Raw genomic sequence first — 56,393 nt, 5'->3', positions numbered from 1 at the left:
CGATGTCGGTCGCGAAGGGCGTCGAGCTCAATCTCTACTCGAGGGCCGCGGGCGATTACCTCGCGTCCAAGAACGTCGCATCGATCACCCACAAGGGCTCGAACGAAGGTACGAACGGTTACCTCGTCCTGGTGATCCCGGCGAACGACGCGAAGGACGCCGCCGCGATCGTCAAGTACTTCCGGGAGAACTCGATCAACGCCGGACTGCGCGAGCAGCGCGTCGGCGACCGGCTCGCCCTCGTCGGCGCGAACAAGAACGGCCAGCTCAGCGGCATCGGTTACGTCTCCGGGACGATGGCCGTGACGACCTGGGTCTCGCAGCCGCTCGGCGGTGACCCGAAGGCGCTCGACACCCGGCTGGAGCAGACTCTGACCTCCTTGGACACCGTTCTCCCGGCGAGCTGAGAAGCGCGGGTCGCGGGGAGATCACGATTCGACCCGCGAGGGCGGACCCAGGCCGGGCAGTGCAGAATGTGCGAGGTCACCGCAGTGGTGGTATCGCGAAGGCCGGGAGCGGGGCTCCCGCCGGAATCGGATAAGGGGGCCGGTGGTGTCCTGGCAGGAAGAGCTGCGCAATCTGGACGAGGAGCTCGCATCGGGACGGCTCTCCGCGGACGATTACCGGCTCCGCCGTGACCAGGTGCTGTCCTCGGCGGTCGCATACGGCGACCCGGCCCAGCAGCAGGTCCAGCAGCCCGGCCAACAGCCGCAGCAGCCCTTCCAGCAGCAGCCGCCTCCCGCCGCTCCTCAGCAGCAGGCGCCGCAGCAGTCCGGCCAGCAGGCCAGCGCCGACTCGACCCAGATCATCGCGCCGGTGAACCAGCCCCCGCAGAGCGGTGAGGGCGAGCGCACCCAGGTCGTCTCGAACTGGCAGCAACAGCAGGCCGATCCGAACCGCACCCAGGTCGTGCCGCCGATGGCGTCCCCGGCGGGCGGTTTCCCGCAGCAGGGTCATGCGTCCCCGGCGGGCGGCTTCCCCCAGCAGGGCCAGGCCTCGCCCGCGGGCGGCTTCCCCCAGCAGCAGCACCAGCACCAGCAGCAGCACGGTTACCAGCAGCAACAGCCGCAGCAGCAGGGCTGGACCGACACCGACGCCAGCCCGCCGTGGGGTGGTTCGGACTTCCCGCCGATCTCGCCGGTCGGCAGCACGGAGTGGGTCAAGCAGGGCCCCGAGCTGTTCGAAGACAAGCCCAAGGGCAAGGGCGGCAAGATCGCGATCATCGCGATCGTCGCCGTCCTGGTGCTCGCCGGTCTGGGCGTCGGCGGTTACTTCGCCCTCAAGGGCGGCGGTGACGAGCCGGCGGATCCGACGGCCCAGCCGCAGCCGACCCAGTCGCAGAACGCGCCTCCGACGTCGTCGGCCAAGCCGAAGACGCCCGAAGAGCTGCTGTTCGAGAAGATCCCGGAGCAGTCCGGTGAGGAAGACTCGAAGAGCGGCGCGATCCCCGCGACCCAGCTCACCGAGCTCGCCGGCCTGGAGAAGGGCGAGGCCGACCTCGTCATCGCCGCGGGCGTGAAGCAGGTCGCGTACCGGGGCTCGCAGAAGCAGCCGGACGAGACCGGGCCGCAGCCGGCGAAGATCTCGGTCACGGTCATCCCGCTGACCAGCCCCGGCGCCGCCAGTGACCTGGTCAAGCAGCTGCGCCAGTACCAGACGAGCAACGGCTTCGTGCAGATCACCGAACCGCTGCCGGGCATGCCGCCGAAGCTGAACTTCCAGAAGAAGATCGACGGCGACAAGGGCACCTACCGCGGCACCTGGATCAGCGGTAACAACATCATCCGGGTGGACATCCTGCAGAACCCGCTCGGTGGGGAAGACGGCGAGAAGGCGTTGAGCGGCACGTACCAGCGTGCGGTGAAGAAGACGCTGGAAAACTACGCCGTCACCAGCTAATCGATGACCGCCGAGAAGGCACGGCTGCTCACGACTCTGCTCTCCCTGGCCGGGGACACCGGTTCGCTGTCCGACGAACTGCACTTCGCCGGCTGGGATGCCACCGAGAGCGTCGCGCTCGACCACGGCGCCGCGAACGTCCTCCGGGCGCTCGTGCTGCCGAAAGCGGCGCGGGTCCTCGAAGTCGGGGCCGGTTTCGGCGGTCTGACGCGGTATCTGGGCGAGGTCTCGGAGAGCGTGCACGCCGTCGAGGCCGACCCGGTCCGCGCCGCCGCGGTGCGGTTCCGCACCCGCGACCTCGGCACCGTGACGGTGCACGACCGGCTGGTCACCGAGACCTACGACTTCGCCGTCGTCCAGCAGCCCTACGCGACGCGGAACCTGCTGGACTGGGTTCGCGAGCGACTGTCGCCGACCGGTGCCGTCGTGGTGTTGACGTCTTCGCGTGGTGTCACCGGGACACTCGCGGCGGCGGGTCTCGAAGTGCAGCGGGAGCTGCTTTGTTCTCCCGGCCACGAGGTCGCCCGCGCGGTTCGCGGCGCGCAGATCGACGCCGAACTGCCCCGTCTGTCGGCCGCGATCAGCGGCGGTCCCGCGAACGGCCTCGCCCTGCTGTGCGGCCCCGGCGCCGCTTCGCTCTGGCCCGCGTACCGGCTCGCGACCTACTTCAACACCGCCGAGCGCGCCGCGTTCGCCTGCACGCGCGCCGACGTCGTGCGCACCGGGGAGGGCGCCGAAGTCCGCCGCACGCCGCTCGTCCCGTCGCCGCCGGTCGCCGGGATCTCGGTCGGGGAGTGCACGGACAAGGTGTACGACGCCCCGACGATGGTCGAGGTCCTGCTCGACGAGCCGGAGCGCGTCGCGGAACTGCTCACCGGCTGGCGGGATCTCGTCCGCGCGGAGGCCGCGCGCGGGGTCGAGGCGCTGTGGGATCTGGTGCCGCACAACGTGCTCGTCGACGGCGCGACGCTGCGCCCGATCGACCTCGAGTGGCGGAACGCGGGCGCAGGGGTGGCCGAAGTGGTCGAGCGCGGAGTGCTCGTGCTGGCCGACAAACTCGCCGACGCGGGCTGGTCCGCGGCGGCCGACGACGGCTCGATGCGCGACCTGGCCTGCTGGCTCGGCGTGCTGATCGGTCTCCATCCCTCCTTTGTGGACGGTGCGACGGCGCGTGAGGTCGACTTCTCGGTGATCGGCTCGAGTGGCACCGTCCACGGCACGCACGAGGTGCGTGAGGCCATCGCCGAGATTTGGCGAACGCGCCTCCAGCGGAGTGTCCACAGGTACCGTTCAACCGACGTCGGCGCCGGTGTGGCGGCGAACGAAGACGAGGTAGCGAAGCGATGACGAGCCTGCATACCGCCGGCATCCTGACCCCGGACCGGCCGGTCGGGCACCTGTTCGAGCTCCGGGGCTGGACGACCGGGATCAGCCGGATCGACGAGATGTCCGTGACCATCGCGGACGTCGAGGCGAACCTGTTCCCCGAGCCGTGCCCGGGCGCGCCCGAAGGCACTTTCGGCTGGCGTGCCGTCCCGGCCACCTGGGTTCCCGCGGGCACTCAGGACATCGTCGTCGCCGGCCCGGACGAACGCGTGCTGAACCAGGCGACCGTCCACGTCGGAACGTTGCCGGGTGAAGAACCGCTGTGGCTGGGCGAACTCGAAGCGCCGAAGCAGGGCAAGGTCGCCGAAGGACACGTCGTCTACGTGACCGGGTGGGCCATGTTGCAGGGCCGCGCGCCGAGCCTGATCGAGGTCATGGTCGAAGGCGGCGGCACGGTCAGCGCGCGCACCCGCCTGCCGCGCAAGGACGTGCCCAAGGAATTCCCCGGCTTCGACGACGCCGCCGTCAGCGGGTTCGAGGCTTGGGTGCCCGTCGACCTCCCGTACGGCGAAGAGCGGACGCTGTCGCTTCGCGTCCGGTACCGCACCGAAGGCGTCGGCGAGGTCGTGTCGGCGAAGCGCACCTTCACGCTTCGCAACCCCGTCGCGGACCCGGACGACGCCGAGCTCTCCGACGAACTCGCCGGTGACACCGCCCGCGCGATGGCACGCGTGAACATCCCGACGGATCCGAAGCACGTGCTGGTGTTCACGCACAGCCTCGGCGTCGGCGGCGGGCAGCTGTGGCTGCAGGAACTGCTGAGCCGGATGGTGACCGACCACGGCTGGCAGGTCAGCCTGGTCAGCGAAACCGACGGCCCGCTGCGCGCGGACTGCCACGAACTCGGCATCCCCGTCCATGTCACGACGCACTACCGGAACCAGACCGTCCCGGCCTACGAAGGCCACGTCGCCGAGCTGGCGCGCTTCGCGAAGTGCTCCGGAGCGGGCGTCGCGCTCGTCAACACGCTCGGCGGCTTCGTCGGTGCGGACGCGGCGAAGCGCGCCGGGATGCCGACGGCGTGGGTCATCCACGAGAGCTTCTCGCTGCCCGCGTTCGCGTACCAGAACTGGGGCCCGGTGAAGCCGCCCGCCGCGGTTTGGCAGCGCTGGGAAAGCACGCTCGCCGAGGTCGACAGGCTGCTGTTCGTCGCGGACGCGACGCGCGAGATGTTCCTTCCGTACAGCAAGCCGGAACGCTGCCGGACCGTCCGCTACGGCACACCGATGCACAAGTTCGGCGGCCGGACGCGGTCGGAGACGCGGCGGCAGGCGCGGAACATGCTCGGCTACTCGCCGGACGACATCGTGCTGGTCAACATCGGCATCGCGGAATCCCGCAAGGGACAGGCGCCGCTGATCTCGGCGATGGAACGGATCCACAAGGTCCACCCCGAGGCGAAGCTGTCCGTCGTCGGCCTGCACCCGTCGCCGTACGGGCTGGCGATGGAGGAATCGGTCGAGCGCGCCGGGCTGGAGAAGTCGGTCAGCCTGGTGCCGATCCAGCCGGATCCGCTGCGCTGGCTGCAGGCCGCGGACATCTTCGTGAACAGCTCCGACATCGAGTCGCTGCCGCGGTCGATCCTCGAAGCCGTGTGCTGTGGCGTCCCGGTCGCGGCGACCGACGTGTTCGGCGCGCGGGAGATGATCGTCGACGGCGAGACGGGCTGGCTGTTCGAGACAAACGACGTCGACGCGCTGACAGCGGCGTTGCTGCGCGCGCTGGGCACGTCGGCCACGCGCCGCCGTGAGATGGCGAAGGCCGCGCACGAGAAGCTGCTGCCGTGGCTCGACCCGGCGGGCTACGCGCGTGAGTACTCCGAAATCCTGACCGAACTGAGTGGGGGCGTTCATGTCTGACACCGACATTCCCGGCCGTGTCCAGGCCGAGCTGACCCGCCTCCGGGCCGAGCGGCAGGTTTTCACCGCCGAACAGGACCGGCTGAAGGCGAAGCTGGCCGACACCGAGCACGAGCTGCGCGAGGCCACCGCCGCTGCCGCCGCGCCGAACGAGTCCGCCGAGGTGAACCAAGCTGTGTTGAATCAAGAGTTGGCTTCGCAGCAAGAAGAACTCGACGTCTCCAAGGCGCGTCTGCGGGCGCTCGAAGCCGAGGTCCTGCTCGCCCACCAGCAGCGTGACTCGCTCCGCGCGGAGTTGAAGACCTGCCGTGAGGAGCGCGACAAGCTGCGGCTCGCGCTGCTCGACGCCGAACTCGTGGTGTCGGCGGGTGTCGTCGACGCGGACATCCTGCCCGGTGGCGAGCCGTCGGCCGACCGGCAGCGCCTGCTCAACGCCGAACGTCTCGCCGCCGAGATGGCCCGTGAACTCGACGCCACGCGCCGCACCGTCAGCTGGCGGGTCACCGCGCCGCTGCGGGTCGTGCGGAAGAAGATGGACCGGCCGTGACCGAACTCTGCTTCGTCTCCGCCGAGGGCGGTTCCGCCTTCATGGAGGAGCTCCTGGAGGTGGTCGCCGACGCCGTCCGCACGGCGGGCGGCAAGGCGCGGACGGCGGTCGGGAAGTACCCCGAGGCCGGGGGCGACACCGTGTACGTCGTCGTCCCGCACGAGTACTTCGTGACCGCCCCGGACGCCGACTTCCCGACCGCCGACCAGTGCCGTCGCACCATCGGGTTCTGCGTGGAGCATCCCGGCACCGCGACCTTCGAGCGCAACGCCGAACTGCTCTCCATCCTGGGCGGCGCCGTCGACATCAACCAGGATTCGACCGCCGAACTGCGGCGGCGCGGGATCACCGTCGAGCATTTCCAGCTCGGCTACAGCCCGCTGTGGGACCTGTGGGGCGGCGATCTCGACCGTCCGCGCGACCTCGACGTCACCTACCTCGGCACCGCCGAGCGGCGGCGTTCGGTGCTGCTCGGCTCGTACGCGCGGGACCTCGCCGGGCTGCGGACGCGGCTGCTGACCCCGCCGCACGAGCCGATGACCGCCGCCCGCGTCGACTTCCTGCCGGGCAAGGCGAAGTTCGAGCATCTCGCGCGGTCGCGATTCCTGCTGAACCTGCACCGTGAGCAGAAGCAGACCCTGGAGTGGGTGCGGACGCTCGAAGCGATGACCAACGGCTGCGTGGTGGTCAGCGAGACCTCCTCCGAGGTCGAGCCGCTGGTCCCCGGCGAGCACCTGGTGCTGGCCAGGCCGGAGGCACTGGGCTCGGTCGTCGCCGCGCTGGCCGACGAGCCCGAACGGGAACGGCACCTGCGTTCGGCGGCCTACGGTTTCGTGAAGTCGCTGGACATGACCGCGTCCGCACGACGGCTGATCGACCTGGCGTCTTCGCTGGGTTCGACGCCTGCCGCGGACCTCGCCCCGGCGCGGGCCCTCGCGACGAGCCTGCGGAACCCGGAGAACGCGCTCGCCGTCGACACCCCGTCGTTCGACGCGCGGTTCGCGGGCGACCGGTCCGCCGGCGGCCCGGCCTCGGCACGCGGGACGGCGTTGTCGGCCCGGATCGCACAGCGCGCGGCGGGTGCCCGGCGGGTCGCCACCCGGCGCTGGGAGTCCGCGGCGGCTTCGCCGTCGGGCTCCGCCGACGTCGACGTGCTGATCGTGCGCCGGACCGGCGAAGTCGACCCGGACGATCTGGCGAACGACCTCCTCACGGGCAGCGTTCGGCCCCGGAAGGTGCTCGTCGGCGAAGACGGCGTGCACCCGTGGCCGCGGCCGCGCCCGTACGACACGCTGCTGCACGACACCCCGCTCGGCCGCGGGCTCACCCGGAACTCCCTGCTGGAGCGCTCGACAGCGTCGTGGCTGCTGGTGCTCGACGGCGGGATGCGGGCCTCGGAGTTCCTGCTGGAGCGTTTGCTGGCCGCTTCGGCGGACGCCGACGTCGTGCACTGCCCGGTCGCGGATCCGGTGGACGGCCTGGTCGGCGCGCTGCCGCCGGAGGAGCGGCGCCTGCGGACGCTGCCGTACCTCGGCAGCGGATATCTGGTGCGGCGGTCGCTGGTCGACGAGCTCGGCGGGTGGAACTCCGAGGTGCTGTTCGAGGGCCTGGAGGATCACCTGTTCTGGCGGCGCGTGGCCGCCGCGTCGCGGCCGACGACGCTGGTGCAGCAGGTCCTGCTGCGGCGACTGCGGCCGGATCCGGACTCGCGGCCGATGGACCTCGACCCGCATCGGGTTTGGGCGGCCGTCGACAGCGCGCTTTAGCCCACCTCGCGTGCAATGAAAGGCCCGTTACTTGCAAATTTTGCAAGTAACGGGCCTTTCATTGCACTGGGGTGGGCGCGGCGTTAGCCCGTAAGTGTGAGTTAGGCCGTGTCAGTGAACGTCCTCCCCCGGTGATGCGCCTTATAGGCAGAGCATCGGAAGCCTTCGGATGCCGGACGAGGAGGAGCCGCCATGGCCTGGGAAATCGCCCTGGTCGCCGCGCTGGCCGTCGTGTTCGTCATCAGGCTCGCGCTGCAACTGAAGCGCGGCTGACCTCGTCCGATTACTGTCTTGCGCACCCCGCGGCGCAATGAATGAGGTGAACGGGACTTTCATCGAGGATCACCCGGTGAAAGTCCCGTTTCACCCCATCGCCACCCGCCTTCCGAGGCGCATCTGCGGAATCCGCCGCGGCCGGGCGGCGCGGGCCGGAGAAAGCGGAGGGCCGTCCTCGCGCAAGCGCTTCTTCACGTGGATCGTCTTGTACCCCGTGCTCAGGTAGCCCTCGTTCTTCAGTTTCGCCATCTCGGCGTTGACCGACGCCGGCGAAGCACCGATCGCGGAGGCGATGTCCGTGTGATTCAGGCCGACGTCGACGACGACGCCGTTTTCCCCGGGGACCCCGTAGAGCGCCTGCAACCGGGTCAGGAACGCGGTCAACCGGCACCGGACCTTGGCCGTCGCGAAACCCAGGGCGACGTTCCGCAGCCGCAGCCGGACGGCCAGGTCCAAGGCGATCAAGGCCATCGCCTGCTTGTCGTCGTCGAGAAAGCCGTGGAACGCGTTCTGCGGGACCTCCAGCACGCGGACCGGTTTCGTGGCGACGAACGAGAGGTGACTCGACCGTCTGGCCAGGCAGTCTTCGACGCCAAGGACGTCGCCGGCGCCGAGCAGGTCCACGATCATCGGCGACGTGCCGCCCTGGGCCGCGCGGATCGCCTTCACGAAACCGGAGCGCAGGATCAGCACCGGGGGCGCCGGATCGCCTTGGTTGAGCAGCGTCGTACCCGTCGCGTAGTCCACGTGCTTGCCGAGTTCGAGCAGCCGCTGCCGCTGCCGTTCGGTGACCGCCGCCAGGAAATCCCCGCCCATCAGCCCACCACCGCCGCGAACGCGTAGAGGATCGCCGGGAGCCCGGCCACGAGCGCCGCGACCGCCCCGATGACCTTCGCCGGCTGAGCGACCTTTCCCGCGAGCAGGAGCCGGGTGAGGATCGCGGCGAAAACGATGTAGGCGAGAACGACGACGCCCGCGGTGACCACGAGAAGCGGATCAGGAGTATTTGTCGTCAATAGTGACTCCCAGTGAGAGAAGAAAAGTGAATCTGGTTCTTGCCCGGCTGGGTGAGAATCACATCAGGTAGGTGACACCGCCGCTCTGCCGTTCCGCCGAAGACTAGTGCTCAGCGGCATTACGAGAAAGCAACCGAACCTCCGCGGAACCCGTCCAGGGAGCCTTCGACAGGCCATTTCGCGACGGAAAGTGACCACCATTCCGTGCGGCGACTCGAGAAAAAATCACGCACCGTACACGAGAACAAAGGGAGTTCCGACGTGATACCACCGGATTCGTCAGGAAATCAGCACAAGCAGTACGTCCGTATGATTTCGAATCGCTCACCGGAACGCGGCGGCCGCCATATCGGTACCCTGGTGGAGACGAAGATACGGCGAGAATGACAGTCCGGCCGATCTTCCCTCTTACTCCGCCCGGGACGTGCATCTGCACGTGCAATTCATGGAATTAACTGAGCGTCAGCGTTACGGCATGCTTGACGACTCCCCGTGACCGGTAGGGTTTTTTCGGCAATCTCAGCTTTTTGGGGGAATCCGTCCGGCCCGGATAACGCGGTGGGGATTAACGATCAACCCCGGCGAGGGCTGACCAGCCCGGATTCGTAGGCCAGCACCACCAGCTGCGCCCGGTCCCGCGCCCCGATCTTGGTCATGATGCGGCTGACGTGCGTGCGCGCGGTGGCCGTCGAGATCACCAGATGCGCGGCGATCTCGTCGTTCGACATGCCGCCCGCGACCAGGCCGAGGACCTCGCGTTCGCGGTCGGTGATCTCGCGGACGGCGCTCACGTCGATCCGGCGGTTCTCCGGCCGGTCGACGAACTCCGCGATCAGCCGCCGGGTCACGGTCGGCGCCAGCAGCGCCTCGCCCGCGGCGATGACCTTCAGCGCCCGCAGCAGCTCCACCGGGTCGGTGTCCTTCAGCAGGAACCCGCTCGCGCCGGCGCGCAAGGCCTCGTAGACGTACTCGTCGACGTCGAACGTGGTCAGGACCAGGACTTTCACCCCGGTCAGCTCGGGGTTCGCGGTGATCCGTCTCGTCGCTTCGAGCCCGTCGACGCCGGGCATCCGGATGTCCATCACGACGATGTCCGGCCGGTGCTCGACGGCGGCCGCGACGGCCTGGTCACCGTCACCGGCCTCGGCGCAGACCTCGAAGCCGTCTTCGGTCTCCAGCAACACCCGGAAACCGGCGCGCACGAGCACCTGATCGTCCGCGAGGACCACTCGGATCGTCATCGTTCCCCCTCGATCGGTAGCTCCACGCGAACCTGGAACCCGCCGTCCACCACGGACGTCGTGAGCGCGCCGCCCAGCGCGGCCGCCCGTTCGGACATCCCGCGCAGCCCGTGGCCGGGCGCGGGTTCGACGGCGCCACGGCCATCGTCGCGGACGAGCAGCGTCAGCGCACCGGTTTTCCGCTCGAACCTGACGTCGACGCCCCGCGCCTGGTTCGCGTGGCGGACCACGTTCGTCAGCGATTCCTGCAGGATCCGGTACGCGGCGCCGTCGACCGGCGCGGGCAGCTCACCCGGCTCGCCGTCGACGCGCACCTCCAGCCCGGCGGCCCGCGCGTGCTCGAACAGCTCATCGGCCTGAGCGAGGCTCGGCGCGGGCGCCTTGTCCTCCCCGGAACGCAGCACGGCCAACGTCGCGCGAAGGTCCTTCAGCGCCGAAGCGCTCGCTTCCTTGATATTCAGCAGCGCCTCTTTCGCCTGCTCGGGACGCCTGTCGGCGACGTGCGCGGCGACCCCGGCCTGGACGTTGATCATCGCGAGGCTGTGCGCCACGACGTCGTGCACCTCGCGGGCGATGGTGAGCCGCTCCTGCTCGGCCATCCGGTGCCGGTGCTCGTCGGCCTGCTCGCGGCGGGCCCGCGCGGCGGCCAGCCCGTTGCGCACCGCCGTCCCGATCCCGACGACCGCGATCACCCAGACCAGCCCCAGCCCGGCCCGCATGTCGAAGGCGCCGAACCCGTGCCGGACGAACAACACGACACCGGCGACCGCGAGCAGCGATCCGCCGGTGATCCCGGCGACCAGCGGGCCGCGGATCTTGGTGAGCACGAACAACGCGATCGTCGGCAGCACGATCGTCGGCCCGCCCGGGTTGCCGGACGCGTAGTAGCCCAGCGTCAGCGCGGAGGTGAGCAGGAAGATCGTCATCGGGAAGCGGTGGACGACCAGCAGCGGCACCGCGGTGGCGACCAGCCAGAGCACCCCGAACGTGGTCAGCGACGGCGCGTCCGGCTGCCAGCGGGAGGCGCTGCTCGTGGCGCCGAGGACGAACCCCAGCGGCAGCACCACGCGCAGCACGCGGCCCACCCAGGGGCTCCACGGAAACCGTTCTTTCAGCAGCACAGGACGAAAGCTACCCGGGGTGGAGGGGTATCGCGTCCGTTGGAAAGCGGCTTCTCGGCTACGCCGCGTGCGGTAGCCGCCGCAGAACCGACGTCATCATCAGCACCCCGCCGATCACCTGGACGGCCAGCACCGGCGCGTGCCCGGCGGATCCCATCGTGAAAGCGCTGAACAGGCCCCACGCTCCTGTGCCCGCCATCGCCCCGGCGCCGGTCCACACCAGGACCAGCCGCGGCCAGAACCGTCCTCGCGACACGGTCGCCAGTGCGATCACGGCCAGCACCCCGAGCACGGCGATCACCACGTCCTGGCCACGGGCCGCCAGGCCGCCGGAGCCGAACGCCCAGCTTCCGTGGCCGACCGCGGAAACGAGCGCCGCGGCGATACCGAGTCCGCCCGCCACGCCGATCGTCCCCGGCCGCACGGTGCCGGTGACGACGAACCACCAGCGGTCGCGGGCGTAGAGCACGAACGCGGTCAGCAGCAGCACTCCCTGCCAGGCGAATCCGCCGTAGACGACGGCCCAAACCCAGTTCTCCAGCGGCATCTCGGTCAGCTGGGTCTTCGTCAGGTCGGTGACGATCACCGGAAGGTTCAGCACGATCGGCGCGAGCAGCCCGGTGCCGATCCAGATCGGGAAGAGCACGAGCGGCGCGGGGATCCGGCGGCCCCAGGAGTAGGTGAACGCCAGCGCGAGCACCACCGCGACGACGTCCATCCCTCCGGTGAGCAGGTTGGCGAAGAGCATCAGCTCCGAGTCCACAAAGGACGGATCACGAAGGCCGAGGCTGCCGCCCGTGACCCAGGATGCCTTGAGGGTCAGGTACGGAAGCGTGCCGAGGATCGCCGCGTAGCAGACGATCAGGCGGGCGCTGGAGATCTTGGCGGTGGCGACTGCTGCGGTCATGCTGTCAGCGTCGGCGTTCCCGCCGCGGAAAAACTCCCTCGCGAGCCTGGTCCGCCTCCCTCCTCAGAAGGAATTGGGCAGTTTCGCCGCGGTTTCCTCGTCCGCCGGGGTCAGCGTCGCCAGGGAGATCTCGGATCGCCGTCCGAGGTACAGGTACGAGAATTCGAACCGCAGCAGGCCCGCCTCCGGGTGCAGATACCGCTTGAGCACGATCCGCTCGGTGGAGACGTCGTGCTCCTTCCACATCCGCTCGAAGACGTCGGATTCCTGCCGCAGTCGCTTGACCAGGTTCTTCCACGCCGGTTCGGCGAGGTGCTCGGCCATCGCCGCCCGGAAACCGGCGACCACGCGGGGCAGGTTGGTCTCCCAATCCGGGAGCCTCCGCCGCCATTCGGGGTTGGTGAGACACTGGATCAGGGTGTTGCGGTCCTCGAACGGGATCGCGTCGACGTCACCCATCAGCCAGTCGTAGGACCGGTTGTAGGCGAGGATGTCGCAGCGCGCGTTGCGCACGCAGACCGGGAACGGCTCCAGTTTCTCCATCATCCGGTAGACGTTCTGGCTGAGGATCTTGCAGTCCTTCTCCAGCGGCGGTTCGGGCGCGCCGGCGAGGGTGAACAGGTGCGTGTGCTCGTGCGGGTCGAGCCGCAGCGTGCGGGAGATCGCCTCCAGCACCTGCTCGGACGCGTTGATGTCGCGCCCCTGCTCGAGCCACGTGTACCAGGTGACCCCGACCCCGGCCAGCTGCGCGACCTCCTCGCGGCGCAGCCCCGGCGTGCGGCGCCTGCCGCTGATCGGCAGGCCGACCTGATCCGGGGTGATGCGCTCGCGGCGGCTGCGCAGGAACGCGGCCAGTTCGTGTCGCCGTACGTCGGCCACCTGCGAATCGACGGTCATGGTCACCTCATCAGGTTCGCAAAGCTCGAAGCCGGTTACCAGGTAGTGGTAATACCAGGATAAACACACTCCTGGTACCAGGGTGGGAATCGGCTGATCGTAGTACCCATGACTTCGACGCAAGTTCCGGCGACGCTCACCCGCGTCGCCGTCGGACCGGCCCTGACCTCGGCGGGCCTGGTCACCGTGCTGCTGGGGGCGGCACTTCCACTCATCGACTTCTTCATCGTCAACATCGCCCTGCCCGCGATCGGTACCGATCTGCGCACCTCGTCGGCCACCTTGGAACTGGTGATCGCGGCCTACGGGATCGCGTACGCCGTACTGCTCGTCGTCGGCGGACGGCTCGGTGACGCCTTCGGCCGTCGCAAACTGTTCCTGATCGGGCTGGCCGCGTTCACCGTCACTTCCCTGCTCTGCGGGATCGCGCCGACGGCGTTGACGCTGGTGCTGGCGCGGGCCGCGCAGGGGGCGGCGGCCGCGCTGATGCTGCCGCAGGTGCTGTCGATCATCCAAGCGACCACGACCGGCGAACGCCGATCCAAGGCGCTGGGTCTCTACGGCGCCACCGCGGGGCTTTCGATGGTGCTCGGGCAGTTCCTCGGCGGGGCACTGGTCGCCGCCGATCTCTGGGGTACGGGCTGGCGGCCGATCTTCCTGGTCAACGTGCCCGTGGGGATCGCCGGTCTGCTGATCGCGCGGCGCCTGATCCCGGAAAGCCGTTCGAGCAACCCGATCGGCATCGACCGCTCCGGCACCGTTCTCCTGGCGATCGCCCTGGTGTCGCTGTTGCTCCCGCTGGCGGAAGGGCCGGTGTTGAACTGGCCACTGTGGACGATCGCGCTGCTCGTGGTCTTCCCGTTCGCCGCGGCGGGCTTCGTCCACGTCGAACGCCGGATGGAACGCCAGGGCGGTGTTCCGCTGCTGCCGCCGTCGGTGATGCGGATGCCGAGTGTGCGGCAGGGATTGCTGGTCGGGATGCCGTTCTTCGTCGGCTTCAGCGCGTTCATGTTTGTGTTCGCGGTGACGCTGCAGGACGGCCTGCACCTCGGCCCGTTCGGCTCGGGGCTGGTGACGGCGCCGCTTTCGCTGGCGTTCTTCGCGATGTGCCTGGTCAGCAGCCGCCTGGTGACGAGGTTCGGGCAGCGGGTCGTGACCGTCGGCCTGTCGGTGCAGTTGCTCGGGCTGCTGGTGCTGATCGGCACCGTGCTGCTGGAGTGGCCGGAGCTGGGCGTGCTCGATTTCGCGCCCGGGATGCTGCTGTGCGGTCTCGGTCAGGGGCTCGCGATGACGACGGTGTTCCGGATCGTGCTGTCGAAGGTGCCACCGGAGATCGCCGGAGTCGGCAGCGGGATGCTGACGACGTCGCAGCAGGCGGCGATGGCGCTGGGGGTGGCGACGCTGGGGACGTTGTTCGCGTCGGCCTCGGCGGGGTCGCTCGGGATGAAGGGCGCGTTCGCGCTGGTCATCGGGATTCAGGCGGTGCTGACGATCGGGGTGATCACGGTGGCGCGGCGGCTGCCGGACCCGCGGGTTTAGAAAGTTCGGTTTCACCCGTCGGAGAAGTGGCTCCCCGAGCGACGATGGGGATGTGACGGAACCACGGGTGCGGCGGGACCCGGCCTTCGCACTGCTGTCGCTGTACGAGACGGCGTTGCCGGAGGTCTACGGGTACCTGCTGTCCCGGTGCGGGGATCGCACCCTCGCCGAGGAGCTGACGTCCGAGACGTTCCTCGGCGCGGTGAGGTCCTGTCGCAAAGAAGACGCACCCGCGGTGAGCACCGGGTGGCTGATCGGCGTCGCCCGGCACAAGCTCGCCGATCACTGGCGGCGCCGGGAACGCGAGAAACGCGGGCTGCGGCTCGTCCACGAGGAAGAGGACCACACCGATCCGTGGGACGAGCGGCTGGACGCGCTCCTGGCGCGCGAAGTGCTCGCGTCGCTCGGGGCGCATCACCAGGCCGCTCTGACGCTTCGCTATGTCGACGGTCTCCCGGTACCGGAGGTCGCCGCCCATCTCGAGCGCACGGTGCACGCCACGGAGGCGTTGCTCGTGCGGGCCCGTGCCGCGTTCCGGCGTGCCTACCAGGAGAAGGAGGGTCGCGATGTCTGATCCGTTCGACGTGCTTCGCGCGCCCTCGCAACCTGTCGATCCTGACCCGCTCTTCGCCGCCGAACTGCGTGACAACCTGCGTCGCGCCGTCCTGAACGGAGCCTCCGCTATGCCATCCACCGCCGAAGTGCGTTCTTTGACCCCGTATCTGGTGGTGACCGACGCCCGCGGCGCGCTCGACTTCTACGTGGAGGTGTTCGGGGCGCGGCGCCGGGCCGATCCGATCGTGATGGAGGACGGCCGGGTCGGGCACGCGGAATTGGCCATCGGGGACAGCGTGCTGATGCTCGCGGAAGAGTTCCCCGAACTGGGCAATGTCGTAGCGCCGACGGGTGGCCCGCTGATCCGGGTCGAGGTCCCGGACGTACGCGCGTCGGCGCGGCGGGCCGTGGAACTGGGCGGGGAACTGGAACGTCCGGTCGCGGACGAGGGCCACGGGCTGCACGGAGCGATCAAGGATCCGTACGGCCAGCGGTGGCTTGTCGCGCAGGCGGCACCTTCTTCATCGAGCGCGAAGCCGGTCCGGCACGGCGAAGCGGGCTACTTCACCTTCCAGGTCCCGGACGACGGACGCGCGAAGGCGTTCTACGGCGCCGTTCTGGGCTGGCAGTTCTCGCCCGGACGGGTCGAAGGCGGTTGGGGCGTCGAGGGTTCCGGCCTGCAGGGCGGGCTCTGGGGCGGCCCGGGACGGCAGGTGGGCTGGAAGGTCATGTACGCCGTCGACGATCTCGCCGCCGCCCTCGACCGCGTCCGCGCCCAGGGCGGCCAAGCGGGCGAAACCGAACAGCAGCCCTACGGCCTGAGCGCCGACTGCGTCGACGACCAGGGCATCGAATTCTGGCTCTGGGAACAGCCGCGCTCTTGAAGTCACCACCCCAGCCCCCCACCCGTCCCAGGGGGGCGACCCCGAAGCCAGTCTATCGCCGATAGGAGGCCGGGAGGGGAGCTGACGTGAGTTGTCCACAGGCGGGGGTCGTTGTGGACAACTGGGGGCAGGAGACGCTCTGCCGCGAGTCCGTGAAGGCCTCCTTCGCTACCTTGAGGGTAGGGAAGGAGGCCTTCACGGAACGAGTTCAGCGGCCTGCCGCGTAGCCCTGCATTCCTCGCGCGTTCGCGGCGGCACGGAGCACACCACCGGAGCGTGAGACGGCGGAAAGCCGCCCGAGCGACCAGGGTCCGGCGTCGACGACGTCGTGTCCGCGCGCGGCAAGAGCGTCCATTGTGGACTGGCCGAGCCGGGACTCGACCACGAGATCCCGCGGCGTCCACGAGCGCGGGTAGAACGAACTCGGGAACGCGTTCGTGTGCCACGCGGGGGAATCGATCGACTCCTGCAGGTTCAGCCCGCCGAGCGTGTGCGCCAGCCAGAAACACAGCTGCCACTGGTCCTGCTGATCCCCGCCGGGGGTCCCGAACGCCAGGACCGGCTCGCCGTCACGCAGGCCCATCGACGGCGAAAGCGTGATCCGCGGCCGTTTCCGCGGCGCCAACGAGTTCGGCAGGCCCTGCTCCAGCCAGAACATCTGCCCACGAGAGTCGAGACAGAAACCGAGCTCCGGGATCGTCGGACTCGACTGCAGCCAGCCACCCGACGGCGTCACCGAGATCATGTTCCCGGCCGCGTCGACGACATCGATGTGCACGGTGTCGCCCCGCGTCTCGCCCAGCGGCCCGACGGTCGGCTCCCCCGTCGCGCCGGAACCGGCTTCGAGCCCGCGCAGCTTCTCGAGAATCGCGGGCAGCCGCGGCGAGGGGCCACCCGGCCGGAGTTCGGCGGACGCCTCTTCGGTGATCAACGCCCGCCGGGCGTCCGCGTATTCACGGGAGATCAGCAGATCGATCGGCACGTCAGGAGAATCCCCGTACCAAGCCTCGCGGTCCGCGAACGCCAGTTTGGCCGCCTCGACGGCCAAGTGCACCGTGCGTTCCGTCGGTATCCCGTCCACATAGGACAGTTCGTCGCGCAGACCGTCCAGCAACCGCGCCTGCTGCAGCAACGCCGGACCTTGCGTCCAAGCGCCCATCTTCACCAGGCCCCAGTCGCCGAAGTCGACCTGCAGCGCGTCTTCGTACGTCGCTTCCCAGCCCGCGATGTCCTCGCCGGTGAGGAGACCGGCGTGATCGCGGCCGGAGTCGTCGCGGAAAGCCTTGCGGCCGAATGCCTCGATGGCTTCGGCGACGAAGCCCTGCGACCACGCCCGCCGTCCGGCGTCGATCTGCGCCTCGCGGCCGCTGACCGACTCGGCCTCGGCGAGCAACCGCTCCCAGGTGTCCGCGAGCGCCGGATTGCGGTGCAGCCCTTCCGCGGGTTTGCCGTCGGGCAGCCAAAGCGCCGCTGACGTCGGCCAGTGCTCGGTAAAGAGGTCCTGAACCGCGCGAATCGTGTCACCGACCCGGCTGACCAGCGGAATCCCGTTACGGGCGTAGGAAATCGCGTAGCCGAGCACGTCACGCAACGACTTCGTGCCGTGGTCCCGCAGGAGCAGCAGCCAGCCGTCCCACGCCCCCGGGACGGTCGCGGGGAGCAAGCCGCTGCCGGGGATCAGGTCGAGTCCGAGGTCCGCGAAGTACTCAGGCGTCGCGGCCGCGGGTGAGACGCCTTGGCCCGCGAGGACTCGCGGTGTTCGATCCGCCGCGGTCACGAAGATGCCGGGGACCTGCCCCGCCGGACCGCACAGATGCGGCTCGGCGATCTGCAGGACGAATCCGGCGGCCACCGCCGCGTCGAAGGCGTTGCCGCCGTTTTCCAGCACCGCCATCCCGGTGGCCGAGGCCAGCCAGTGCGTCGATGCCACCATGCCATGGGTGCCGGCCAGTTCCGGCCTGGTCGTGAACACCCGGCTGATACTACGCTTTGCTAACTACTTTTTCAGTCCCAGCAGTTGAAGAGGACTTCTCCGAGGTTGTCGGGTCGCCAGTACCTTGCTTCTCGATCGTTCACCCAAGGCGGCGCCGTGAGGTCGATCGGTGTTTCGAGTTCGGTCCGCGTGTACAACCGGTGCCCGCGAAGCAGCTCCCCCAGAACGGCCAGCAGCCCTGGCTCGTCGACGAAGGTGATCGATCCGAAGCAGACCGGTGCTTCGGCGATTCCGAAGATCTCGCGCCGTCCGCTCTCGTCCCACTCCTGCGTCCACAACACCGCGGCGGTTCGGTGCGGATAGGCGATCTCTGCCTGCTCGAAGTTCCCCGGCTCCTGGTAGGGCAGGAACCGGATGATCCGGCCGCGCGTTCGCCGAGCCGCCTCGTAGCAGGCCCGGCGAAACTCCTTCTGGTCCATCACCCACCGAAATTAGCGCTGAGCGGCGGCCGGAGCGTCATAGTTTTCGAGCGTCGTCGCGTTGGCCGCGCGCGAGGTGATCCACGTGAACACCTTGGTCATCGGCTTCGAGCCCAGCACCCGGTACAGGAAGTTCCGGTAGCCGATCATGAACCGTGACTTCGGCACGAGGAACGTGCCGATCCCGGCCGCCTGCTTCTGCGACACCTTGACCGCGCCGCGGAGTCTCTCCTCGTAGCGAGCGAAGGCGGCTTCGTGGTCACCGTGCGCGGCGGCGAGTTCCCCGGCCAGGACGTAGGCGCCCATCATCGCGAGCCCGGTGCCCGACCCGCCGGGGCCGGCGCAGTACGCGGCGTCCCCGAGCAGCACGATCCGGCCCTGTGACCACTTGTCCAGGTGGATCTGGCTGAGCGAGTCGAAGTACAGGTCGTCGGCGTCCTCGAGTCCTTCGAGCAGCGCCGGGACTTCCCAGCCGAAGTCGGCGAACCGCTCCGCGACCAGGCGCTTCTGCCCCTCGACGTCACGCCGGTGCACTTCGACCGTGCCGGACGCGAAGATGCAGCCGACGTTGAGAACCGCACTGTCACGACCGCTGCTGAGCATCACCGTCCGGCCGGGGACGCTGCAGAACAGGCCGAGGTGATCGAGGCCGAGGTGGTTGGGCACGGTGAAACCCGCGATGTGGAAGCCGAGGTCGGTCCGGAACCGCTCCTCGTCGCCGAAGGCCAGCCGCCGGACGCCCGAGTGCAGCCCGTCCGCGCCGACGACCAGGTCGAAGCTGCGCGGCCCGTTGCCGGCGAAGGTGACGTCGACCCCGTCGGCGCGCTCGTCCAGCCCGGTGATCCAGTCGCCGAAGACGTACTCGACGTCGTCCTTCGTGCGCTCGTAGAGGATGCGCGTCAGGTCTCCGCGCTCGATCTCGACTTCGCCACTGAAGAACACCGACGGCATCTCGGCGACCTTCTTGCCTCTCGAATCGACGATGACCTGCGCGCCCATCGCGGTTTCCTTCGCGCGGATGTCTTCGAGGATGCCCATGCGCTTCAGCAGGGTCATCTGCTCGCCGCGGAAGTCGACGGCGCTCCCGCCTTCGCGCAGGGCCGGGGCGCGCTCCACGACGGTCGGCGTGAAACCGCGCTCCCGCAGCCAGAAGGCGAGGGCCGGACCCGCGATGCCGGCGCCGGAGATCAGAACGGTGGTCGTCATGGCTGCTCCCAGTGGGTTCGTGGTGATGGGAACGACCGTACGGCAGATTTGCACGCTTGGTCAATCCATTTGGTTAAACCAAGTGGATAAACCGTGTGGTCTACGATCTCGGGCATGGGCAATCGCGAAGACCTGATGAGCGGCGCCATCCAGTGCCTGAAGGAAAAGGGCTGGTCACGCACGACGGTGCGGGACATCGCGTCGGCGGCCGGAGTCAGCCACGCGGCGATCGGCTACCACTTCGGATCACGCGAAGCCCTGCTGCTGACGGCGTTCTCGCAGGCGATGGACGACTGGGGCAGAGAGGTCCAGCTGGAGATGATGAGCGCGGTCGACCCCAACTCCTCGGCGGACGAGCAGTATCGAGCCTCATGGCGCGCGATGATCGACTCCTACGGGCGCAACCGTCAGCTGTGGATCGCGTCGATCGAGGCGTTCGTGCAGTCCGAGCATCACCCTGAACTGCGGAAACAGCTCGCCGCCGCGCAACGCGAAGGCCGCCGTGGGATGGCGGCGGGCCTCCTCGGCATCGACGAGGACACCCTCACCGAGGCGGACGAGCTCCGGATCGGCGCGGTGGCCACGGCCCTGAACTCGGGCATCATGCTGCAGCACATGCTCGACCCGGAGAACGCTCCGACGGCCGAGGAGGTCGTGGACGGGCTGATGACGCTCGTCTCCCGGGTGTCATGAAAGGGGCTTTCAGGACAAAATTCGTCCTGAAAGCCCCTTTCATGACACCCGCGGGAGGCAGGTGGGTCAGGAGACGGCGACCTTCCGCCGCAGCGCCGCCCGAGGCCGTCCGACGCCCTGCCACGAAAGGCCGGCGTCGAGGATGCGTTGCGGCTCCAGGAGATTGCGCGTGTCGACGACCGAGTCGCCGTCCATCTGCTCGGCCATGTAGGTCCAGTCGAGCCGCTTGAACTCGTCCCATTCCGTCAGCACGACGACGGCGTCGGCCGCCTTCGCGACCTGATACGGGTCGTCGACGACGGTCATCCCGTCGATCTGACCGCCGACGGCCGGGTCGTAGGCGGTCAGTTCCGCGCCGAGCGCGCCCAGTACGGAAGCGACCGCGAGGGCGGGCGAGTCGCGCAGGTCGTTCGTCCCGGCTTTGAACGCCAGTCCGAGGACGCCGATCCGCGAACCGGCCAGCGTGCCGCCGACCGCGCCGGCGATCTTCGCGACGATCCGGTCCCGCTGCGCGATGTTCTCTTCGATCGCCGAGGTGAGCAGGGTGAAGTCGTACTGCACGGACTCGGCGACCCGGACCAGCGCGCTGGTGTCCTTCGGCAGGCACGAGCCGCCCCAGCCGGGGCCGGGCTTGAGGAACGAGCGGCCGATGCGCCGGTCGTAGCCCATGCCTTCGGTGACCAGGTCGATGTCCGCGCCGAGGCGTTCGCACAGTTCGGCGATCGAGTTCACATAGGACAGTTTCATCGCGAGGAAGCAGTTCGCCGCGTACTTCACCAGTTCCGCGCTGGCCGCGTCGGCGACGACGACCGGGGCGGCGAGATCGGCGTAGAGCTCGCCGACCCAGCGGGCGGCCGCGACGTCGTCCGAACCGACGACGATCCGGTCAGGGCCGAGGAAGTCCTCGACAGCGGTGCCCTCACGCAGGAACTCCGGATTCGACACGACCGGCACGTCCGTGCGGCCGAGCATCGCCTGGATGCGCTTCGACGTCCCCACCGGAACGGTCGATTTGGTGATCAGCGCGCACCCCGGAGGGATGACGTCGCCGATCTCGGTGGTCACGGCCTCGACGGCGCGCAGGTCCGCCGAACCGCCCGCGCCCATCGGCGTCGGCACACAAAGGAAAACGGCCTCCGCGTCGCGAACGGCTTCGCGCGCGCCGACGACGAAATTGAGTCTTCCGCTGGTCAGCCCCCTCGACACCAGCTCGGACAATCCCGGCTCCAGGATGTCCACTCGTCCGGCGGAGAGCCTTGCGACCTTCGCCTGGTCGACATCGACGCAAGTGACTCGATGCCCCAGGCCGGCCAGGCAGGCCCCCGTGGTCAATCCGACGTAACCGGTCCCCACCACCACGATCCGAGCAGTGCTCATGCTGCTGAAGGTGACAGCCGGAGTTGACCTCCGAGCGAACGGAATGCTTCAGGCCCGAATACTCCTCACGACATGCTTCGCTCCGACGTGAGCCAGCACACCCACCCCACCGATGCGAACGAGCGTTAACCTAGGAACGGTTGTCGACGAAAGGGAGAACATGCAGATCACCGATACCGCGGCGCTCGTCACGGGTGGCGCGTCCGGGCTCGGCGGGGCGACCGCGAAGGCGCTCGCGGCGAAGGGCGCGCGGGTCTTCGCGCTGGACCTCGCCGGTGCCATCGCCAACGCCGAGCAGGTCGAGGGCATCACCTACGTCGAGGCCGACGTGACCGACCCGGAGCAGGTGCGCACCGCCGTCGCGACCGCCGCCGAATCCGGGGTGCCGCTGCGGACCGTGGTGAACTGCGCCGGGATCGGGCCGTCCGCGCGGATCCTTTCGAAGAAGGGCCCGCACGACCTCGCCCTGTTCGCGAAGGTCGTCCAGATCAACCTGATCGGCTCCTTCAACGTGCTGACGCTGGCCTCCGAGGCCATCGCGAAGACCGAACCGCTGGCCGACAACGCGCGCGGCGTCATCATCAACACCGCGTCGATCGCCGCTTACGACGGCCAGATCGGGCAGGTGGCGTACTCGTCGTCCAAGGGCGGCATCGTCGGGATGACGCTGCCCGCCGCGCGCGACCTCGCGTCGCACGGGATCCGGGTGCTGACCATCGCGCCGGGCATCGTCGACACCCCGATGCTGGCGACGGTGAGCGACGAGTTCCGCGCTTCGCTGGCCGAGGGCGTTCCGTTCCCGAAGCGGCTCGCGCGGCCGGACGAGTACGCGCAGCTCGCGCTTTCGCTGATCGACCACGACTACCTGAACGGCGAGGTCGTCCGGATGGACGGCTCGCTGCGCATGGCCCCTCGCTGAGCCCTTCGCGCGTGAAATGAACGGGACTTTCATTGCAAATTTTGCAATGAAAGTCCAGTTCATTGCAGTTAGGGACGGGTGAGGCGGACGTCCAGGCTGATTCCCCCGGTGGTGACCTCGCACGTCCGGACCGGCGTGTACGCGCGCCGCCGGAGCTGGCCGAGTGCCTGCCGGACGCCGAGGGCGGCCAGTTTGCCGAGCTTCATGCTCTCGACGTCACGCACGATGTCGCCATCGGTCGCGTCCCGGTTCATGTCCTGCACCACGGCCGTGCCGCCGGGACGCAGCACGCGGTACATCTCGTCGAGCGATTTCACCGGCCACACGAAGTTCTTGAACGCGGCCTGGCAGGCGACGAAGTCGAAGGATTCGTCGTCGAACGGCATCCCCGCGACGTCGCCCTCGCGGAATTCGGCTTCGACGCCCTGAGCCCGCGCGTACTCGCTCGCGATCTCGACGAACGTCGGCGCGACGTCCAGGCCGGTGACGGAGAATCCGAGCCGCGCCATTTCGACCGCGAAGTAGCCGGGACCGAAGGCGACCTCGAGGATCTTCGCGCCTTCCGGCAGGTCCGCGGTGAGTTCGCGCGCCTGCTTCCGCCAGTGTTCGATCTGCGGTTCGGTGCCACGCTGCCGGGCGTAGTTGCGCGCCAGCGCGCCGCCCATCTCCGGCATGAGCTTGAACCGCTTCCTGTCCTTGATGTTCGACATGGTCACTCCAGGTTGTTCGCCCGGAGCCCGGCTATTCTCAAGAAGCCGTCTCGTGGCCGGGTTCCGGTTGCGGGATCGTCGCCCCGGCGGGGTGCTGCAACACCTCGCCGGGGCTCTTTCAGCTGCTCGTGCTCCCCCTTTCGGACGGTAGCTCTCCGGTCTCGTGGAAGGTCCGCCATTCGGCGAGACCCGGCATCGAGCCGGAAGTCAGTTCCCCCAGGATCGAGCGGACCCATTCGGCTTCCGCCGTCCGGATCGCCAGGTGGTACTCGACCTCGATCAGCATCAGCCGCGGAACCTCCTCCAGGAGTCGTGCCCGTTCCGCGCGCGTCGAGGCGTTCTCGTCGTCCAGCGCCGCCAGCCGGGTGCGGAACAGGGCGATCACCTCGTCCGGACCGAGCCACGCCATGACCGACAGACCGGCGACGAACTTCGACTCCTCCGGGGCGAGCCCGGCGAGCAGTTCGCGCAGCCAGTCGAGCATTTCGTCACAGCCGGCGTCGGTGATCCGGTACACCGTGCGCTCGGGGCGAGCGCCGTCGCGGCCGCTCTCGACGGCCTCGATGAAGCCGTGTTTCTGCAGGTTGCCGACGACCGTGTAGAACGAGCCCCATTTGATCCCCATGTCGCGGTCCTTGCCGCGCGACTTCAGGATCGAGGCCATTTCGTACGGGTGCGCCGGTCGCTCCCGCAGCGTGGACAGGATCGCAAGTACCGATCGACGGGAGGTCAGAGGTCGTTCATGTACGGCACGGACGTCTGCGCGTGGTCGGTCATCCACTTCCGCAGCGCGTGCGTCGCCAGGACGTCGTCCTCGTTGTAGCGCAGCAGGCGCTCGCGCTGGAGGTCGTCCGGGATGCCGCCGTCCATGCCGACGGCGTCGCGGTACCAGCCCATCGACGCCTCGCCGCCCGCTTCCGGATCGCGCCACGCGAAGCCCGCGACCGGGGCGATCACCTTGAGTCCCTTGCCGTGCGAGCAAAGGAACTGGTCGGTGACGCTGCGGAAGAGGTCGATCCATTCGTCCGAGTCCACAAAGGACGCTATCTCGGCCTTCGCGGGAACGCCGGGATAGTCGCCGAACCTGGACACGGAACCGAAGAGCCAGCGGTTCTCGGCGAGCGCGTTGTAGCAGTAGGCGCGGAAGGTCAGCCCGGCCGCGAGGGTGCGCTCGCGGACGTCGGTGAACCACGCCCAGAACTCCGCGAACGACCGGGCCTCGTCCGCGGTCGGCAGCGGCTCCCAAGTCGCGAACGCGCGATAGCCCTGCTCGACACCGATGTCGGCGCCGGTCAGCAGCGAACCCCACAGATACGCGCCCGAATCGCCGAAGCTCTCCATGTCGACGTCGACCTCGACGTCGCCGCGCGGGACCTCGATGCGGTCGACCTTGCGCACCATCGTGAGATCGGCGAGCCAGGCGCGCGCGAGGATGATCGCGTCGGCGAAGGTGCCGCCGGTCCAGTTCATCGGCGGTGGTTCGTCGGCCGGATCGAGCGCGGCCAGTTTGTCCACTGTGGACACTCCGGCGCGGCGGAGTTCCATCGCGTCCTCGCCGCGGACGACGAGGCTGACGTCACGGGTTTCGGTGAGGACGACCTCGCACGTCGGCCACCAGGGGCAGCGACGGCATTCGAGGACGCGGGACGGTTCGGCGAGCGGCTCTTCACCTTCGGCGGCGGCGCTCGCGATGGCGAGCCTGTCGGCGAAGCGGCTCTGGTACTCCGTCAGCGCGCTCCGGCCGCCCGGCCAGGTTCCGGCGGACAGGTCGTGCCAGACGACGACGTCCGCGTCGAGTCCGATGACACCGCCGACGGCGCGGTGTCCCTCATGCTGCCCGAGCGCTTCGAGCATCCGGTAGAGGTGCGCGAGCCGCATCTGGTCCCGCGGCTGCGAGCGGACCTTTCGCGCCGGGTCCGGCAGCCGGTTCGCCGGATCGAGGTCCGTCATCACCGTGGTCGGCGCGCCCGCGCCGCGATCGGTGATGCGATGCCGCACGACCAGCACCGGCACGTACCCGGCGCCGGTGCGGACCAGGAGTTCGGAACCGCCACGCCGGTGACCTGCGCGATCCACCGGGAGCAGCGCTCCCCAGATGTAGCGCGCTTCGGCGGCGAAGGCCTCTTCGGTGAGCTGCACGCGCTCGGCGGCGGGGAGGTCGCGAGCGATCTTGACCCAGCTCGCGTCCGGTCCTGTCGCTTCCATGAGCCGCTGCACAATGGCCTCGCGATGCGCTGACGCGTCGTCGATCCGCTGCTGCGAGGCGGGGTCCGGCGGGGCGAGCGGGACCTCGCGCATCGCCGGATCGTGTTCGAGGTGCACGCGACGCCGGCAGCGGCTCACCGCTCCCGCGTCCAGTAGCACCTCGTTACTCACAGACAACACTCTAGAAGGCCACCGGCAAGCCGACATGCCCGCCACTTCGGGGACCAGTAAGTTCGTCTGTGACACAGCGTGGGAGGTGCCATGGCGCGCAAGGCCAAAGCCGTCGAGGGCGAAGGCAGGATCACCCCGAAGAAGGCGAAGAACGCCGTCGCGGTGGCCAAAGTGCTCGGTCCGGCCGTACTGCCGGTGATCGCGCCGTACGCCGTTCGAGCGGCGGGTGCCGCACGAGAGCTATACGACCGTTATCAGGCGAAGAAGCTCGGCGTCGCCGTCGACCAGCTCGGGGAGTTCAGCGGACGTGGTGCCGCGCTGCACGCGCGGATCGCCGGGCTGACGCAGGGACTCGCGGAGCTGAAGAAGTCGGCGAAGGCGACCGATGCCGATGTGTCCTTCGCGAAGGACACGCAGGGAACGCTGGAGCAGCTTTCAGCGACCGTCCGCGCTTCGGAGCGGATGCCCGCGGCGCGGCGGAAGGCCGCGCATCGGGCGGTGGCCGGGGAGCTGGACCAGCTGGAGGGCAAGCTGCTGCACCGGTTGGGCATCTGAGCACCTACTTCAGGGGCCCGTCGGATGTCAGGAAAGGGGCTTTCAGGACGAAAAACGTCCTGAAAGCCCCTTTCATGACACGTTTGGGGGCTAAGAAATGAAGCCCTTCTTCTTCATCCACTCGTAGGCGACCTCGCCCTGGTCACGGCCGTCGACGTCGACCTGCTTGCACAGTTCGATCATCTGCTGGTTGTCGATGGCCGCGGCGACGGCTTCGAGCGGGCCGCGCAGTTCCGGGTGCTGCTTCAGGAAGTCCGAGCGCAGCGTCGGGACGGCGTTATACTGCGGGAACGCCTTCTTGTCGTCTTCGAGGACGCGCAGGTTCAGCCCGGCGATCCGGCCGTCGGTCGTGAAGATCTCGCCGATCGGGCAGGTCCCGCTCGCCACGGCCGAGTAGATCGTGCCGATGCCGAAGTTCTTGATCACCGGGTTCTGGAACCCGTACGCCCGCACGGCGGCGGGGAAACCGTCCTGGCGGCTGGTGAATTCGGTCTCCAGGCAGAACACGTTCTGGTCCGGCTTCTGCTTGAGGAACGCCGCCAGATCGGTCGTCGTCTTCAGGTTGTTCGCGGCCCCGTAGGCCTCGGTGACCGCGAAGCCGTACTGGTCGTTGAGCGGCGAGTAGTTCAGCCAGGTGACGCCGTACTTCGCCTCGTCAGCCGTCTTCGTGGCCTCGTACTGGGCTTGTTCCCCGCCCGGGACGGGGAGTTCGTTGCCCTGGTAGTTGATCCAGCCGGTGCCGGTGTATTCCCAGGTGACATCGGTCTGGCCGGCGAGCAGGGCCTGCCGCGACGAGTTCGAGCCCTTGATGTCGGTCAGGTCGATGACGTCCGCGCCCGCCGCGGAAAGCGCCATCTCGGCCATGTAGCCCAGGATGATGTTCTCGGTGAAGTCCTTGGACCCCACCGTCACCTCGACGCCTTTGAGCGCCTCGATGGGCTGGATCGAACCGGGTTCGATCTTGTACGGCAGCGCGGTGTTGACCTCGAGCCCGCAAGCGGAAAGCGTGCCGCACAACAGGACCGTGCCGAGGATTGCCTTCAATCGCATGTCAGCGCAGTCCCTTCGGTCCGAAGAACTGTTCCGCCACCGCGCCGAGCCAGTCCACCAGCAGCGCCAGTGCGACGGCGAGCACCGAGCCGGTGATCAGCACCTTCGTCAGGTTGAGCTTGTAGCCGGTGTCGATGAGCAGGCCGAAACCGCCGGCGTTCACGAACATGCCGAAGGTCGCCGTGCCGACGGCCAGCACCAGCGAGGTCCGCAGGCCAGCCAGGATCAGCGGGACCGCCAGCGGGAGCTCGACCCGCCACAGCACGCCGGAGGCCGACATGCCGATGCCGCGGCCTGCGTCGATCAGCGACGGGTCGACCTGCTGCAGGCCGACCATCGTGTTCCGCAGCACCGGGAGCAGTGAGTAGAACGCGAGCGGCAGCGCCGCGACCCACAGTCCGCCGGTCGCGCCGGTGACGATGAACCACAGCACCAGCACACCGAGCGCGGGGGCGGCCTGGCCGATGTTCGCGATCGCCAGGAACACCGGAGCCGCCCACTTCGCGTACGGCCGCGTCACGATCACGCCGAGCGGCACCGCCACGGCGACCACGATCGCGGTGACCACGACGGTCATCGCCAGGTGGTCGCGCAGCGCTTCGAGCAGCCCGGTGACATTGAGCGTCGCCTTCTCCGTGGCGGTCAGATCGCTGGCGAACACCCAGATCAGCACGCCGACGACGATCAGCAGCACCACCGCGGGCTGGGCGAACAGCCGGACCCGTTCGGCGCTTCTCGACGAAGACTCGGTGGTGAACCCGGTATCGACGGCCGTCATGCGGTCACACCTTCCGCCGGGTTGTCGTCCGAGTGTTCCTCGCGAAGCTGCTGGATCGTCGAGATGACGGTGTCGAGCTCGATCGTCCCGGCGTACTCTCCGCGAGCGCCGGTCACCGGGACGCTGCCGCCCTCAGCGAGCATGGCTTCGAGCGCGTCCTGCAGCGTCGATTGGAGGCTGACCGAGTCACGCAGCGGCTTGCCCGCGGTGGCCAGCGACGTCGCCGCGGTCAGTTCGCGGACGTGCACCCACCGCATCGGACGACGGCGCTGGTCGAGCACCAGCACGAAATGCTTGCGCTGCTGGGTCAGCTTCTCGCGCACGTCCGACGGCGATTCGCTGACCGCCGCCGTCAGGGCGTCCTGCTTCAGCTCGACGTCGCGGACCCGCAGCAGCGTCAGCTGCTTCAGCGAGGCACCGGCGCCGACGAAACCGGCGACCGTGTCGTCGGCCGGGTTCGCGAGGATCGCGTCCGGGGTGTCGTACTGGAGGATCTTCGACTGGTTGCCGAGCACCGCGATCTTGTCGCCGAGCTTCACGGCCTCGTCGAAGTCGTGGGTGACGAAGACGATGGTCTTCTTCAGTTCGGTCTGCAGCCGCAGCAGTTCGTCCTGCAGGTTGCCGCGGGTGATCGGGTCGACCGCGCCGAACGGTTCGTCCATCAGCAGGACCGGCGGGTCCGCCGCGAGCGCCCGCGCGACGCCGACGCGCTGCTGCTGTCCACCGGAGAGCTGACGCGGGAAGCGGTCGCGGAAGTCGGCCGGGTCCAGCCCGACCAGGTCCATCATCTCCTCGACCCGGTCGTTGACCTTCTTCTTGTCCCAGCCGAGCAGGCCGGGCACCACCGCGATGTTCTGCGCGACGGTGAAGTGCGGGAAGAGACCGGCCTGCTGGATCGCGTAGCCGATGCGACGGCGCAGGGTGTCGACGTCGAGCTTCAGCGCGTCGTCGCCGCCGATGGTGATCCGGCCGGACGTCGGCTCGATGAGCCGGTTGATCATCCGCATGGTGGTGGTCTTGCCGCAGCCGGACGGGCCGACGAAGACCACGATCTTGCCCGCGGGCACCACCATCGAGAATTCGTCGACCGCGGGCTCGCGGGTGCCGGCGTAGCGCTTGCTGACGTTCTCCAGCTCGATTTCGACGCCGGATACGGTTTCAGGAGACTCAGCCACGGACACCCCTAGAGACGGTCAAACGGTTGATCAGGACGTAAACGGCGTCGAGGACCAGCGCGAGCACGACCACGCCGAGCGTCCCGGTCAATGCCTGGTTGAGCGAGTTCGTGCTCCCCGCGTTGGTGAGGCCGGAGAAGACCTCCGAGCCGAGGCCCGGGCCCTTCGCGTAGGCCGCGATGACCGCGATGCCCATGAGCATCTGCGTCGCGACCCGCATGCCGGCGAGGATCGCGGGCCAGGCGAGCCGCAGCTCCACCCTGGTGAGCACGCCGAACCGGCTCATGCCGATGCCGCGCGCCGCGTCACTGACCGCCGGATCGACGCCGCCCAGCCCGACGATCGTGTTCCGCACGATCGGCAGCAGCGCGTAGAGCACGAGGGCGATGACGGTGGTGTTCGCGCCGAGGCCGAACACCGGGATGAGGAGGCCCAGGAGGGCGAAGGAGGGGACGGTGAGGATCGTGCTCGCCAGCGCCGTGGCCACGGCCGACCCGACCGGGCTGCGGTAGACGGCGACGCCGATCACCACGCCGAGCACGGCGGCGATGATCGTGCACTGCACGACCGCGCTGACATGGAGAAGTCCTTGGAGGGCGAGTCTGTCCCACCGATCCGAGATGTACTCGAAGAGGTTCATCGCGTGCTGGTTCTCCCGCCGCCTCTGGGTGAGACTCCTCACCCATTCGGAGTAGCTGTATCGGGAGCCTGACTACCCAAAGCGCGCGCGGTCAAACCCCGGTTTACCGCTATTTATCCCGTTAACCTTCCCCATTCGGCCCAATTGGGCAAACGCACGCGCCGACCCGGCGGTGTCTTTCTCACTGCTCAACAGCCGGGAGGACATCGACCGCTCGGCCGCACGTCGAATACCCTTCACCCCGTGAACAAGCGAAGCCATCACCGAAGCGCGTTACGCGCCGTACGTGGCGGCTTACTCGGCGTGAGTTCGGCGGCGCTGGCCGTGACCGCTCACGTGATCGGGGACGGCGAAGTACCCGATACGGCGATGACGTTGTTGCTCACCGTGCTGATCGGCTGGAACGCCGCCGCGCTCGCCGCGAAGGCGCGCGGACCGATGGCCACGATCGTCGATCTCGGCGCGGGCCAGGTCGTGATGCACCTCGTGCTCAGCTCCCTGAGCAGTCACGAGCTGCGGCACGACGAAGCGGCGCCCGGCTCGGGCGGGCTCGCGATGACCGTGGCCCACGTCGTCGCGACGCTGGTCACCGCGCTGCTGCTGGCCAAGGCCGACGGACTGCTGCTCGGCGTCCTCGCCTGCCTGCGCACGCTGGTCCCGTTCATCCTCAACGCGCTCCCGGTGCCCGCCGCGGCGATGTCACCGGTGCTCGCCCGTCCGGCGGGCCCCGGCCACCTCGTGCGGGTGGACCTCCGCCGCGTCCACGGCAGGCGCGGCCCACCGCTGTTCTCCTGAACCCCAGATCGTCCCCCGTAATCCGGCGAGGTCCCCGAACCCGCCGTCTTCATTCACGTTCAGGAGTTTTCGTGTCGAACAACGTCTGCAAGCGCGCCGGTTTCCTGGCCGCCACCATCGGCATCGCCGGTCTGCTCTCGGCCGGGGTCGCCTCGGCCCACGTCACCGCCAACGTCTACGGCCCCCAGCCCGCCAAGGGCGGCTACGGGTCGATCTTCTTCCGTGTCCCCAACGAGGAGAAGGACGCCGGCACCGTCAAGGTCGAGGTCGCCCTCAAGCCCGAGTACGCCCTCAGCTCCGTGCGCACCAAGCCGATCCCCGGCTGGAAGGCCGAGGTCGTCAAGTCGAAGCTGCCCGCCCCGGTGACCACCGCGTCCGGCACGCAGATCACCGAAGCCGTCACGAAGGTCTCGTGGACCGCGGAGCCCGGCACCAAGATCGCCGCGGGCTCTGCCGAGTTCCAGGAGTTCCAGATCAGCGCGGGCCAGTTCCCGACCAACGTCGACGCGCTGGAGTTCCCGGCCACCCAGACCTACGAGAACGGCAAGGTCGTCGAGTGGAACCAGCCGACCCCGGCCTCCGGTGAGGAGCCGGAGCACCCCGCGCCGAGCGTGAAGCTCGCCGAGAAGAGCGCGGACGGTCACGGCGGCGGTGGCCACAGCACCGACACGAAGGCCTCCGAGGAGTCCCACGCCTCTGCCTCTTCCGACACCACCGCCCGCTGGCTCGGCGGCGCGGGCCTGGTCGTCGGCGCGCTCGGCCTCGGCGTCGGCGCCGGTGCCACCCTGCGCGCCCGCCGCGCCACCGCGGGCGCTTCCACCAAGAGCAGCAACACCGAGGGAAACGAGTAAATGCGTAAAGCGATCGTCGCGCTGGCGATCACCGGGGTGGCGTGGCTCGCCACCGCCACCCCGGCGCTGGCGCACAACGTCCTGATCTCCTCGGACCCGGCGAAGGGCGCTTCGATCGCCACCGGGCCCGCGAAGATCACGCTCACGTTCGACCAGTACGTCCAGAACGCGAACGTCAACCAGATCGCGGTCATCGGACCGGGCGGCGGCCAGTGGGCCGAAGGCCAGGTCGAGGTCCGCGACAGCGCCGTGACCGTGCCGCTGCGGCCGCTCGGCCCGGCGGGCGAGTACAAGATCGGCTACCGGATCCTGTCCGCGGACGGGCACGCCGTGACCGGTGAGGTGCCGTTCACCCTCACCGCCGCGGGCACCGGCACGCCGGCGACCGCCGACGCCGCGCGTAGCAACGCGGGCCAGGCCGAGACCACCCCGGCGACCGGCGGCGAAGGCTCGTCCGGGGTGCCCATCTGGGTGTGGATCGCGGGCGCCGTCGTGCTGCTCGCCGTCGGACTGACCGTGGCACTGCGCACCGGTGCCGGTGACAAGGAGAAGAGCGGGTCATGACCCAGACCGAGACCACCTCGCGTGCCCGCGTCGCCGTCCTGTTCTGCGTGGTGACGGCGGGGATCGTCGGCGCCCTGATCGGCGTCGCGCTGACGGCCACCGCCCCGGTCCCCGGGGTCGCGCAGGTCAGCGAGGTGGTCTCGGTCTCCATCCCGATCGTGCGGGTGCTGCTGGACATCTCGGCGGTCGCCACGATCGGGCTGGCGCTGCTTTCGGTACTGGTCGGCTACGACCGGCCGAAGCTGTCCGAGCCGATCATGCGGCTCGCGCGGCCCGCGAGCGTCGCGGCCGCGCTGGTGTGGGCGACCACCGCGCTCGTCGCGCTGATCCTGCAGACCGCCGAGTACCGGCCGGGCTCCAGCACGCTGTCGATGTCGGACGTCGGGAGCTACATCGCCGACGTCGGCGCGGGCAAGGCGCTGCTGATCGTCGCGGTGCTGGCGTTGCTGCACGCCGGACTCGGCGTCCTCGCGCTGAAGCACGGCGAGAAGGTGCCCGCCGAGGTCCGCGTCGGGCTGGGCCTGTTCGCGCTGCTGCCGCTGCCGGTCACCGGGCACGCGTCGAACTGGAACTACCACGACTACACGATGATCTCGATGGAACTGCACGTGATGAGCGCCGTCGCCTGGACCGGCGGACTCGGCGCGATGACGGTGCTGCTCATCGGGAACCGGACGCTGCTGGCGCACGCGCTGCCGCGGTTCTCCAAGCTGGCGACGCTGTGCCTGATCCTCGGTGCGGCGACCGGGCTGTTCAACGGGCTGATCGAGATCTCGCTCAACCCGTCGCTCGGTTTCTGGGAAGGCGTGTTCACCACGCCGTACGGACAGCTGGTGCTGCTGAAGCTGTTGTGCACCGGAGTGATCGCGGGCCTCGGCGCGTACACACGCTGGAAGCTGATGCCGCAGATCATCCGGCACAACCGCACGGCGCTGGCCGCGTGGGCGACGCTCGAACTGACCGTGATGGGGCTGGCGTTCGGGTTCGCCGTCGTCCTCACGCGCGCGCCGGTCGTCCCCACGACCTAGTTTTCGACCGTGTACCGCAGCAGCACCACGCCGTTCTCGAACGCGGTGGCCTCGACCGGCTCGAGGTCCCGCCGATCCTCGAAGATCCGCGTTCCCTTGCCGCGCGACACCGGGCTGACCATCATCCGGAACTCGTCGACGAGGCCGGCGTCCAGCATCGACCGCATGAGCGTCAGGCTCCCCCACAGCCAGAGGTCCTTGCCGTTCTGCTCCTTGAGTTCCCGGATGGTGGCCGCCGGGTCGCGCGTCACGGTCGCGGCGGAAAAGTCGCCCCAGGGCGCGTCCTCCAGCTTGGACGAGGCGACGAACTTGGTGAGGTTGTTGACCTTCTCGCCGTACTCGCCCTGCTCTTCGGCGTTGGGCCAGTAGTCCTTGGACATGGCGTAGGTGTTCGCGCCCAGGATCATCGTGTCGACCGAGTCGATGAAGCCCATCACGCTCGCCTTGAAGGCGGGCTCAGTCTTCTCGGAGAACGGCTCCCCGGAGACGAAGCTGAGCCCGCCGTCCTCCTCGGCGACGATGTTGTCGACGGTGACCCACTGCTGGACGATGAGCTTGCGCATGGCTTGTCCTCCCGGTTCTCGCGGCCACTCTGGCCGCAGCTGCCCCGGGGACGAAGCCATCACGCCGGTCTCGACATCCCTGCCGAAACTTTTTTCGGAGTCGCTACCGGTCCGTCTTCTTGACCAGGGAAACGACCATCAACGTCTCGGTGGACTCGGGTTCGAAGCGAACGTCGGCGACCCCGGACAGCTCTTCGTTGACGCTCACCCGCCCGTCGTGATTCCAGACGACGAGATCATCGCCTTCACGGCAGAAGTTCCACTGGTGCAACCCGTGGTAGTTCTCGCGTTCGCCCTCGTTCACGTTGAGCATCAGCACGGCGGCGTGGCCCGGCTTGACGACCTCGAGCATCTGGCGGGCGCCGAGCACCGGGTCGTACACGTGATCCAGCGCGTTCTGGCAGTACGCCAGGTCGAAGTGGTCCGCCGGGAACACCTCGGAGAGCTTCTCCACCTCGGCGTCCTCGGTGGCCACCAACGGCGTCAGGTTCAGCTCGGCGAGGAGCGTGTTGTACTGGTCGGCGAGCGGGTCGACCGGGGTGATCTCCACCGTGCGACCGGGCCATTCCTTGCCGACGCAGGTCAGCGGGCCCGCGCCGACGTCGAGGATGCGGACGGTCGTTCCCTCCGGCGCGAACGGCTCGAGGTTCCGCGTCAGATGCGGTTGGTTCCGCAGGTCCGAGTCCGGTCTCGTCCGCCAGTCGTAATCGTTGAACCCTCCGCCGGCGAAGGCCTCGGAACCCCCGGACAGCCAGATCCTCCAGTGCTCCAGCTCGTTCGACAGTCCTTCTTGCCAGCGCGTCTTGCCTGTGGTCTCCATGAAAATTCTTCTGTCACCCAGTAGAAGCCTTGAACCGTACCGGTCGTGTCAGTCGTTACCGACCTTGCTCCAAACGGCCGCATTTGGCCGATTTCACTGTCCTCTCCGGATCCTCACCGCGATGCTCTACGCGATCGCTGGGGTAACCCGAAGAGGGGATAGTGGATGGGCAGCCCGATTCCGGGTGAGAGTGGAGTCGACACACCGCAGGTGCCGCGTCAGCGTTCGGCGGTGAGGCTCACCAGACAGGTGAGTTCGGGCCCGCGTCAGCTTCCGCCCGTGCCCGCGCACTTCACCAATCGCTCGGCCGAGCTCACGCTGCTCGAAGACCTGCTGACGCGGGAAGGCGCCGACGGACCGGCGGTGCACCTGATCAGCGGCCAGGGCGGGATCGGGAAGACGGCGCTGGCCACCGCGTGGGGCCGTCACCTCGGTGACCGGTTCCCGGACGGCCACCTCTGGGCGGATCTCGGCGGGTTCAGCACCAACGGCCCGCTTTCCGCGAACGAAGCGCTCGGCCGGTTCCTCCGGGCGCTGGGCGTCCCGCCGGAGGGACTGCCCGCGGACGTCGAGGAACTCACCGCTCTCTTCCGCACGACGACCGCCGAGCAGCCACTGCTCTTGCTGCTGGACAACGCGGCGTCGACCGAGCAGGTGCTGCCCCTGCTGCCCGCGTGCGCGGAAAGCCTCGTGATCGTGACTTCGAGGCGCCGTCTCGGCAGGCTCCAGACCGAACACCGCGCGAAGCTGATCGAGCTGGCTCCCTTCGGCTCCGCGCACAGCGCCGAACTGCTGGGACGAGCGGTCGGCGCCGAGCGGGTCGGCGCCGAAGCCGACCAGGCGCGAGCCATCGCCGAGTTGTGCGGCGGCCTGCCGATCGCCCTCACCACGGTCAGCGCCAAGCTGGCGGGGCGCCCGAAAATGTCGTTGGAGAAGATCGCCACCGAGCTGGGGAAGGAATATCGTCGACTGGCCACGCTCTCGACGAAAGAGGCGCAATCGGTGGAAGCCAGCTTCAACCTGTCCTACGACGAACTTCCCTCCGACGCGGCGGCGCTGTACGCGGCGCTCGGGCTGCATCCCGGTCCTGACTTCGGCGTCGGTGTCGCGGCCGCGTCGATCGCCGTCCGTGACGAGGTCGCCGACGACCTGCTGGACCAGCTCGTCGACGTCGGGCTGCTGATCGACCGCGGCGACGACCGGTACACCTTCCACGACCTCGCGCGGCTGCACGCCAAGGAAAAGACGGCGGGCAACGAGTACGACCGCGACATCGCGGTGCGCCGCATGCTCGAGTGGTACCTGTTCACCGCCTCCGCGACCGCCGATCTGACCACGCCGGACCAGGACGCGATCCCGTACCGCTTCGAGTACCGGCCGTCGACGCGGGCGTCGTTCGACACTCACGAAGAGGCACTCGACTGGCTGGAGCTGGAGCGCGAGAACCTCATCGCCGCGGTCGAGACGGCCCACGAGTGGCAGCTGCCGGAGCTCGGCTGGCAGCTGGCCGCCGCGATGTGGCCGCTTTTCCTGCTGCGCAAGCACTATCCGGACTTCCTGCGGGTGAGCGAGATCGCCGTCCAGTGCGCGCAGAGGTGGGGCAACGCCTCCGCGGAGGCGTTGATGCGCAACCGCGGCGGCGCCGCCTGCCGCGGCACCGGCCGGTACGACGACGCCGTCCGGCACTACCTGGCCGGCCGCGACGCCGCGCGGACGGCCGGTGACCACGTCGTCGAGATCCGGTCGGTCGAAGGGCTCGGCCTGGTCGCCCTGCAGCAAGGCAGGCTCGACGACGCGATCGAGTGGTTCACCGAGGACCATCTGCTCAGCGAGCGCCAGAACCGTCCGCACGACGTCGGGCTGGCGCTGATCAACCTCGGCGCGACCCGCGTCCGTGCCGGGCAGGCCGAGGCGGCGATCGCCGACCTCACCCGCGCTCGCGACGTCCTCGATGGCGACGACTACAACGTGGCCCGCGCCCGGATCGAACTCGGCCGAGCCCTCACGGCGACCGGTGATCTCGCGGCCGCGCGGGCCGAACTCGAGCAAGCCCACGCCACCATGGAGTCGAGCGGTTCGAGGTTCGAGGTGGCCAGGGCGCTCTTCGCGTTCGGCGAGATCGCCGAGGCGGACGGCGAACCGGACGAAGCCCGGCGCTTCTACGACCGGGCCTTGCCGATTTTCGTCGGCCTCGGCCGACCGGAGGCCGACGCTCTGCGTACGCGTTTGGAACAGCTGTGACCCCGACAACACCGATCAGGGCTCAGCGACGGAGTGAAATCAGTGCGCTAAATAACGGAACGTAGCTGCAAGTTGCACATTTGGGGGAGCATTGGGCCGGGAGAAGTGATTAGCCCGGACGAATTCGTCACCGTTTGATCGGCGAATTCGGGCAAGCGACGAACGGTCATTCGCTGTCGGCGAATGCACGTGCAGATTGGTTTCCCGGGTGAGTCACCGATACCGGTTCCAGCGGGCACCGGTGCGCCCGTTCCGGAGATCGTCTAACCGTTTTCGCAGCTCATCGCGCACGCTGGGGTGACTGCGGAGAATCGGGAGAACACTCGTGGTGAGCTTCAGTTCACGGATAGCGCGCAGTACCGAGAACCCGGACCAGGTGGTCACGTCGAATCCGTACCGCTCGGCGAACACGCGATAGCGGGCCGGTGGATCACCGAACCGTTCATGGCCGACGGCCAGCGGCGTCAGGTCCCATTCCGGCGGCCCGACGCAGGACGAATCGAAATCGCACAGCACCGCGCCGTCGGGCCCGGTGATCACATTCCCGGTGTGCGCGTCCCCGTGGACGAGGCCCCTGGGCAGGGGGAAATCGAGCGTTTCGAGGGCGGCCTCGACCTCGGCGCAGCGCTCCAGCAGGAACCGGCGGTCACCGTCGGCCAGCTCCTCCGCGTCCGAAACCCGGGCGCGGACCGCGGCGAACGGCGCCCACTCCGCGAGTCCGTCCGGTGGCTCGAGCGCGTGGACCCGGCGCAGCAGCGCGGCGAGGTCGGCGGTCTTGGCCTTCCGGCCGGTGGACGGCACTTTCCACCAGACCGTCACGAGATGCTCGCCGACCGGCAACGGCTGGCCGAGGCCGGCAACCAGGCGGATGGCGGGCACCTCGTGCCGTTCGAAGTGCCGTGCGACCCGCACGACCGTGCCGACGCGGTGCCGCAGCAGGGTGGACCCGACGATCCGCACGACGAACGGCGCGCTCGCCAGTTCGTAGACGGCGTTGTTGGTGAACCTCAGCAGCCGGGCGCCGTCGGGGTCCACGCCCAGCAGCTCACACGTCCGCCCCAGGGCATCGTGCAGTTTGCCGGGCGTGAACCGGCCGTCCAACCCTGTCCGCTCAGGCGGCGTAGAAGGAGTTGAGGCGATCGGCGAGGTCACGGGCGTCGGCGTTGTTCCGGCGGCGCTCCGCCTCGACCTGCAGCGGCCGCATCCGGTCCTTCACCCGCTCCGACTTGATGCCCTCGGCGGTGTCGACGGCCTTCGAGCCCACCTTGGCGCCATGATCGAGATCGCCTTCGAGCAGGTGGTTCGTGGCCAGCGCGCTGAGCATGAACGTCTTGCTGCGGGCCATGTCGTCGTCGTAGGACTCGACGGCCTTGGTCAGCGCCGGGATCGCGTACTTGGTGTGCTCGGCGTTCTTCGCGGCGAGCACGGTGTGCACGGTGCCGATCATGGCGTAGACGTCGGTCTCGGTGAAGAACTTGACCCAGGACTCGGCCTCGGCCAGGTCGGCGCGGGCGAACTCGTCCTTGCTCCGGCCGAGCAGCTTCGTGGCCTGCTCCTCGTTGCCCATCATCGCGTAGGCCCACGCCTCGTTGGCGCAGAGCACGGCGACCGCCAGCTCGGAGCCCGATTCCTGGGCGGCGATCTGGCCGAGCTGGAACAGTTTCAGCGCGTCGTTCGGGGCGTCCTGGTGCAGGTAGACGCGGCCCATCCGGTAGAGGACGTTGGCCACCAGCGGGTGGTTGTCACCCTGTTTGGCCAGGTCCAGCGCGTTCGCGAAATGGCCGCGCGCGGAGTCCAGGAGGCCGGTGTCGAAGGACGTCCAGCCCGCGAGGCTGTGCAGATCGGCCAGTGCGACGTACAGGCGGTTCTTGACCATTTCGGTGCCGTTGGACTCGAGCATCTGCTGTCCCCAGGACAGCTGCGCGACCACGGCGTCGCGGCAGAAACCGCCGCCGTACTGGTAGTCGAGGGACCGGAGCGCTCTGGTCGCGGCCTCCACCTGACGGACGTCGGTCATGCCGATCCGCCCGGGGGCGGGCGTCTTCGCCGGCCCGGACGACCAGGTACCCGATTCCGGACCGAACACCGCCGCACCCATCGTGACCTGGGCGGCGTGCGCGAGGAACCTCCGTCGCTTCACGGACTCGTCCTCCTCCGCCTGCTGGCCGTCGGCAGCGCCGACGACCTTGATCGCTGTCGCCTCGTCATAGGCGAGACCCATGTATCCCCGGGGGACACCAAGGCCGTCAGCGATGCGGGTGAGCACGTCGTACGCCATCACCTGGCGACCTTTGAGGATCTCGGACACCTCGGACTGCGATTGGCCGGTCATCGCGGCGATCTGACGCTGCGAAACACCGTGCTTGCGCAACAGCCGGTACACGGACGAAATCTCCCGTGAGGCCAGTGCGGCTCGCATCTCCGACTGCTCCCAGGCATCCGGCGGCACGGGGTGACTCTGGCGGCTCTTGGGGTCCGAGCCGGCGACAGCGCCGCCACCGATACTGGCGTCCATTGCGCCCCCTCACAGTTCCGTTGGGGTCGAGAAACAGCGTAAGCACACCTATTCAACCGTGCGAAACACCGGAATGCCCGTCGTGATCGGTCCGGCAGAAGTCGTTTGACCGCTTACCGTGAAACCTCGTCCGGTCACCGCTATGACGGCGGTTCGACCTTCTATCGCACTCGGTTTCACATCACTGTAGTTGTCAGATCTCCGTGACCGACCAGCCACCGGCAGCGATCACAGAGAGCTACCAAGTCTCCGAACCCCTATAGGTGCGGATACGCGGTCACGAAGACGACGTGGAACGAGAGAGCGGAGAAGAGCCAGTGGAGTTCGTGGACTCGATCGCAACAGGCTCCATCACCGCGGGACGGCCCGGTATGGCCACGCGCCACCTGCGTGCGGCCGGCCCCGCCGGTCAGCAGGCGGTCGCCGTCGCCCCCGGTGCCAACCGCCCGGTCTCCCCTTCCGCACCGGTCGATCCTCGTACCGCGAGTGTGCGCCGTTACGAAGGCGGACAGCTGGTCTGGCGGGTGCAGTGCGGCGATCTCATCAGCCGCGAGCGCGCCGTCACCGTGTTCGTCGAAGACAACCAGGTGGTTCTCGTCTCGCCGCCAGGAGAGACCGCGCGGATGACGTCCGGCCAGCTCGGACAGCTCAGGGCCGCGCTCAACGAAGCCGCCAAGATGGCGGAAAGGTAACGGTGAGTTCTCCGTGGATCAGGTCCTAGGGCAAGTCCTCCGCAACGCGGTTTGGGAACGCCTCGACATGCTCTCCGATCTCGCGAACCGGGCTGACGCGCAGTCGCTCGTGTCGGTCGCCCGCTCGGAGCTCCCCCGGTTGACCGAAGGCTGGCGCGCGATGCTCCAGGCGCACGAGCCCGACGAGCGTGGGGACTGCCCCACCTGCTCGACCCGCTGGCACAAGTGCAAGGCGCCCTGCTCTGTATGGCAGGTCGCGCACGAGCACCTGGTCGCCGGTGGCCTCGCCCCCCAGCAGACCGCGGCCACCCAGGACCACCGGCGGGAAGCCCGCCGTCGCGTTCCTGGTCAGACTCGTGGTGTGGGCGCCGGCGAAACCACCGGCAGGCACGCGCTGGTCAACCCGCGCAGGCCTGCCATCGGCGGCGTGCACGCTTGAAAGAATGCGCGACCTGCAGACTCTCTTTGAGAAGACACAGCTTGAAAGAACCTGGGCGAGTGAACGGCGGTCCGAGCGCCCCCTCGGCAACCACGCCATGACCTCGCCTCCGCCGAGAGCGGTTCGCCCGTACCCCCGAACGCGACGAGCCGCTCTCGGTAATCACTCCGGTCCCCACCGCGATTAATCGAAAATTATCGGCAGAACACCTAGCGAAGGCAGTAATCGGTCGCTAGGTTGATGATCACAAACGCAGCGCGATACCTGCCAAGGACACGCTGTCATCCCCCGAACTCCGCGGGCCGGTGCCGTTGCACTCCCCTCCCCCGACCGGCATCGGTCCGCGGTCTCCAACTTTCCTTTCAGCTGACCGTTTTCACCCGCGTGACCAGCACCGCGGCAATGACGGTGGACAGCGCCGAGGCCGCGAAGAGGCTCGGATACCCGCCCAGATACGCCAGGATCGGCGCGGTCAGCATCGGCGCCACCACCTGCGGCAACGAGTTCGCGATGTTGATGACCCCGAGGTCCTTCGCCCGGTCCTGCGCGGCGGGCAGCACCTGCGTGAGCATCGCCAGCGCGACGGCCATGTACGCACCGAAACCGATGCCCAGCAACGGTGACGCCGCGAGCGCGGCCTTCCAGTTCTGCCAGACGACCAGCAGGAGCGCGGCCACCGCCATCACCGCTGACGCCGCGAAGACGTAAGGCTTGCGGCGTCCGGACTTGTCGGAGAAGTACCCGGCGATGAGCGCGCCGACGATGAGAGCGGCGCCGTAGAGCCCCATCATGATCAGCAGGCCGGTGTCGGGGTCTTCGTAATGCACCGCGTCCTTGAGGAAGAACAGCAGGTACAGCGTCCCGAAGGCATTGCCGAGGTTGATCATGAAGTGACAGCCCCACGCCCAGGCGAAGTCCGGATGTTCGCGCGGGGAGATCCACAGATTCGAGAGGACGTCGCGGGTCCGTGCCGACGGCCGGTACTCGACCGGCAGCCGCGCGTCGGGCGTGCGCAGGACGAACGCCGCCGCGCCGGCCAGTACGATGGCCGCGCACACCGCGTAGCCCAGTGGGAGTCCGGCGAGGTCGAGCATCACCACGACCACCACCGCGCCGAGCACGGTCCCGAGCATCTGGGCGATACCGACCAGCCCGCCGACCTGCGCGCGCTGGGTCACGGGCACCCGGTCGGCGATCGCCGAGACCAGCATCGCGAGCATTCCGTTCAGGCCCGCCTGCACCAGGCACCAGCCGAGCACCATGATCGCGACGTTCGGCGCGAACGCGAGGACGAGCAGTCCGGCCGCGGCGACCACGGCACCGACGGCCGTCCACGGATGACGGCGGCCGCGCGCGGAACAGGTGCGGTCCGAGAGCAGGCCGACGGCCGGGTTGGCGATCAGCGCGACGATCGCGCCGACGCCGGTGACCAGGCTGAACACGGCTTCTTTGTTGGCCGCGTCCAGGATTTCGGCCTGTTTCGGCAGTAGGACCTGAATGGGCGCGTAGACCCCGAGCCAGAGCGCGATGTTCGCGAAGAACAGCAGGCTCATCCAGCCCGCGCGGACCCTGGCGACCGGCTCGGCGAGCGCCTCGGGCAAGGCTCTGAGCTCACTCATGGCTGATCAGTTTCCGGTACCAGCCGAAGGAATCCTTCGGGGTCCGCTTCTGTGTCTCGTAGTCGATGTGCACCAGGCCGAACCGCGGCTGGTAGCCCTTCGACCACTCGAAGTTGTCCATCAGCGACCAGACGAAGTACCCGCGGACGTCGACGCCGGCGTCCATCGCCTCGCGCACCGCGACCAGGTGACTGTGCAGGAAGTCGATGCGCTCCTGGTCGTGGACGTGCCCGTCTTCGGCGACGACGTCGTGGAAACTGCAGCCGTTTTCGGTGATGTAGACGGGTGGGAGGTGCTCACGGTAGCGCTCCTGGAAGGTGACGAGCAGCTCGCGCAGGCCGTGCGGGACGATCGGGGAATCGTTGGTGGTCATGGGATACCCCTCGATCGCGCGGAGCTCGAAGGGCAGCGGATTGCCTTCACCGGGCGCGGCGACGCCCTGCGGCTCGTAGTAGTTCACCCCGTAGAAGTCGAGCGGCTGCGCGATGGCGGGGAGATCGTCGGCGAAGTCCTTCGGGAGATGTTCGACGACCTGTTCGGGATAACGGCCCAGCAGCACCGGATCGACGTACGTACGGTTGATGAGGGCGTCGATCCATTCGCCCGCGGCCTTGTCCTCCGGCGAATCGGAGGCGGGCCAGATCGGCGAATGATTGTTGGCCGTGCCGACGCTGCGGGCACCGGCCGCGCGCAGGGCTTGGACGGCGAGACCGTGGGCAAGATTCTGGTAGTGCGCGGTGGGCAGGGCATCGAGCAGGAGTGTCTTGCCCGGCGCGTATTCGCCGATCGCGTAGCCGAAGATCGACATGACCATGGGCTCGTTGAGCGGGATCCACATTTTCACCCGATCGGAGAACCGCTCGCCCAGGATGGCGGCGTACTCCGCGAAGCGTTCGGCGGTATCACGGGAGAGCCAGCCACCCTTGTCCTCGAGCGCCTGTGGGAGATCCCAGTGAAAGAGCGTCCCGACCGGGTCGATTCCGGCGGCGCAGACCTCGTCGATGAGCCCGTCGTAGAAGGCGAGGCCGTCCGCGTTGGGCTTTCCGTCGCCGTCGGGCTGGATTCTCGGCCAGGCGAAGGACATCCGGTACGCGCCGACGCCGAGCCCGGCCATCATCGCGATGTCTTCGGAGTAGCGGTGGAAGTGATCGGCGGCTACCTTGGCGTCCTCCCCCCGCGCGATCTTCCCCTCCGTTTCAGTGAACGTGTCCCAAATGGACTGTCCTCGGCCGCCCTCGCCGGTCGCCCCCTCGATCTGGAAGGCGGAGGTCGAGACACCCCACAGGAATTCGGACGGGAAGGTCGGATTTTCCACCGGCTACGCACCTTTCTTCGGAGACACGGCCGAACATGAAAAGTTCTCAGATACTATGCCTTCACTCGACCGTGGGGAACCCTGTCGGCACGATAAAGTCGCAGATCAGCGAAGGAGGAGCCCGAGTGTCCGACATCCAGGCCGCGAAACCGCCGACGGAGACGACTCCGCTCCGGCGGCAGCCCGTCCAGCAACGCAGCGCCAAGCGGGTGGAGCAGATGCTCGACGCCAGCGCCCAGCTGATCGATGAGCTCGGTTACGACGCACTGACGACCACGTTGATCGCGAAGCGCGCGGGGGTGGCCGTCGGGTCGCTGTACCAGTTCTTCCCCGACAAGCGGGCCGTGGTGCAAGCGCTGACGCAACGCAACCTCGAACGGTTCGTCGCCTCGGTGTCCGAAACCTTGAACGAGCTCGCGCCCGAACACTGGTGGGATGTCGTGGACTCGATCCTCGACATCTACCTCGACATGCACCGCGAGGTCCCCGGTTTCTCGAAGGTCCACTTCGGTGACGTCGTGGACCGGCAGCTCCTCGACGAGACTCGCGACAACAACGCCGTCATCGTCGACGCGCTCACCGACATCCTTTCGGCGCGGATCTCGTCGCCGCTGGACGACATCCGGTTCGCGCTGACGATCGCGAACGAAACCGCCGACGCGCTGCTGAAGCTGGCGTTCCGCCGTGACCCGCGCGGGGACGAGCGGATCGTGGCGGAGGCGAAGTCGGTGGTGAAGGGGTACCTGGCGAGCAAGTTCGGCGAAGCCTGAGGGTCCGGAGCTGAAGGACGCTCTGCCCGCGTCCGATGCGGCGAAGGGCGCTTTCCCCACGTCGCATGCGGCGAAGGTGTCCTTCACCTCGCTTCCGTCCACTATGGACTCGTGAGCTGGACTCGTGACCTGGTGCCCGGACGTCGCGAAGGCCACCTTCAGGACGTTGAACGTCCCGAAGGTGGCCTTGCCGTCACCGGTGGATCCCCCTTGCTCCATTCGTGTCCACCGATGCCCGATTCCCAAGCCCCACCAGTCACACAGCCCCCATCAGCCACGCCTAGACATGCCCTGAGCTGGCCTTATCCAGTTGTCCACATAAGTTGTCCACACCCACCCACAGTTGTGGACAACCTCGCCCCTCACTCCTCAGGACACCGCTTCCCGACACCCCCTCCCGATACGCTGGTGCGGGGCGCGCCCCCCTGGGACGGGTGGGGGGTGGGGTCGCGCGGATCAGCCGAAGTTTTGGGACTCGCCTCGGTAGGTGGGGACGGTCCGGTCGACGCGGTCGCCGATGATCACGTGGTAGTGCGTGAAGCGTTCGGCGAGTTCGCCGGCTTTCGCGTGGCGCAGCCAGACGCGGTCGCCGAGCCGCAGGTGGCGGGCGGCTTCGCCGGACACGGGGGTCTGGACTTCGCCCGCGCCTTCGAATCCGAGCAGCGAAAGGCCTTCGGGCAGGTAGGGCGTCGGCTGCCGCGAAGACTCCGTCGGGCCGGAAGCGATGTAGCCGCCGGAGAAGAGCGTCGCGACCTTGGGCGCCGGACGCCGGACGACGGGGAGCGCGAACATCGCGGCCGGACGCGGCGAGAAGTGCGCGTAGCCGTCGAAAAGCGTGGGGCCGATCAGGCCGGAGCCCGCGGCGATTTCGGTGACGGCCGCTTCGGCGCCGGTCGACTCGACGCTGCCGCTGCCGCCGCCGTTGACGAACTCCAGATCCGCCAAGGCCCGGACAGCGCGAACGGCGGCCGCGCGGCGCTTCGCGATTTCCACAATGGACTTCCGCTGCATCCAGCCGATGAGCGAGTTCTTGACGCCGCTGCCCGCCGCGTCGCCGAGCCCGGCGATCTGGCCTTCGTACGCCATCATCCCGACGAGCCGGAAACCCTTGCGGGACAGGATGGTTCGCGCCAGATCGGCGGCCTGCCGCGGGCTGAACACCGGTGAGCGCCTGGTGCCGACGTGCACCCCTGGCAGCGGCCGCCACGAAGCGTCGAGTTCGAGACAGACGCGGATCTCGGGATGGTCCTGTCCCAGCGCGGCATCGACCAGGTCGAGGTGTTCCGGCGAATCGACCATGATCGAGATCGCCGCCCGCGCCCGGTCGTTCGCCGCCAGCCGTCGCAGCGCGCCGTGGTCGGCGGTCGGGTACGCGACCACGATGTCGTCGGCTGTCCCCTGCTCGACATGCCAGACGGCTTCGGCGAGCGAGTAGCACATGAGGCCTTCGAAGCCGGGCCGCGCTAGCACCCGTTCGAGCAGGTACCGGCAACGAACGGACTTGCTGACCACGCGGATCGGCTTGCCCGCCGCCCGCCGCAGCAGGTCGGCGCCGTTCGCGTCGAACGCATCCAAGTCGACAACCGCGAACGGAGGATCCAGGTCCTTCGTCGCCAAGTCGTACACCGTCGCACTGGTCACCCGAACTAAGGTACGACAGAAGGGCTTGAAACGCGAATACTATTCACTTACTGTTTCGGCACTCGAACATCTCAAGGGCAGCAGACTCTCGGATTGGGTGTGTGCATGACTCGGTGGAGCAACTGGGCCGGTACCGCGACGGCGTCGCCGCTGCGCGTGCACCGACCGCGCGGCACGGAGGAGATCGCCGAGGCGATCGGCCGGTCCGCCGCGGACGGACGGCGCCTGCGCCCGCTGGGCAGCGGTCACTCGTTCACGGCGATCGCCGTGGCGGATTCGGACGCCATGGACCTCACCGGCTGGGCGGGCATCGCGTCGGCCGACGTCGCGAAAGGCCTGGTCACGGTCCGCTCGGGCACCACGCTCAAGCAGCTCAACGCCGAACTCGACGCGCTCGGGCTGGCGATGACCAACCTCGGCGACATCGACGCGCAGACCGTCGCGGGCGCGATCTCCACCGGCACCCACGGCACCGGCGCCCGGCTCGGCGGTATCGCCACCCAGATCGCCGCGCTCGAACTCGTGCTCGCCGACGGCACCGTGGTCGCCTGTTCGGCGGACGAGCGCCCCGACCTCTTCGCCGCCGCGAGAGTGGGTCTCGGCGCGCTCGGCGTCATCAGCACGGTCACTCTGCAGTGTGAGCCGTCGTTCCTGCTCTCCGCCCAGGAGCGGCCGGAACCACTCGAACAGGTCCTCGAAGGCTTCGACCAGTTCGCCGACGAGAACGACCACTTCGAGTTCTACTGGTTCCCGTACGGCAAGAACGCCCTGGTCAAGCGCAACAACCGGCTCCCGGCGGGCAGCGAACGCAAGCCACTGGGCAGGGTGAAGGAATTCGTCGACTACGAGATCACGGAGAACGTCGCGTTCGGCGGGCTGTGCCGTCTCGGCCGCGCGGTGCCGAAACTCGTGCAGCCGCTCGGAAAGTTCGCCTCGAACATCCTCTCGGCCCGCGAGTACAGCGACACGTCGCATCGCGTCTTCGTGACCCATCGGGGCGTGCGGTTCGTCGAGTCGGAGTTCGCGATCCCCCGCGAATCGCTGCTCGACGTCTTTTCCGAACTCCGCGCGTTCGTCCCGAAGCTGGAGAATCCGGTCGCGTTCCCGGTCGAGGTGCGCGTCGCCGCCGCGGACGACATCTGGCTCTCGACCGCGAACGGCCGCGACTCCGCCTACATCGCGATCCACCAGTTCATCGGCATGCCCTATCGCGAGTACTTCGCCGGATTCGCGTCGATCGTCGGCGAGGTCGGCGGCCGCCCGCACTGGGGCAAGATGCACGACCTCGACGCCGCGACCCTCCGCTCGCGCTACCCGCGATTCGACGACTTCACGCGGATCCGCAAGGAGGTGGACCCGGCCGGGGTCTTCACGAACACGTACCTCGACCGGGTCCTGGGAACCGTTTAGTTCGTTTCGAAGAGCGCGCTGACGGATTCGCCGTTGTGGATCCGCCGCATCGCCTCCGCCAGCGCGGGCGCGATCGACAGGACCCGGAGTTTCGGGCTCTGTTCCTCCGGCGGGATCGGCACGGTGTTGGTGCAGACGACCTCCAGCACGTCCGGCTGGCTGCCGATCCGCTCGAGCGCGCCGCTGGAGAACAAGCCGTGCGTGCACGCGACGCGGATCGAGCGCGGCTTCAGTTCCCTCAGCTTGTTGAGCAGTTCGATCACCGTGCTGCCCTTGGCGATCTCGTCGTCGAGGACGATCACGTCGCGGCCGGTGATCTCACCGATCACCGAGCTGATCTCGACCCTGTCGTCGGCGAAACGCTGCTTCGCGCCCGCGGCGACCTGAACCCCGAGCAGCCGGGCGAAATGCGCGGCCTCCTTGGCGTTGCCGAGATCCGGCGAAACCACGGTGGTCGCGGAGAGGTCGTACTGCCGGAAGTGCTTGGCCAGTTCCTGCAAGGCGTGCAGATGGTCGACCGGAACACTGAAGAAGCCGTGCACCTGCGGTGAGTGCAGCGTCATCGCGAGGACGCGATCGGCGCCGGCGGTCGCCATGAGGTCCGCAACGAGACGGCCGCCGATCGAAATCCGCGGCGCGTCCTTTTTGTCCGACCGGGCGTACGAATAGTGCGGCATGACGACGGTGATCCGCTTCGCCGACGCGCCCCGCGCGGCGTCCAGCATCAGCAGCAGTTCGACGAGGTGTTCCTGCACCGGCCGCACCAACGGCTGGATCAGGAAAACGTCGCGCTCGCGGCAGTTCGCCTGGAGCTGGACTTCGAGACAGTCGTTGGCGAACCGCTGCACCTGCACGGGATGCAGCGGAACACCGAGATGCGTGCAGATCTCTTCGGCGAGCTCGGGATGTGCGCTACCGCTGAAAACCGCGATGTCCTCGCGCAAGGACTTACTCCGTTCACTTAACTGACGGATTACGTCCACACACTAGAGCTTCACAGAGCGGAAACGGCCTGAGAGATAGGAGTATCACCCGAGATCGTGGTGAGGACACGTCCCGCCGTCGACGGATCGTCGAGCAGCGCGACGAGGATCGCGGCGACGTCCTGCCGGGGAATGGGGCCGCGTTCGGTGGATTCGGCGATCAAGATCTTGCCGGTGCCCTCGTCGTTCGTGAGCTGTCCCGGTCGCAGGATCGTCCATTCGAGATCGCGGGCGCGCAGATCGTCCTCGGCCGCTTTCTTGGCTTTGAGGTACAGCCGGAAATCGTCCGGAACGTCCGCGGTCTCCCATACGTCGGCATTGATGGAACCGACCTGGATGTGCCGCCGTACGCCCGCCTGTTCGGAGGCCGCCGCGAAGAGTGCCGCGGCGGCCCTGTCCACAGTGTCCTTGCGAGCCGTACCGCTGCCCGGCCCGGCGCCCGCGGCGAAGATCGCCGCGTCGGCACCGTCGAGCACCTTGGCCACGGCGTCCACATCGGACTTTTCCAGGTCGAGGACGACGGCTTCGGCACCGATCGCCTCGAGGTCGGCGACGTGATCGGGATTGCGCACGATGCCGACCGCCTGATCACCACGCTCGGCGAGGAGTTTCTCCAGCTTAAGCGCGATCTGCCCGTGTCCACCTGCAATGACTACTCGCATGTTCGCGAGAGTAGTGGGTCTACTCGACTTCGGCAGGAGCCTCGGTGCCGCGCAGCAGCTGGTCGTAGACGATCTCGTTGACCAGGCGCGAGACCGGGTCCTCGTCCAGGATCATGCGCTCGTTGTGGCCCTCGAGGTCGAGGTCGGTCACCGCGTTGGGGTCGGCGGCGACGATGGCCAGCCCGTAGGCGCGGGCACGCGGCAGGCAGTTGCCGACATAGTCTTCCGTCAGTACGGCGGGCGATGGGAGCACCATCGCGGCCTCGCCGTACCTTGCGAACGGGACCGCGGAGGCCATCGCGGTGCGCCAGTGCCGGGCGACCGCGAGGACGCCGATGATCTCGGCGGCCGGCGCGGGTGCGGTCGCGGCCAGCTCTGGCCAAGTCCAGGTGTCGACGGTGGCGCGATCGACGACGGGACCCATGCCCATCGCGATGCGCTCCGCGTGCACGTCGGTACGGAGCCGGGCGACCACGCAGATCTTGCGGCCGAGCACGGTGGTCTCCGGCAACACGATGCCGTTCCAGCCGAGCAGGGCGGCGGCCTTGCGTGAAAGCTCCTCGACGCTCGCGGGCAGTTCGATCGGCGGCACCACCCGGCTCGGCAGTGACCGGCTGCGCTTCGCGCCACCGGCGACCGTCGAGCTCTCCATGTTCGGTGTAGCCGCCACGTTCCGCCTCCTTCGAACCTGGTTTCCCTAAGGCTCTTCATCCCCGTGCCACCTCGGTGGAAGCGGCACATGAACTGTCTAACAGGGCGGGGACGCGGGGGCGCCGGACAAGGCGAGTGGCTGCGATCGACGGCGCCTTGTCATCGGTGACCGGTCGGTAGGCGGTCGACGGACTTCAGTCCGACCGTGCCGCCAACCGAGTGAGAACGAGGTAAGTGGTGTTACTCGGCGTCTCCGAACGGTCACAGGTATGAGGTGACCGCCACCGAACACTGGCGAGGCAACGGAAGCAAAGCGCTGGTCCATTCAGCCCAGTGAATGGTCATTCCACTGTGGACCCTCGCAGGTCAAGGTCATGAGACCGTCGCGGTGCGGAGCAGTTCCTCGACGCCCGGTGTCCGCCACTCGTCCATCACCGCGATTTGCCTGTCCGCAACGAACCAGATCCGCTGGGTCACTTGAGCGTCGCCGCTTCCCCCCGTCTGTCCACGAGGAACACACTGGATCGTCCACTCCTCGTAGGTCGCCGTCGCCCCGCCCACCGGTGCGGTGGCGGAAGTCGTCTTCGTCGCGTCACCCTCTTGGCGGAGGTCCTTGCGCCCGGCGGCGTTGCAGGCCCGGCCGCCCGCGCTGCGCCGGTAGAACTCGCCCGGCCGGTAGGCCGGCTGCTCCGCCGATTCCTGCGCGTTGTCCGTGACCAGGACGTACTTGCAGTTGAAGTACTTCTTCGGGTCCGGGCAGCCCGGGGCGACGATCACCTTCTCCAGCCCTTGCGGCTGGACGGACCAGCCCGGCGGCAGGTGCAGGGTCAGCGCGCCGACCGGGACGTCGGTGAGTCCTTGCGCGGGCGGCGGCGGCGAAGTCCCCTTCGCGGCCTTGCCGCCGGTCAGCCCCGCGACGAGTTCGGGGTTCAGCAGGTCGGACAGCCGGTCGTACGGCAGCGTCATCGTCTGGACGCCGCAGGCGGTCTCGAAACCGAGCCGGTTGAAGTTGATCGTGAGCTCGACCTCGGCGGGTGTGAAGGTGGGGAACACCTTGCGTTCCCCCGGCCCGGCCAGGTCAGCGGGCTTGATCGGGGTCCAGGTCTTCAGTCCGCACCCTTGATCGTGATCGGGCCAGAGCAGGTCGCTGAGTGCCAGCATCCCCTGATCCGAGAACATCCCGGGGCGGAACAGATCCGCGGGCGCGACGGGGTTACCGCCGGTGAGGTCGATCAAGACGGCGGAGCGGCCCATGTTCCAAGTCGGATGCGGAGCGTTTTCGAGGCCGTGTTCGTAGCGCACCGAGAGGTACTTCTCGGTCTGCATCCGCACCTCGACCTTGGTGGTGAGCTCGTAGGGGCCGCCGCCGTGCTCGGCCGCCAGCTCCGCCGCGCCTGGTCCCGTCTCCCGGTTCCACTCGTCGATCGGCGCGGTCAAGGCGTCGTTGACCCGTTTCGACCAGGCCTGGTCGGGTCCGCCGGTCACCTCCGGATACTGCCCTCGGAACTGGAGGGTGGTGCCGGGCACCGTGCCGGTGCGGTTCTTCATCGCGACCTTGAGCGCGACGGCCTGCTGGGTCGTCGGCGGCGACTGCGGCGGCGGACTGCTCGGGTCGGAGAAGACGACCACCGAGCCAACCACCGCAGCTGTCGCCGCCACGACGCCGACAGCGATCTTCAACCCGGCCGCGATCCCGCCGGTCGACGCGGCCACCGCGCCCGTTCCGGCGGCGGCGACCCCGGGTGCGGCCGCCGTCCCGGCGCCGAGCAGGGCCAGCGGCGTCACCGCGACGAGGACGCCGGTCGCCTTCGCCAGCCGTGACCAGCCCTTGCGCTCCCAGTCTTCGCCGTAACCCGCCCGGGCGACGCGTTCCAGCTCCGCGACGAACATGAGCGCGTCGACCGGCCGTTTCGACGGCTCCTTCGCCATCCCCAACGCGACGATCTCGTGCACCGGCTGAGGTACTTCACCGAACGGGATCGGTGCGTGTTCGTGCAGCGTGCGCAGCACTTCGGTGTCGTCGGCCTGATACGGCCGATGCCCGGCGACGCACTGGAAGAACACGCAGGTCGCGGCGTAGACGTCGGTGGCCGGGGTGGCCTGCCCGCCTGACCATTGCTCGGGCGCCATGTAGGCCGGGGTGCCGACGGCCGGGCCCCGTTCACCGGCGAGTACGGCCGTGCCGAAGTCGACGAGTTTGCTCTCGCCGGTGCCGGCGACGAGGACGTTGCCCGGTTTGTAGTCCCGGTGGACGACGTTGGCGGAGTGCGCCGCGGCCAGCCCGAGCAACGAACCCTTGAGCACCGCGAGCGCGGCTTCGGGTTCGAGGGCGCCTTCGGCCTGCAGCACCGACCGCAGCGAGACACCGTTGATCGCCTCCATCGCGATCGCCGCGCCCTGCGGCGTCTCGAAGAACTCGTACAACTTCACGACATGCGGGCTCGACACCCGGTGCAGCGCAAGCGCCTCCTGGCGGAACGCGTCGAGATAGGCGGGGTCGGCGGCGAAGCGGGAGAAGAGGTACTTGATCGCGACGACGTGGCCGGTGTTGTCCTGACGCGCGAGCACCACGCGGCCGAAGGTGCCCGTGCCGAGCTGCTCCAGCTCCGTGAAGCCGGGCAGGCTCCACTCGTCGTTCACGTCGTTGATGTTCACGGCCACTTCGCCTCTTCCAGAATCTTGTCGAGGCCAGGAGTGTTCCATTCGTCGACGACCACGAGCTGCGTTTTCGGCAGGAACCACACCCGCTGTGTCATGGTCCCGCCTCCGGAGCAGGTGAGCCGCCATTCCTCGTAGGCGGCCTTCTTCGTCCCGATCGGCCGGAGCTCCTTCTTCTCCAGGACGGGCGAGCCCTGCGTTTCGCCGGGTGCCCCGATGGAAGGACACGGACGCGGACCGGTCGAGCGGTTGTACGGCTTGCCCGGTTCATACGCCGGAGTGGCCGGGTCGACCCGCGAGTTGTCGCTGAAAAGGACGCTCGCGCACTGCGCCCCCGTGCACTGATCGGCGGTCACGAGCTGGCGCTCGGGCGTCGCACTGGACAGCAGCTTCCATTTTTCCGGCGTGGTGATGGTGAAGGCGCCGACGTTGTCCTCTTTGGTCCGTTGCGCCGGTGTGTCGCCGAGCAGCTTCTTGACCGTGGGACTCAGCAGATCGAGCAACCGGTCGTAGGGGACGGTGACCGTCGTCGGACTGCAGGCCATCGCGTACCCGAGCACGTAAGCACTGACGTAGAAGACCATCCCGCTCGTCGCGGGTGCCGCTTGCACGATCGACCTGTCTTCGGCGTTCGGGCCCGACATCGACCGGACGGGAAGATGCTCCGGCCGCGACGGCGGCTCGGAGAGGCACTCACCCGGTTTGGCCGAGGCGTAGAACGTGTTCTCCAGTTTCAGCATCCGCTCGGCGTTGCCCTCGACGTCGTCGAACAGGTTCGCGGTCGAGATCACGTCACCGCCGGACAGATCGATCACGAGGGTGCGGACGTCGTAGGAGCCGTGATTCCCGAGCTGCACCGTTTCGACCGAGCGTTCGTAGACGACCGAAAGCAGCTTGTCGTCCTGACGCAGGACCTCGGCCGTCGTGGACATGTGCGGGATGTCGCCGTCGGGCTCCTTCTCCGGCGGGTTGCCCGGCGACCAGAGGGTGGTGAGCCACTCGTCGATCGGCGCCATCAGCGCCTTGTTGACCCGTTCCTCCACGGCCTTGTCCTTCAGCCCGCTGATCCGGACGTACTTGCCGTTGTAGTCGAAGCCGTTGAGCTTCTCGGTACGGGTGAGCAGGTCGACCTTCATCGCGGCGAGCGTCGTCGTGATCGGCGGCGCCGGGTCGTCGCCGCCGGAGTTGACCACCACGACCGTGCCGACGGCGGCCGCGGTGACGGCGGCGATCGCGGCGGTCACCTTGAGACCGAGCGCGATCCCGCCGCCGGTGGTCGCCGCGACACCGCCCGCCGCGCCGCCCGCGATGACCGGCGCGGCGGCGGTCCCGGCTCCGAGCAGGGCCAGCGGGGACAGGGTGACCAGGACACCGGCGCCCTTGGCGAGCCAGTGCCAGCCGTTGCGCTCCCAGTCGTCGCCGTACGCCTTCCTCGCGGAAGACTCCAGTTCGGTGACGAACTCGGCCGCGCCCGACGGCCGCTGGGCGACGTCCTTCGCCATGCCGCGCGCGATGAGGTCGCGGACCGGTTCGGGAACCTCGCCGAACGGGATCGGCGCGTATTCGTGCAGCGTGCGCAGCACTTCGGTCTGTTCGGCCTCATACGGCTTGTGCCCGGCGACGCACTGGAAGAACACGCAGGTCGCGGCGTAGACGTCGGTCGCGGGGGTGGCGATCCCGCCCGCCCACTGCTCGGGCGCCATGTACGCGGGCGTGCCCGCGGCGACCCCGGTCTGCCCGGCGAGCACGGCGATACCGAAGTCGACGAGCTTGCTTTGACCCTCTCGGGTGACCAGGACGTTGGCCGGTTTGTAGTCGCGGTGGACGGTCCCCGCGGCGTGGGCGCCGGCGAGGCCGAGCAGTGAACCCTTGAGGATGGCCAGCGCGGCTTCGGGCTCGAGCTTGTCCTGGCGGCCGAGGATCTCTTTCAGGGAGATTCCGTGAACCGCTTCCATGATGATGGCGGCACCTTGTGGGGTCTCCACGAACTGGTGCAGACGGGCGATGTGAGGCCCCGAAACGCGGCTCAGGACCTGCGCCTCATGGCGGAATTCGGCCAGGCGCCGCGGGTCGGCCGCGAACCGTGTGTACAGGTATTTGATGGCCACGACCTGGGCGGATTCATCATGGCGTGCCAGTACGACACGCCCGAATCCGCCTTCGCCCAGCGACCCCATCTCGGTAAAACCCGGCAAGGCCCAGTCGTCCACAGATTCCTCCGCGATTCCCGATCGTGTCCCCTTGGAGGTGAGCTGCGCCGCAGCGGTTCCCCGCCTTCCGGGTTTAGGGTTACTCGTCGGTCACTTAGCCCGTTGCGATGGAGGAACGATGCGTTCGCCGAAGGATTTCTTCGCCCCGCTCGCGGTGGGGGCGCCGGAACCGCTCCGCCAGATCCCCGTGCCTCCTTCGCGGATGATCCACTTCTTCGACCCCAGCAACGAAAAGATGGCGGCCAAGGTCCCGGACCTCGCCAAGAAGGTCGACGTCCTGCTCGGCAATCTCGAGGACGCCGTGCGCGCCGACCGCAAGGAGGCCGCGCGGAACGGGCTCGTCGCCATCGCGAAGGCGACCGACTTCGGCAAGACGCAGCTGTGGACCCGCGTCAACAGCCTCGACTCGCCGTGGGTGCTCGACGACCTGATCACGCTGGTCACCGAGATCGGCGACAAGCTCGACGTGATCATGGTGCCGAAGGTCGAAGGCGCGCAGGACATCCACTACGTCGACAGGCTGCTCGCGCAGCTCGAAGCGCGGGCGGGCCTGACGAAACCGCTGCTGGTGCACGCGATCCTGGAGACCGCCAGCGGTGTCGCGAACGTCGAGGAGATCGCCGGCGCGAGCCCGCGGATGCAGGGCATCTCGCTCGGCCCGGCCGACCTCGCCGCGAGCCGCCGGATGAAGACCACCCGGGTGGGTGGCGGGCACCCCGGCTACCTGGTGCGCACCGACCCGACCGGCGAGGACCTGAACGAGGGACGCACGACGTATCAGCAGGACCTCTGGCATTACACGGTCGCGCGGATGGTCGACGCCTGCGCGGCGAACGGGATCCTGCCGTTCTACGGGCCGTTCGGCGACATCCGCGACGTCGTGGCCTGCGAAGACCAGTTCCGCAACGCGTTCCTGCTCGGCTGCGTGGGTGCCTGGAGCCTGCACCCGGTACAGATCGACATCGCCAAGAAGGTGTTCTCGCCTTCCCCTGAAGACGTGGCTTGGGCGCGGCGTGTGATCGCCGCGATGGGTGACGGCACCGGCGCCGTGATGATCGACGGGAAGATGCAGGACGACGCCTCGGTGAAGCAGTGCCGGGTGGTCGCCGAACTCGCCGACGCCCTGGCCGCCGACGACCCCGAACTCGCCGCCGCCTACGACGCGGCCACTCAGGAGGCTCAAGCATGAATCCCCGACGTTCCGTCCTCTACATGCCGGGCGCCAACGAAAGAGCGCTGGAAAAGGCGAAGACGCTCGACGCCGACGCGCTCATCCTCGACCTCGAAGACGCCGTCGCGCCCGACGCGAAGGAAGCCGCTCGCGAGCGGGTCTGTGCTGCCGCGTCGTCGAAGGAGTACGGCGAGCGGGAAGTGACCATCCGCGTCAACGGCCTCGACACCGAATGGCACGACGCCGACCTCCGCGCCGCGGCGCAGGCGGGCCCGGCCGCGATCGTGGTGCCGAAGGTGAACTCCGCGGCCGAAGTGCACAACATCGAGCGCGCGCTGGAACTCGGCGGCGCGCCGGAGCACACGAAGATCTGGGCGATGGTCGAAACCCCGGTCGCGATGCTGCACGCCGAGGAGATCGCTTCGGCGTCCGAGCGGCTGACCGTGCTGGTGATGGGCACGAACGACCTGGCGAAGGAGCTGCACGCCGAGTTCGTCCCGGGCCGGGCGCCGCTGCTAGGCGGGCTTTCGCTGGCGCTGCTGGCCGCGCGGGCGACCGGCAAGGCGATCCTCGACGGCGTCTACAACGACGTGAAGGACCTCGAAGGCTTCGAGGCGGAGTGCCTGCAAGGGCGCCAGTTCGGCTTCGACGGCAAGACGTTGATCCACCCGGCGCAGCTGGAGCCGTGCAACCGGATCTTCGCGCCGTCCAAGGAGGAGATCGAGCGGTCACGCAAGATCATCTCGGCGTTCGAGGAGGCCAAGGCGGCCGGGCAGGGCGTCGTGACCGTGGACGGGCGGATGATCGAGAACCTGCACGTGGACAACGCGCGGCGGATCCTGGCGCTCGCCGAAGCGATCGGCACCTGACGCGTTTCGTCCTCTAGTTGCGGTAGATGCGTGTGCAAGTACCGCAACTAGGGCGTGTTTTAGAAGTGTGTCTTGGTTTGAGATGATCTTCGTGTGGGGCGTGGTGACCTGACGAATGAGCAGTGGGCGATACTGGAACCGT

At 68.5% G+C, this 56,393-nt stretch carries 52 protein-coding genes (1 of these 52 running past the window's edge); 23 read left to right on the top strand and 29 right to left on the bottom strand.

Features of this window, described 5'->3' with window-relative positions:
• The 6 genes from ACZ5IK_RS05730 to ACZ5IK_RS05705 form a co-directional block, all read left to right on the top strand.
• Nucleotides 1-407, top strand: partial view of a hypothetical protein gene (locus ACZ5IK_RS05730; RefSeq protein WP_465486757.1) — the 3' end only. It extends 763 nt beyond the left edge of the window; only the last 407 of its 1,170 coding nucleotides appear in the window; its start codon lies off the left edge, out of view; the stop codon is at nucleotides 405-407.
• Between the two features lie 142 nt (nucleotides 408-549).
• The gene (locus ACZ5IK_RS05725; protein ID WP_465486756.1) at nucleotides 550-1,899 is read left to right on the top strand and encodes a flagellar basal body-associated FliL family protein; all 1,350 of its coding nucleotides are present in this window, start codon (nucleotides 550-552) and stop codon (nucleotides 1,897-1,899) included.
• Between the two features lie 3 nt (nucleotides 1,900-1,902).
• Nucleotides 1,903-3,246, top strand: a complete 1,344-nt coding sequence (locus ACZ5IK_RS05720) for a methyltransferase (protein WP_465486755.1) — start codon at nucleotides 1,903-1,905, stop codon at nucleotides 3,244-3,246.
• Nucleotides 3,243-5,144, top strand: a complete 1,902-nt coding sequence (locus ACZ5IK_RS05715; RefSeq protein ID WP_410601655.1) for a glycosyltransferase family 4 protein — start codon at nucleotides 3,243-3,245, stop codon at nucleotides 5,142-5,144. Before ACZ5IK_RS05720 ends, ACZ5IK_RS05715 begins: the two co-directional genes overlap by 4 nt.
• Nucleotides 5,137-5,691, top strand: a complete 555-nt coding sequence (locus ACZ5IK_RS05710; protein WP_465486754.1) for a hypothetical protein — start codon at nucleotides 5,137-5,139, stop codon at nucleotides 5,689-5,691. Before ACZ5IK_RS05715 ends, ACZ5IK_RS05710 begins: the two co-directional genes overlap by 8 nt.
• Complete coding sequence (locus tag ACZ5IK_RS05705; RefSeq protein WP_410664336.1) at nucleotides 5,688-7,457, top strand: glycosyltransferase family protein; 1,770 nt, start codon at nucleotides 5,688-5,690, stop codon at nucleotides 7,455-7,457. The genes ACZ5IK_RS05710 and ACZ5IK_RS05705 overlap by 4 nt, the downstream gene beginning before the upstream one ends.
• Before the next feature lie 363 nt (nucleotides 7,458-7,820).
• On the opposite strand, the gene ACZ5IK_RS05700 is transcribed toward ACZ5IK_RS05705, so the two are convergent.
• From ACZ5IK_RS05700 to ACZ5IK_RS05675, 6 genes are all read right to left on the bottom strand, one after another.
• Complete coding sequence (locus ACZ5IK_RS05700; RefSeq protein WP_465486753.1) at nucleotides 7,821-8,549, bottom strand: Crp/Fnr family transcriptional regulator; 729 nt, start codon at nucleotides 8,547-8,549, stop codon at nucleotides 7,821-7,823.
• On the bottom strand, nucleotides 8,549-8,749 hold the full coding sequence (locus tag ACZ5IK_RS05695; protein ID WP_146044300.1) for a hypothetical protein: 201 nt from the start codon (nucleotides 8,747-8,749) through the stop codon (nucleotides 8,549-8,551). Before ACZ5IK_RS05695 ends, ACZ5IK_RS05700 begins: the two co-directional genes overlap by 1 nt.
• Nucleotides 8,750-9,321: 572 nt before the next feature.
• Nucleotides 9,322-9,990, bottom strand: a complete 669-nt coding sequence (locus ACZ5IK_RS05690; protein ID WP_465486752.1) for a response regulator — start codon at nucleotides 9,988-9,990, stop codon at nucleotides 9,322-9,324.
• Entirely contained in the window at nucleotides 9,987-11,111 is a 1,125-nt protein-coding gene (locus tag ACZ5IK_RS05685) for a sensor histidine kinase (protein ID WP_465486751.1), read from the bottom strand. Before ACZ5IK_RS05685 ends, ACZ5IK_RS05690 begins: the two co-directional genes overlap by 4 nt.
• 58 nt (nucleotides 11,112-11,169) lie before the next feature.
• A complete protein-coding gene (locus ACZ5IK_RS05680) occupies nucleotides 11,170-12,018 on the bottom strand; it encodes a hypothetical protein (RefSeq protein ID WP_465486750.1) in 849 nt (282 codons plus the stop codon).
• Nucleotides 12,019-12,081: 63 nt separating this feature from the next.
• Nucleotides 12,082-12,915 carry a helix-turn-helix transcriptional regulator gene (locus ACZ5IK_RS05675; protein WP_465486749.1) on the bottom strand — a complete coding sequence of 278 codons (834 nt, stop codon included), beginning with the start codon at nucleotides 12,913-12,915 and terminating at the stop codon, nucleotides 12,082-12,084.
• 108 nt (nucleotides 12,916-13,023) lie between these two features.
• Between ACZ5IK_RS05675 and ACZ5IK_RS05670 the strand changes: the two genes are divergently transcribed.
• From ACZ5IK_RS05670 to ACZ5IK_RS05660, 3 genes are read left to right on the top strand one after another with little or no spacing between them, the layout of a single operon-like run.
• Complete coding sequence (locus ACZ5IK_RS05670; protein ID WP_465486748.1) at nucleotides 13,024-14,454, top strand: MFS transporter; 1,431 nt, start codon at nucleotides 13,024-13,026, stop codon at nucleotides 14,452-14,454.
• 52 nt (nucleotides 14,455-14,506) lie between these two features.
• A complete protein-coding gene (locus tag ACZ5IK_RS05665; RefSeq protein WP_465486747.1) occupies nucleotides 14,507-15,028 on the top strand; it encodes an RNA polymerase sigma factor in 522 nt (173 codons plus the stop codon).
• Nucleotides 15,021-15,893: a VOC family protein gene (locus tag ACZ5IK_RS05660; protein ID WP_465486746.1), complete on the top strand. Its 873-nt coding sequence runs from the start codon at nucleotides 15,021-15,023 to the stop codon at nucleotides 15,891-15,893. Before ACZ5IK_RS05665 ends, ACZ5IK_RS05660 begins: the two co-directional genes overlap by 8 nt.
• 208 nt (nucleotides 15,894-16,101) lie before the next feature.
• Here the strand turns inward: ACZ5IK_RS05660 and ACZ5IK_RS05655 are convergent, their stop codons facing one another.
• From ACZ5IK_RS05655 to ACZ5IK_RS05645, 3 genes are read right to left on the bottom strand one after another with little or no spacing between them, the layout of a single operon-like run.
• A complete protein-coding gene (locus tag ACZ5IK_RS05655) occupies nucleotides 16,102-17,865 on the bottom strand; it encodes a gamma-glutamyltransferase family protein (RefSeq protein WP_465486745.1) in 1,764 nt (587 codons plus the stop codon).
• Nucleotides 17,866-17,897: 32 nt separating this feature from the next.
• Nucleotides 17,898-18,305, bottom strand: coding sequence for a hypothetical protein (locus ACZ5IK_RS05650; RefSeq protein WP_465487229.1), 408 nt, complete (start codon nucleotides 18,303-18,305; stop codon nucleotides 17,898-17,900).
• Nucleotides 18,306-18,317: 12 nt separating this feature from the next.
• Nucleotides 18,318-19,511 carry an FAD-dependent monooxygenase gene (locus tag ACZ5IK_RS05645; RefSeq protein WP_465486744.1) on the bottom strand — a complete coding sequence of 398 codons (1,194 nt, stop codon included), beginning with the start codon at nucleotides 19,509-19,511 and terminating at the stop codon, nucleotides 18,318-18,320.
• Between the two features lie 114 nt (nucleotides 19,512-19,625).
• Here ACZ5IK_RS05645 and ACZ5IK_RS05640 point away from each other — a divergent pair, with 114 nt between their 5' ends.
• A complete protein-coding gene (locus tag ACZ5IK_RS05640) occupies nucleotides 19,626-20,204 on the top strand; it encodes a TetR/AcrR family transcriptional regulator (RefSeq protein WP_465486743.1) in 579 nt (192 codons plus the stop codon).
• Between the two features lie 66 nt (nucleotides 20,205-20,270).
• Here ACZ5IK_RS05640 and ACZ5IK_RS05635 read toward each other — a convergent pair whose 3' ends face one another.
• The gene (locus tag ACZ5IK_RS05635) at nucleotides 20,271-21,581 is read right to left on the bottom strand and encodes a UDP-glucose dehydrogenase family protein (protein WP_465486742.1); all 1,311 of its coding nucleotides are present in this window, start codon (nucleotides 21,579-21,581) and stop codon (nucleotides 20,271-20,273) included.
• Nucleotides 21,582-21,741: 160 nt separating this feature from the next.
• Here ACZ5IK_RS05635 and ACZ5IK_RS05630 point away from each other — a divergent pair, with 160 nt between their 5' ends.
• Nucleotides 21,742-22,500, top strand: coding sequence for an SDR family NAD(P)-dependent oxidoreductase (locus ACZ5IK_RS05630; protein ID WP_101611665.1), 759 nt, complete (start codon nucleotides 21,742-21,744; stop codon nucleotides 22,498-22,500).
• Nucleotides 22,501-22,568: 68 nt separating this feature from the next.
• On the opposite strand, the gene ACZ5IK_RS05625 is transcribed toward ACZ5IK_RS05630, so the two are convergent.
• From ACZ5IK_RS05625 to ACZ5IK_RS05615, 3 genes are all read right to left on the bottom strand, one after another.
• Complete coding sequence (locus tag ACZ5IK_RS05625) at nucleotides 22,569-23,210, bottom strand: class I SAM-dependent methyltransferase (RefSeq protein ID WP_465486741.1); 642 nt, start codon at nucleotides 23,208-23,210, stop codon at nucleotides 22,569-22,571.
• A gap of 118 nt (nucleotides 23,211-23,328) precedes the next feature.
• Nucleotides 23,329-23,943: a PadR family transcriptional regulator gene (locus tag ACZ5IK_RS05620; protein WP_465487228.1), complete on the bottom strand. Its 615-nt coding sequence runs from the start codon at nucleotides 23,941-23,943 to the stop codon at nucleotides 23,329-23,331.
• Complete coding sequence (locus ACZ5IK_RS05615; RefSeq protein WP_465487227.1) at nucleotides 23,940-25,622, bottom strand: TM0106 family RecB-like putative nuclease; 1,683 nt, start codon at nucleotides 25,620-25,622, stop codon at nucleotides 23,940-23,942. The genes ACZ5IK_RS05620 and ACZ5IK_RS05615 overlap by 4 nt, the downstream gene beginning before the upstream one ends.
• Nucleotides 25,623-25,676: 54 nt before the next feature.
• On the opposite strand from ACZ5IK_RS05615, the gene ACZ5IK_RS05610 reads away from it, so the two are divergent.
• Entirely contained in the window at nucleotides 25,677-26,141 is a 465-nt protein-coding gene (locus ACZ5IK_RS05610; RefSeq protein WP_101611661.1) for a DUF6474 family protein, read from the top strand.
• A 90-nt stretch (nucleotides 26,142-26,231) separates the two neighbouring features.
• Here the strand turns inward: ACZ5IK_RS05610 and ACZ5IK_RS05605 are convergent, their stop codons facing one another.
• Genes ACZ5IK_RS05605 through ACZ5IK_RS05590 form a run of 4 tightly spaced genes read right to left on the bottom strand, consistent with a single transcriptional unit; the run spans nucleotide 26,232 to nucleotide 29,784 of the window.
• Complete coding sequence (locus tag ACZ5IK_RS05605) at nucleotides 26,232-27,191, bottom strand: glycine betaine ABC transporter substrate-binding protein (protein ID WP_465486740.1); 960 nt, start codon at nucleotides 27,189-27,191, stop codon at nucleotides 26,232-26,234.
• Nucleotide 27,192: 1 nt separating this feature from the next.
• The gene (locus ACZ5IK_RS05600; RefSeq protein ID WP_465486739.1) at nucleotides 27,193-27,969 is read right to left on the bottom strand and encodes an ABC transporter permease; all 777 of its coding nucleotides are present in this window, start codon (nucleotides 27,967-27,969) and stop codon (nucleotides 27,193-27,195) included.
• The gene (locus ACZ5IK_RS05595; protein WP_465486738.1) at nucleotides 27,966-29,150 is read right to left on the bottom strand and encodes an ABC transporter ATP-binding protein; all 1,185 of its coding nucleotides are present in this window, start codon (nucleotides 29,148-29,150) and stop codon (nucleotides 27,966-27,968) included. Before ACZ5IK_RS05595 ends, ACZ5IK_RS05600 begins: the two co-directional genes overlap by 4 nt.
• Nucleotides 29,137-29,784 carry an ABC transporter permease gene (locus ACZ5IK_RS05590; protein ID WP_410601919.1) on the bottom strand — a complete coding sequence of 216 codons (648 nt, stop codon included), beginning with the start codon at nucleotides 29,782-29,784 and terminating at the stop codon, nucleotides 29,137-29,139. Before ACZ5IK_RS05590 ends, ACZ5IK_RS05595 begins: the two co-directional genes overlap by 14 nt.
• Before the next feature lie 303 nt (nucleotides 29,785-30,087).
• On the opposite strand from ACZ5IK_RS05590, the gene ACZ5IK_RS05585 reads away from it, so the two are divergent.
• From ACZ5IK_RS05585 to ACZ5IK_RS05570, 4 genes are all read left to right on the top strand, one after another.
• Entirely contained in the window at nucleotides 30,088-30,579 is a 492-nt protein-coding gene (locus ACZ5IK_RS05585; protein ID WP_465487226.1) for a hypothetical protein, read from the top strand.
• A gap of 71 nt (nucleotides 30,580-30,650) precedes the next feature.
• Nucleotides 30,651-31,430, top strand: a complete 780-nt coding sequence (locus ACZ5IK_RS05580; RefSeq protein ID WP_465486737.1) for a YcnI family copper-binding membrane protein — start codon at nucleotides 30,651-30,653, stop codon at nucleotides 31,428-31,430.
• Complete coding sequence (locus tag ACZ5IK_RS05575) at nucleotides 31,431-31,994, top strand: copper resistance CopC family protein (RefSeq protein ID WP_465486736.1); 564 nt, start codon at nucleotides 31,431-31,433, stop codon at nucleotides 31,992-31,994.
• A complete protein-coding gene (locus ACZ5IK_RS05570; protein WP_410601635.1) occupies nucleotides 31,991-33,022 on the top strand; it encodes a copper resistance D family protein in 1,032 nt (343 codons plus the stop codon). The genes ACZ5IK_RS05575 and ACZ5IK_RS05570 overlap by 4 nt, the downstream gene beginning before the upstream one ends.
• On the opposite strand, the gene ACZ5IK_RS05565 is transcribed toward ACZ5IK_RS05570, so the two are convergent.
• Together ACZ5IK_RS05565 and ACZ5IK_RS05560 are read right to left on the bottom strand one after the other, a co-directional pair.
• Nucleotides 33,019-33,585, bottom strand: coding sequence for a dihydrofolate reductase family protein (locus tag ACZ5IK_RS05565; RefSeq protein ID WP_465486735.1), 567 nt, complete (start codon nucleotides 33,583-33,585; stop codon nucleotides 33,019-33,021). The genes ACZ5IK_RS05570 and ACZ5IK_RS05565 overlap by 4 nt on opposite strands.
• A 103-nt stretch (nucleotides 33,586-33,688) precedes the next feature.
• Nucleotides 33,689-34,405: a class I SAM-dependent methyltransferase gene (locus ACZ5IK_RS05560; RefSeq protein WP_465486734.1), complete on the bottom strand. Its 717-nt coding sequence runs from the start codon at nucleotides 34,403-34,405 to the stop codon at nucleotides 33,689-33,691.
• 231 nt (nucleotides 34,406-34,636) lie between these two features.
• On the opposite strand from ACZ5IK_RS05560, the gene ACZ5IK_RS05555 reads away from it, so the two are divergent.
• Nucleotides 34,637-36,646, top strand: a complete 2,010-nt coding sequence (locus tag ACZ5IK_RS05555; RefSeq protein WP_465486733.1) for a tetratricopeptide repeat protein — start codon at nucleotides 34,637-34,639, stop codon at nucleotides 36,644-36,646.
• A 213-nt stretch (nucleotides 36,647-36,859) separates the two neighbouring features.
• On the opposite strand, the gene ACZ5IK_RS05550 is transcribed toward ACZ5IK_RS05555, so the two are convergent.
• Both ACZ5IK_RS05550 and ACZ5IK_RS05545 read right to left on the bottom strand, forming a co-directional pair.
• Nucleotides 36,860-37,747, bottom strand: coding sequence for a phosphotransferase (locus tag ACZ5IK_RS05550; protein WP_465486732.1), 888 nt, complete (start codon nucleotides 37,745-37,747; stop codon nucleotides 36,860-36,862).
• A 10-nt stretch (nucleotides 37,748-37,757) separates the two neighbouring features.
• Nucleotides 37,758-39,161, bottom strand: coding sequence for a tetratricopeptide repeat protein (locus tag ACZ5IK_RS05545; RefSeq protein WP_465486731.1), 1,404 nt, complete (start codon nucleotides 39,159-39,161; stop codon nucleotides 37,758-37,760).
• A 317-nt stretch (nucleotides 39,162-39,478) separates the two neighbouring features.
• Here ACZ5IK_RS05545 and ACZ5IK_RS05540 point away from each other — a divergent pair, with 317 nt between their 5' ends.
• Both ACZ5IK_RS05540 and ACZ5IK_RS05535 read left to right on the top strand, forming a co-directional pair.
• The gene (locus ACZ5IK_RS05540) at nucleotides 39,479-39,853 is read left to right on the top strand and encodes a hypothetical protein (protein WP_101611649.1); all 375 of its coding nucleotides are present in this window, start codon (nucleotides 39,479-39,481) and stop codon (nucleotides 39,851-39,853) included.
• A 13-nt stretch (nucleotides 39,854-39,866) separates the two neighbouring features.
• Nucleotides 39,867-40,292 (top strand): hypothetical protein, encoded by a 426-nt coding sequence (locus ACZ5IK_RS05535; RefSeq protein WP_101611648.1) that lies wholly within the window; start codon nucleotides 39,867-39,869, stop codon nucleotides 40,290-40,292.
• A 362-nt stretch (nucleotides 40,293-40,654) separates the two neighbouring features.
• Here ACZ5IK_RS05535 and ACZ5IK_RS05530 read toward each other — a convergent pair whose 3' ends face one another.
• Together ACZ5IK_RS05530 and ACZ5IK_RS05525 are read right to left on the bottom strand one after the other, a co-directional pair.
• On the bottom strand, nucleotides 40,655-41,911 hold the full coding sequence (locus ACZ5IK_RS05530) for an MFS transporter (protein ID WP_465486730.1): 1,257 nt from the start codon (nucleotides 41,909-41,911) through the stop codon (nucleotides 40,655-40,657).
• Complete coding sequence (locus tag ACZ5IK_RS05525) at nucleotides 41,904-43,226, bottom strand: GH1 family beta-glucosidase (protein ID WP_465486729.1); 1,323 nt, start codon at nucleotides 43,224-43,226, stop codon at nucleotides 41,904-41,906. Before ACZ5IK_RS05525 ends, ACZ5IK_RS05530 begins: the two co-directional genes overlap by 8 nt.
• A gap of 125 nt (nucleotides 43,227-43,351) precedes the next feature.
• Between ACZ5IK_RS05525 and ACZ5IK_RS05520 the strand changes: the two genes are divergently transcribed.
• Nucleotides 43,352-43,996: a TetR/AcrR family transcriptional regulator gene (locus tag ACZ5IK_RS05520; RefSeq protein ID WP_465486728.1), complete on the top strand. Its 645-nt coding sequence runs from the start codon at nucleotides 43,352-43,354 to the stop codon at nucleotides 43,994-43,996.
• Nucleotides 43,997-44,452: 456 nt separating this feature from the next.
• Here ACZ5IK_RS05520 and ACZ5IK_RS05515 read toward each other — a convergent pair whose 3' ends face one another.
• Nucleotides 44,453-45,637 carry an amino acid deaminase/aldolase gene (locus ACZ5IK_RS05515; protein WP_465486727.1) on the bottom strand — a complete coding sequence of 395 codons (1,185 nt, stop codon included), beginning with the start codon at nucleotides 45,635-45,637 and terminating at the stop codon, nucleotides 44,453-44,455.
• A 105-nt stretch (nucleotides 45,638-45,742) separates the two neighbouring features.
• Between ACZ5IK_RS05515 and ACZ5IK_RS05510 the strand changes: the two genes are divergently transcribed.
• A complete protein-coding gene (locus ACZ5IK_RS05510; RefSeq protein WP_465486726.1) occupies nucleotides 45,743-47,047 on the top strand; it encodes a D-arabinono-1,4-lactone oxidase in 1,305 nt (434 codons plus the stop codon).
• Here the strand turns inward: ACZ5IK_RS05510 and ACZ5IK_RS05505 are convergent.
• The 5 genes from ACZ5IK_RS05505 to ACZ5IK_RS05485 form a co-directional block, all read right to left on the bottom strand.
• A complete protein-coding gene (locus ACZ5IK_RS05505; protein WP_465486725.1) occupies nucleotides 47,044-47,991 on the bottom strand; it encodes a ribose-phosphate diphosphokinase in 948 nt (315 codons plus the stop codon). The two genes, ACZ5IK_RS05510 and ACZ5IK_RS05505, sit on opposite strands and share 4 nt — an antisense overlap.
• Nucleotides 47,992-48,041: 50 nt before the next feature.
• The gene (locus tag ACZ5IK_RS05500) at nucleotides 48,042-48,692 is read right to left on the bottom strand and encodes an NAD(P)H-binding protein (protein ID WP_465486724.1); all 651 of its coding nucleotides are present in this window, start codon (nucleotides 48,690-48,692) and stop codon (nucleotides 48,042-48,044) included.
• Between the two features lie 19 nt (nucleotides 48,693-48,711).
• Nucleotides 48,712-49,362, bottom strand: coding sequence for a hypothetical protein (locus ACZ5IK_RS05495; protein ID WP_465486723.1), 651 nt, complete (start codon nucleotides 49,360-49,362; stop codon nucleotides 48,712-48,714).
• A 353-nt stretch (nucleotides 49,363-49,715) separates the two neighbouring features.
• Nucleotides 49,716-52,004: a protein kinase domain-containing protein gene (locus ACZ5IK_RS05490; protein WP_465486722.1), complete on the bottom strand. Its 2,289-nt coding sequence runs from the start codon at nucleotides 52,002-52,004 to the stop codon at nucleotides 49,716-49,718.
• Complete coding sequence (locus tag ACZ5IK_RS05485) at nucleotides 51,995-54,211, bottom strand: protein kinase domain-containing protein (RefSeq protein WP_465486721.1); 2,217 nt, start codon at nucleotides 54,209-54,211, stop codon at nucleotides 51,995-51,997. Before ACZ5IK_RS05485 ends, ACZ5IK_RS05490 begins: the two co-directional genes overlap by 10 nt.
• Nucleotides 54,212-54,329: 118 nt before the next feature.
• Between ACZ5IK_RS05485 and ACZ5IK_RS05480 the strand changes: the two genes are divergently transcribed.
• Both ACZ5IK_RS05480 and ACZ5IK_RS05475 read left to right on the top strand, forming a co-directional pair.
• Complete coding sequence (locus ACZ5IK_RS05480) at nucleotides 54,330-55,400, top strand: HpcH/HpaI aldolase/citrate lyase family protein (RefSeq protein ID WP_101611637.1); 1,071 nt, start codon at nucleotides 54,330-54,332, stop codon at nucleotides 55,398-55,400.
• Entirely contained in the window at nucleotides 55,397-56,251 is an 855-nt protein-coding gene (locus ACZ5IK_RS05475; RefSeq protein WP_465486720.1) for an HpcH/HpaI aldolase/citrate lyase family protein, read from the top strand. Before ACZ5IK_RS05480 ends, ACZ5IK_RS05475 begins: the two co-directional genes overlap by 4 nt.
• The last annotated feature ends 142 nt before the right edge of the window (nucleotides 56,252-56,393 follow it).

This window comes from Amycolatopsis sp. NPDC031561 (assembly GCF_055580625.1).
This window is presented reverse-complemented; position numbering and strand designations above follow the sequence as displayed.

Bases quoted from the DNA above. Each gene is read 5' to 3' on its own strand.
- ACZ5IK_RS05545 (WP_465486731.1), bottom strand. From the start codon at position 39,161: ATGGACGCCAGTATCGGTGGCGGCGCTGTCGCCGGCTCGGACCCCAAG.
- ACZ5IK_RS05600 (WP_465486739.1), bottom strand. From the start codon at position 27,969: ATGACGGCCGTCGATACCGGGTTCACCACCGAGTCTTCGTCGAGAAGC.
- ACZ5IK_RS05510 (WP_465486726.1), top strand. From the start codon at position 45,743: ATGACTCGGTGGAGCAACTGGGCCGGTACCGCGACGGCGTCGCCGCTG.
- ACZ5IK_RS05530 (WP_465486730.1), bottom strand. From the start codon at position 41,911: ATGAGTGAGCTCAGAGCCTTGCCCGAGGCGCTCGCCGAGCCGGTCGCC.
- ACZ5IK_RS05610 (WP_101611661.1), top strand. From the start codon at position 25,677: ATGGCGCGCAAGGCCAAAGCCGTCGAGGGCGAAGGCAGGATCACCCCG.
- ACZ5IK_RS05645 (WP_465486744.1), bottom strand. From the start codon at position 19,511: ATGACGACCACCGTTCTGATCTCCGGCGCCGGCATCGCGGGTCCGGCC.
- ACZ5IK_RS05630 (WP_101611665.1), top strand. From the start codon at position 21,742: ATGCAGATCACCGATACCGCGGCGCTCGTCACGGGTGGCGCGTCCGGG.
- ACZ5IK_RS05575 (WP_465486736.1), top strand. From the start codon at position 31,431: ATGCGTAAAGCGATCGTCGCGCTGGCGATCACCGGGGTGGCGTGGCTC.
- ACZ5IK_RS05700 (WP_465486753.1), bottom strand. From the start codon at position 8,549: ATGGGCGGGGATTTCCTGGCGGCGGTCACCGAACGGCAGCGGCAGCGG.
- ACZ5IK_RS05680 (WP_465486750.1), bottom strand. From the start codon at position 12,018: ATGACCGCAGCAGTCGCCACCGCCAAGATCTCCAGCGCCCGCCTGATC.
- ACZ5IK_RS05560 (WP_465486734.1), bottom strand. From the start codon at position 34,405: ATGGAGACCACAGGCAAGACGCGCTGGCAAGAAGGACTGTCGAACGAG.
- ACZ5IK_RS05715 (WP_410601655.1), top strand. From the start codon at position 3,243: ATGACGAGCCTGCATACCGCCGGCATCCTGACCCCGGACCGGCCGGTC.
- ACZ5IK_RS05565 (WP_465486735.1), bottom strand. From the start codon at position 33,585: ATGCGCAAGCTCATCGTCCAGCAGTGGGTCACCGTCGACAACATCGTC.
- ACZ5IK_RS05675 (WP_465486749.1), bottom strand. From the start codon at position 12,915: ATGACCGTCGATTCGCAGGTGGCCGACGTACGGCGACACGAACTGGCC.
- ACZ5IK_RS05720 (WP_465486755.1), top strand. From the start codon at position 1,903: ATGACCGCCGAGAAGGCACGGCTGCTCACGACTCTGCTCTCCCTGGCC.
- ACZ5IK_RS05590 (WP_410601919.1), bottom strand. From the start codon at position 29,784: ATGAACCTCTTCGAGTACATCTCGGATCGGTGGGACAGACTCGCCCTC.
- ACZ5IK_RS05605 (WP_465486740.1), bottom strand. From the start codon at position 27,191: ATGCGATTGAAGGCAATCCTCGGCACGGTCCTGTTGTGCGGCACGCTT.
- ACZ5IK_RS05660 (WP_465486746.1), top strand. From the start codon at position 15,021: ATGTCTGATCCGTTCGACGTGCTTCGCGCGCCCTCGCAACCTGTCGAT.
- ACZ5IK_RS05640 (WP_465486743.1), top strand. From the start codon at position 19,626: ATGGGCAATCGCGAAGACCTGATGAGCGGCGCCATCCAGTGCCTGAAG.
- ACZ5IK_RS05570 (WP_410601635.1), top strand. From the start codon at position 31,991: ATGACCCAGACCGAGACCACCTCGCGTGCCCGCGTCGCCGTCCTGTTC.
- ACZ5IK_RS05670 (WP_465486748.1), top strand. From the start codon at position 13,024: ATGACTTCGACGCAAGTTCCGGCGACGCTCACCCGCGTCGCCGTCGGA.
- ACZ5IK_RS05475 (WP_465486720.1), top strand. From the start codon at position 55,397: ATGAATCCCCGACGTTCCGTCCTCTACATGCCGGGCGCCAACGAAAGA.
- ACZ5IK_RS05615 (WP_465487227.1), bottom strand. From the start codon at position 25,622: ATGTCGGCTTGCCGGTGGCCTTCTAGAGTGTTGTCTGTGAGTAACGAG.
- ACZ5IK_RS05650 (WP_465487229.1), bottom strand. From the start codon at position 18,305: ATGGACCAGAAGGAGTTTCGCCGGGCCTGCTACGAGGCGGCTCGGCGA.
- ACZ5IK_RS05690 (WP_465486752.1), bottom strand. From the start codon at position 9,990: ATGACGATCCGAGTGGTCCTCGCGGACGATCAGGTGCTCGTGCGCGCC.
- ACZ5IK_RS05710 (WP_465486754.1), top strand. From the start codon at position 5,137: ATGTCTGACACCGACATTCCCGGCCGTGTCCAGGCCGAGCTGACCCGC.
- ACZ5IK_RS05500 (WP_465486724.1), bottom strand. From the start codon at position 48,692: ATGCGAGTAGTCATTGCAGGTGGACACGGGCAGATCGCGCTTAAGCTG.
- ACZ5IK_RS05625 (WP_465486741.1), bottom strand. From the start codon at position 23,210: ATGTCGAACATCAAGGACAGGAAGCGGTTCAAGCTCATGCCGGAGATG.
- ACZ5IK_RS05480 (WP_101611637.1), top strand. From the start codon at position 54,330: ATGCGTTCGCCGAAGGATTTCTTCGCCCCGCTCGCGGTGGGGGCGCCG.
- ACZ5IK_RS05635 (WP_465486742.1), bottom strand. From the start codon at position 21,581: ATGAGCACTGCTCGGATCGTGGTGGTGGGGACCGGTTACGTCGGATTG.